34 protein-coding genes (1 of these 34 running past the window's edge) are annotated in these 45,564 nt (G+C 73.3%); 9 read left to right on the top strand and 25 right to left on the bottom strand.

All coding sequences use genetic code 11. The features are described 5' to 3' along the window. Positions 1–255: 255 nt before the first annotated feature. The 5 genes from ACIGYR_RS00875 to ACIGYR_RS00855 all read right to left on the bottom strand — a co-directional run bounded on the left by ACIGYR_RS00875 (position 256) and on the right by ACIGYR_RS00855 (position 8,678). Positions 256–1,578 (bottom strand): ABC transporter substrate-binding protein, encoded by a 1,323-nt coding sequence (locus tag ACIGYR_RS00875; RefSeq protein ID WP_399605412.1) that lies wholly within the window; start codon positions 1,576–1,578, stop codon positions 256–258. Continuing rightward, complete coding sequence (locus tag ACIGYR_RS00870; protein ID WP_399605414.1) at positions 1,575–2,693, bottom strand: hypothetical protein; 1,119 nt, start codon at positions 2,691–2,693, stop codon at positions 1,575–1,577. The genes ACIGYR_RS00875 and ACIGYR_RS00870 overlap by 4 nt, the downstream gene beginning before the upstream one ends. A 227-nt stretch (positions 2,694–2,920) precedes the next feature. Next, positions 2,921–4,717, bottom strand: a complete 1,797-nt coding sequence (locus tag ACIGYR_RS00865) for a VWA domain-containing protein (RefSeq protein WP_399605415.1) — start codon at positions 4,715–4,717, stop codon at positions 2,921–2,923. Between the two features lie 29 nt (positions 4,718–4,746). After that, positions 4,747–6,996: a tetratricopeptide repeat protein gene (locus ACIGYR_RS00860; protein ID WP_399605417.1), complete on the bottom strand. Its 2,250-nt coding sequence runs from the start codon at positions 6,994–6,996 to the stop codon at positions 4,747–4,749. Next, positions 6,993–8,678, bottom strand: a complete 1,686-nt coding sequence (locus ACIGYR_RS00855) for a trypsin-like peptidase domain-containing protein (protein WP_399605419.1) — start codon at positions 8,676–8,678, stop codon at positions 6,993–6,995. The genes ACIGYR_RS00860 and ACIGYR_RS00855 overlap by 4 nt, the downstream gene beginning before the upstream one ends. 508 nt (positions 8,679–9,186) lie before the next feature. Here ACIGYR_RS00855 and ACIGYR_RS00850 point away from each other — a divergent pair. Further along, the gene (locus ACIGYR_RS00850) at positions 9,187–9,954 is read left to right on the top strand and encodes a polysaccharide deacetylase family protein (RefSeq protein WP_399605738.1); all 768 of its coding nucleotides are present in this window, start codon (positions 9,187–9,189) and stop codon (positions 9,952–9,954) included. Positions 9,955–10,048: 94 nt separating this feature from the next. Further along, positions 10,049–10,489, top strand: a complete 441-nt coding sequence (locus ACIGYR_RS00845; protein ID WP_399605421.1) for an SRPBCC family protein — start codon at positions 10,049–10,051, stop codon at positions 10,487–10,489. Positions 10,490–10,505: 16 nt separating this feature from the next. On the opposite strand, the gene ACIGYR_RS00840 is transcribed toward ACIGYR_RS00845, so the two are convergent. From ACIGYR_RS00840 to ACIGYR_RS00815, 6 genes are all read right to left on the bottom strand, one after another. Beyond that, positions 10,506–11,144, bottom strand: coding sequence for a LysE family translocator (locus ACIGYR_RS00840; RefSeq protein WP_399605423.1), 639 nt, complete (start codon positions 11,142–11,144; stop codon positions 10,506–10,508). Between the two features lie 55 nt (positions 11,145–11,199). Further along, positions 11,200–12,351, bottom strand: coding sequence for an XdhC family protein (locus tag ACIGYR_RS00835; protein WP_399605425.1), 1,152 nt, complete (start codon positions 12,349–12,351; stop codon positions 11,200–11,202). A gap of 43 nt (positions 12,352–12,394) precedes the next feature. Beyond that, positions 12,395–13,852: an NCS2 family permease gene (locus ACIGYR_RS00830; RefSeq protein ID WP_399605427.1), complete on the bottom strand. Its 1,458-nt coding sequence runs from the start codon at positions 13,850–13,852 to the stop codon at positions 12,395–12,397. Between the two features lie 210 nt (positions 13,853–14,062). Next, entirely contained in the window at positions 14,063–16,447 is a 2,385-nt protein-coding gene (locus ACIGYR_RS00825) for a xanthine dehydrogenase family protein molybdopterin-binding subunit (RefSeq protein WP_399605428.1), read from the bottom strand. A gap of 1 nt (position 16,448) precedes the next feature. Next, positions 16,449–17,030: a (2Fe-2S)-binding protein gene (locus ACIGYR_RS00820; protein WP_399605430.1), complete on the bottom strand. Its 582-nt coding sequence runs from the start codon at positions 17,028–17,030 to the stop codon at positions 16,449–16,451. Next, positions 17,030–17,923 (bottom strand): FAD binding domain-containing protein, encoded by an 894-nt coding sequence (locus ACIGYR_RS00815; protein ID WP_399605431.1) that lies wholly within the window; start codon positions 17,921–17,923, stop codon positions 17,030–17,032. The genes ACIGYR_RS00820 and ACIGYR_RS00815 overlap by 1 nt, the downstream gene beginning before the upstream one ends. A gap of 347 nt (positions 17,924–18,270) precedes the next feature. Between ACIGYR_RS00815 and ACIGYR_RS00810 the strand changes: the two genes are divergently transcribed. Together ACIGYR_RS00810 and ACIGYR_RS00805 are read left to right on the top strand one after the other, a co-directional pair. After that, on the top strand, positions 18,271–19,944 hold the full coding sequence (locus tag ACIGYR_RS00810) for a PucR family transcriptional regulator (protein WP_399605433.1): 1,674 nt from the start codon (positions 18,271–18,273) through the stop codon (positions 19,942–19,944). A 152-nt stretch (positions 19,945–20,096) separates the two neighbouring features. Then, a complete protein-coding gene (locus tag ACIGYR_RS00805; protein ID WP_399605434.1) occupies positions 20,097–20,876 on the top strand; it encodes a hypothetical protein in 780 nt (259 codons plus the stop codon). A 480-nt stretch (positions 20,877–21,356) separates the two neighbouring features. Here the strand turns inward: ACIGYR_RS00805 and ACIGYR_RS00800 are convergent, their stop codons facing one another. After that, on the bottom strand, positions 21,357–22,142 hold the full coding sequence (locus ACIGYR_RS00800; protein ID WP_399605436.1) for a GntR family transcriptional regulator: 786 nt from the start codon (positions 22,140–22,142) through the stop codon (positions 21,357–21,359). Between the two features lie 179 nt (positions 22,143–22,321). On the opposite strand from ACIGYR_RS00800, the gene ACIGYR_RS00795 reads away from it, so the two are divergent. Further along, complete coding sequence (locus ACIGYR_RS00795; RefSeq protein ID WP_399605438.1) at positions 22,322–23,164, top strand: (2Fe-2S)-binding protein; 843 nt, start codon at positions 22,322–22,324, stop codon at positions 23,162–23,164. 315 nt (positions 23,165–23,479) lie between these two features. Further along, the gene (locus tag ACIGYR_RS00790; protein ID WP_399605440.1) at positions 23,480–24,523 is read left to right on the top strand and encodes a DUF2637 domain-containing protein; all 1,044 of its coding nucleotides are present in this window, start codon (positions 23,480–23,482) and stop codon (positions 24,521–24,523) included. Positions 24,524–24,595: 72 nt separating this feature from the next. Here ACIGYR_RS00790 and ACIGYR_RS00785 read toward each other — a convergent pair whose 3' ends face one another. The 3 genes from ACIGYR_RS00785 to ACIGYR_RS00775 all read right to left on the bottom strand — a co-directional run bounded on the left by ACIGYR_RS00785 (position 24,596) and on the right by ACIGYR_RS00775 (position 28,490). Beyond that, positions 24,596–25,039 (bottom strand): ATP-binding protein, encoded by a 444-nt coding sequence (locus tag ACIGYR_RS00785; RefSeq protein WP_399605442.1) that lies wholly within the window; start codon positions 25,037–25,039, stop codon positions 24,596–24,598. Positions 25,040–25,427: 388 nt separating this feature from the next. Further along, entirely contained in the window at positions 25,428–27,170 is a 1,743-nt protein-coding gene (locus tag ACIGYR_RS00780) for a pyruvate dehydrogenase (RefSeq protein WP_391841343.1), read from the bottom strand. A gap of 27 nt (positions 27,171–27,197) precedes the next feature. Then, a complete protein-coding gene (locus ACIGYR_RS00775; protein ID WP_399605444.1) occupies positions 27,198–28,490 on the bottom strand; it encodes a protein phosphatase 2C domain-containing protein in 1,293 nt (430 codons plus the stop codon). Positions 28,491–29,667: 1,177 nt separating this feature from the next. On the opposite strand from ACIGYR_RS00775, the gene ACIGYR_RS00770 reads away from it, so the two are divergent. Next, positions 29,668–30,657, top strand: coding sequence for a helix-turn-helix domain-containing protein (locus ACIGYR_RS00770; protein WP_399605446.1), 990 nt, complete (start codon positions 29,668–29,670; stop codon positions 30,655–30,657). A 338-nt stretch (positions 30,658–30,995) separates the two neighbouring features. On the opposite strand, the gene ACIGYR_RS00765 is transcribed toward ACIGYR_RS00770, so the two are convergent. The 7 genes from ACIGYR_RS00765 to ACIGYR_RS00735 form a co-directional block, all read right to left on the bottom strand. Continuing rightward, positions 30,996–32,285 (bottom strand): SGNH/GDSL hydrolase family protein, encoded by a 1,290-nt coding sequence (locus ACIGYR_RS00765; protein WP_399605448.1) that lies wholly within the window; start codon positions 32,283–32,285, stop codon positions 30,996–30,998. A 595-nt stretch (positions 32,286–32,880) separates the two neighbouring features. Beyond that, on the bottom strand, positions 32,881–33,369 hold the full coding sequence (locus ACIGYR_RS00760; RefSeq protein WP_391841335.1) for a methylated-DNA--[protein]-cysteine S-methyltransferase: 489 nt from the start codon (positions 33,367–33,369) through the stop codon (positions 32,881–32,883). Next, positions 33,366–34,763, bottom strand: coding sequence for a bifunctional transcriptional activator/DNA repair enzyme AdaA (locus ACIGYR_RS00755; RefSeq protein ID WP_399605451.1), 1,398 nt, complete (start codon positions 34,761–34,763; stop codon positions 33,366–33,368). Before ACIGYR_RS00755 ends, ACIGYR_RS00760 begins: the two co-directional genes overlap by 4 nt. A gap of 90 nt (positions 34,764–34,853) precedes the next feature. Next, positions 34,854–35,966 (bottom strand): ribosome small subunit-dependent GTPase A, encoded by a 1,113-nt coding sequence (gene rsgA, locus ACIGYR_RS00750; RefSeq protein WP_399605453.1) that lies wholly within the window; start codon positions 35,964–35,966, stop codon positions 34,854–34,856. A 386-nt stretch (positions 35,967–36,352) separates the two neighbouring features. Next, positions 36,353–37,603: a formamidase gene (fmdA, locus tag ACIGYR_RS00745; RefSeq protein ID WP_399605455.1), complete on the bottom strand. Its 1,251-nt coding sequence runs from the start codon at positions 37,601–37,603 to the stop codon at positions 36,353–36,355. Between the two features lie 24 nt (positions 37,604–37,627). Beyond that, positions 37,628–38,263, bottom strand: coding sequence for an AmiS/UreI family transporter (locus ACIGYR_RS00740; RefSeq protein ID WP_399605457.1), 636 nt, complete (start codon positions 38,261–38,263; stop codon positions 37,628–37,630). Positions 38,264–38,351: 88 nt separating this feature from the next. After that, positions 38,352–38,630, bottom strand: coding sequence for an FmdB family zinc ribbon protein (locus ACIGYR_RS00735; protein WP_391841325.1), 279 nt, complete (start codon positions 38,628–38,630; stop codon positions 38,352–38,354). Positions 38,631–39,281: 651 nt separating this feature from the next. Here ACIGYR_RS00735 and ACIGYR_RS00730 point away from each other — a divergent pair. Further along, positions 39,282–39,704 carry a hypothetical protein gene (locus tag ACIGYR_RS00730; RefSeq protein WP_391841324.1) on the top strand — a complete coding sequence of 141 codons (423 nt, stop codon included), beginning with the start codon at positions 39,282–39,284 and terminating at the stop codon, positions 39,702–39,704. Between the two features lie 211 nt (positions 39,705–39,915). Here the strand turns inward: ACIGYR_RS00730 and ACIGYR_RS00725 are convergent, their stop codons facing one another. The 3 genes from ACIGYR_RS00725 to ACIGYR_RS00715 form a co-directional block, all read right to left on the bottom strand. After that, positions 39,916–41,448, bottom strand: coding sequence for a cellulose binding domain-containing protein (locus ACIGYR_RS00725; protein WP_399605459.1), 1,533 nt, complete (start codon positions 41,446–41,448; stop codon positions 39,916–39,918). A gap of 234 nt (positions 41,449–41,682) precedes the next feature. Continuing rightward, positions 41,683–43,035: a radical SAM protein gene (locus tag ACIGYR_RS00720; protein WP_391841320.1), complete on the bottom strand. Its 1,353-nt coding sequence runs from the start codon at positions 43,033–43,035 to the stop codon at positions 41,683–41,685. A 242-nt stretch (positions 43,036–43,277) separates the two neighbouring features. Continuing rightward, a complete protein-coding gene (locus tag ACIGYR_RS00715) occupies positions 43,278–44,285 on the bottom strand; it encodes a hydroxyacid dehydrogenase (protein ID WP_399605461.1) in 1,008 nt (335 codons plus the stop codon). 108 nt (positions 44,286–44,393) lie between these two features. On the opposite strand from ACIGYR_RS00715, the gene ACIGYR_RS00710 reads away from it, so the two are divergent. Beyond that, positions 44,394–45,564 carry the 5' portion of an FAD-binding protein gene (locus tag ACIGYR_RS00710; RefSeq protein WP_399605463.1) on the top strand. It continues 161 nt past the right edge of the window, so the window shows 1,171 of its 1,332 coding nt (coding positions 1–1,171); its start codon is at positions 44,394–44,396; its stop codon lies beyond the right edge, outside the window.

The raw sequence follows: 45,564 nt of genomic DNA, 5'->3' as shown, positions 1-45,564 counted from the left end.
GCCCCGGGTGGGGGGGGGGGGGTGCGGCCAGCGTGCGTGTGGCTGCGCCGGGGCCCCCCCCCCCCGCCCCGGGGGGGGGGGCGGGGGGGGGGGGCGCCCCCCCCCCCCCCCCCCCCCCCCCCCCCCGATCCACTGCCGGGAACGGCGAAACGGCCCCGCCGACACGCTCGCCCCGCCACGCTCCGCCCCGCCCCGCCCCAACCGTCGTACGACGTCCCCGACCGGCGCACGGTCGGCCGGGCCGCACGGGCACGCTCACGGTGACGCGCGATCGCACACCGACGGCAGCCAGGTCAGATCCCGGCTGTCGCTGAGAGTGTCCAGGGACCGCAGCAGGTCGTCCAAGTGGGCGGGGTCGGCGAGGAATTCGATCGTCGCCTCGGCGAACGCGTCGCGTACCGCGGGCGGCATGGCGTCGGAGGCGTCGAAGCAGTGCGTGGTCCGCTCGTCGCGGAGGGCGCGGGCGAGCGAGCGGTGCCAGGTGGAGCCGGCGTCGCCGGGGGCGGGCTCGGCGTCGGCGCGGACGGAGAAGCCGGACTCCTGCGCGGTCCAGGCGCGTTGGGCGTCGGCCGAGGCCAGGTGGCGGATCAGCTTCTTCGCCTGCGGGGTGCCGTGCAGCAGCGCGACCAGGTCGCCGGAGACCTCCCAGGCGCGGGTGGTGGGGGCTCCGAAGATCAGCTGGGCGGAGGGTTCGTAGCGGCCGTCGACGTGCTGCCAGGCGGGCCGGTTGCGGATGAACGACGCCTGGTGCTCCAGTGTGCAGCCGCGCGGGGTCGCGGCGACCGGAGACGACGCCGACCGGTAAGGGGTCTTCAGGGCCCGCCGTACCCGGTCCTCGTCACCGCCGGCGCCGACCAGGTCGCGCCAGGTGGTCCACGCGCCCTTCACCTGCTTCGACCGCCAGGGCAGAGCACCGCGCGCCCACTGTGTGTAGACCTCCGGGCCGTACCGCTGGAGCAGGATGTCCTCGATCCAGTCGGTGCCGGGCCAGCCGCTGGTCGCGCCGGAGCCCATGCCGAGGCACCACTGGGCAGGATCGTGTACCGCCCGGCGGCGCTGCTGTTCGCCGACGTCGGCCGGATACCAGACGATGCTCTTCAGGTCGGCTTTGAGCGGGAACCAGTACACGTGCCCGTCCGCCAGCGGCGTGGCCCAGGACGTGCCGAAGTCGTCGCGGTCCACGAGGCCGTCGAGGGGGACGAGGTGCTTCTGGCGGGCGTACTCGGCGAGTTCGCCGGGGCCGGTGAGCACCACCACGTCGGGCGGTGTCCCCGCCTCCACGTCGGCGCCGAGCACCTGGCTCTCGGCATTGCTGCCCTGGTAGTCGACGTGGATGTGGTACTTCCGCTCGAACGGCTCGATGACCGCCTCGCGGAAGTTCTTCTCGTCCTCGCCGGTCCAGTTGGCCAGCAGGGTCACGGTCGGCTCCCGCCCGAGGGCGCGTACGCCCACCACGACGGCCGCCGCCAGGAGGGCCAGGCAGCTCGCCACCACGGTGACGGTGCGGACCAGGCGGCGGGAGGGGCGGGGCCGGGTGCCGGGGGCGGCCGTCGCGGGGCCGCCGGCGTGCGCGCTCACCGGGACCTGAACCGGTAGTCGTCGATGTGCCGCCGCAGGCCCGTCTCGGCCAGTGCCATGAGCAGGACGCCTCCTATCAGGATCCACACCGCCGCTGCCGCGCGGAAGCCGGTGCCGGCCAGGTACGAGGCGGTGTACCGCCCCGCGTCGGGTATCTGCCGCCCGGGCAGCGGGCGGTCGAGCAGGGTACGGGCGTCCGCCATCCCCTGATGGGTCCACACCGTGAACAGCACGGCGGTGCCGACACCGGCGAGCGACAGGACGACCGCGGCGAGGAGTTGGCGGTTGTAACGACGCCGGAAGCGGTGCCGGAGGAAACGCTGGGTCTCCAGCAGCGCCGCGGCGAGGACGAGGGTGAGCAGCAGGGTCGTGCTCCAGGCGAGCCACAGCAGCGGGCCGAACGAGGTCTGCCGGTGCACCGCGGCACGTTGCTGTCGTTGCAGGGCCTTGAGCCGGGCCTGTATCCCGGAGCCCTTCTCCACCAGGATGCTGGTGGCGTAGCTGAGGTACGCCTCGCGCAGCACGCTTCCGTCGGGTTGGAGCTGGGACTGCTGGACCTTGACGGAGTAGACGGTGATCAGCCCGGCGACCGTCTGCAGGGCCTGGCGGTCCGCCGCTCCGCCGATGTCGTCGGCCGCGGCGGCGGCCAGACTCTGCGCGGCGACCGAGATCTGCTTCTGGAAGTCACTCGTCGGCGCCGGCGCGCCGGCGTCCCGCTGGGCCTGGCCGAGCGCGTACAGCGCGGTGTCGAGGGACAGGACGGCCGGGGCGCTGGAGGTGCGCAGCGGGTTCGCGTCGCCGTGCACGCCCTGGTACGACACGAAGAGGGACAGCGTGAGCAGGGCCGACAGGGCCAGCAGCAGGCGGTGGCGGACGGCGAGGTCGTGCGCGGTCGTGCTCTCGCCCTCCGGGGGGCGCCGCCCGGCACCGGCGACGCGGGTGAGCAGGCCGGCGGGGGGACCGGGGGGCCGCGGCCCACGACGGTCGGCCGGTCGCGCCCGCCGAGGCGGGGCGGAAGGCGGCCCCGTGGTCGTCCCGGTGGCGCTGCCGGCACCGGGACGGGCAGGGGCTGCCGCACCGCCGGCCGCCCCCGTCCAGGTGCCCGCCCCGGGCACCCCGCCTCCGCCGGCGCCCGGTCCGGGCTGCGCGCCTCCGCGGGCCCCCGGCCCCGGGGTGGCACCTCTCCCGGCGCCCGCCCCGGACATCGCACGGCCGCCGGCCCCCGCCCCGGGCTGCGCGCCTCCGCCGGCGCCCGGTCCCCGGGTGGCACCGCTGCCGGCCCCCGCCCCGGACATCCCACCTCCGCGGCCACCCGGTCCCGGGGTGGCACCTCTGCCGGTGTTCATGCGGACGCCCCCCTCAGCAGCCGCCCGCATTCGCCCCCGCAGTAGACGGAGTCGGCAGGACCGAGCCACCTGCAGTGGGGACACTCGACGAGCCCGTCGGAGCGCACCGGAAGGCCGGAACCGGCGGCACCCGACGGCCCGGCAGCGCCCGACGGCCCCGGCGCACCGGCACCCGATGGGCCGGATGGGCCGGATGGGCCGGCGCCCCATGGGAGGCGCGCACCGGCGTCCGGCGGGCCGGAAGTACCCGCCCCGGGCGGTACGGACGCTCCGCCACCGGCCCGGTGCGGTACGGGCGCTCCGGTACCCGCCCGGTGCGGTACGGGCGCACCGGCACCGGCGCCCTCCCCGGCCGGTACGGGCGTACCGGCCCCCGCCGGGGCGGCGGCCCCGTCACCGGCGGCGGCCCCCGCCCCTCCAGGGCCCCCGGCCGTCGGCTGTTCCGGCGGTGTCGTCAGGGCGCTGGAGAGGATCAGGTGCTGCCAGTCGACATCCTTGAGGCCGGAGCGGACCCGCCCGGCGCCCGGGGCGGCCTCGATCAGCCGGAGCGCGCCGAGCAACTGGGCGTCGCCCAGTTCGGCGGCCAGCCCCAGGGCGCGGGCGAGTTCGCGGTCCGCCGTGTCCCGGCCGTCCGCGCCGTGCAGCCAGGCCCGGTATGCCTGGGCGACGGCGGCGCTCGCCTGCTGGTACAGCTCGTGCCGGCGGACCCCGGGATGCTGCCGGGAGGCGTCGAACGGGTTGTCGGTCCAGCGCACCAGGATCGGCCGCGGTGCGGGCAGCCGTACCGGACGCCGTACGTCGGGTACGACGATCTCCACCGCGGCCAGCTGGAGGTCCTCGCCCCTCTCGCGGCCGGCCGGATCGGCGGTCAGGATGACCTGGAAGTGCCGTACCTCGTCGCCCCAGGCGCGGGTGACGTACTCCGCGGCTCGGCCGCCGGGACCGGCCGGGACGGGCTGCAACTCCTGTTCGTTCGGCACCACCTGCTTGACCTGTCGGATCGCCGTGCCCGGGGTGGGGGTGAGCCTGATCCGCAGCTCGGGTACCGACGTGCCGAGCAGCCCGGCCATCAACTCCTGATAGGCGGAGGTCAGTTCGGATTCGTCGCGGACGGCCCCGGCGCGGCCGTGCAGCCGCCGGGTGATCCCCAGCAGCAGTTCGGCGTCCCAGTCGTCGCCGATCCCCCAGGCGTCGCAGACGAACTGGCCCGCGCAGGCGTCGAGAACGGTGTCCAACGGCCGGCTGGAGCGGTGGTCGTGCTCGTTGCGTCCGTCGGTGAGCAGCAGCACGTGCTTGACGGGTGCGGGCTGGTCCTTGAGCAGCCGCCGGGCGAGTTCGAGCCAGGCGCCGATGGCGGTGCCGCCGTCCGCGTCCAGGATACGTACGGCCCGCTCGGCGGCCGCGCGTTCGGCGGGACCGGCGACGGCGAGCACCGGGTGGCCGGGCCCGGGGTGGACCACCGTGGCGTCGAACCGCCCGGACAGCACGGCGAAGGCGGTGCCGTCGGGCAGCATCCGGACCGCCGCGACGGTGGCGTCCTTGGCCGCGTGCAGCTTCGCGGCCGGATGGAGCATCGAGCGGGAGGTGTCGACGATCAGCACCTCCGCGAGCGCGGGCCCGGTGCCGGGCGCGGGCGCGCCGGTGTGCTCCACGCCGTCCGGGCTGCGGACCCCGATCTCCAGGATCGCGTGCATCTCCCGGTCGGTGTGCCGCCCGGCCGCGTCCGGCACGGCGGGCAGGTCCTTCTGCTGACCGACCGCGAGTGTCACCTCGGTCTCCTCGGCCACGGTCATCGTGCCTCTCTCCGGGATCGTGGGTGTGGTCAGAAGGTGGTCACCGGCCGGACCGCGTGGGCCAGGTCGAGCAGCCGGCCGTGCTCCCCGGCGGTGCGGGCCTGCGCGGCCAGTTGCCGGAAGGAGTGCTCCAGCCGGGTGCGCAGGCTGTCCTCGTCCCCGGGGCCGAGGAGGTCACCGGCCGGGAAGTCCGGTCCCCAGCCCTGCGCCGGCCGGCTGTGCAGGGCGTTCTCGCGGACCTCGGCGACCAGCCGGGCCCGGGACTCGCCGTCCGCCGCGCCGCCGTCCAGGCGCAGTCCGGGCAGCCGCCGGGCCGCGTCCCGCAGGCCGGTGGGGGTGGGCGGGCTGCCGTGCAGGACACCGGCGCGGACGCGCACGGCCGCGATGCGCGCGGCGTCGTGGTGCCGGGAGGTGGCGGGGACCTCGTCGAGGACGTGGACGGCGGCGTCCCGGTCGCCGCGGGCCAGGTGGCCGCGGGCAAGACCGAAGGCGGCGGCGGTGTGCGCGAAGTCCCGTTTCCAGACGGCCTCGTAGTACCGCATGGCCCGGGCCGGGCGTCCGCCGCCGGTGTGTTCGGCGCAGTAGCCGAGGGCCAGCTTGGGCACGTACTCGCCGGGCAGGGCCTGGTAGACGGCGTCGAAGCGGGCACCGGCGAGGTCCACCTCACCCTTGCTGAGATGCAGGACGCCGCGGTGCCAGGCGATGCGCCAGTCGTGGGCGGCGGCGCGTTCCCCGAGCTGGGTCTCGGCCTCGGCGAGCCAGCCTTCCGCCGCGTGCTGCTCGCCCTTTCTCAGGTAGGCGCGGCACAGCCACAGCGCGGTCTCGGGGGTGCCGAGGCGGGATTCGCGGGGCCACTGCAGGGCGACCCGGTCGGGGGCGTCGGGCGGGAAGGAGTCCAGCAGCAGGGCGGCGCCGTCGTCGGGGTCGGGGACCGGCTCGGGCAGGGCGCCGGCCACCTCGGCGGCGGACGGCGGGGAGACGTCGAGGCCGGCGGGCCGCTCGTCGGGGCGGCCGGTCCAGTGGTCCAGTGCGGGGATCGCACCGAGTCCGGCGTCGAGGAGGGCGCCGGAGGCACGGAACCGGGTGGAGGCCTCCGGCAGTTGTTCGCCGAACTGAAGTGAGCGGAACTCGCGCAGCACCTCCCAGAGCTGGCGGGACATCTCGGCGGCCGAGCGGAACCGCGCGCGGGGTTCGGCGTGGGTGGCGCGGGCGACGATGCGGCGGAAGGAGTCGGGGGCGAGGCCGCGGGCGGGTTCGGCGCCGCGGGCCAGGGCCTGGAGGGTCATGCCGACGGTGTAGAGGTCACTGTCGACGTGCCAGCCGCGTCGGTCGATCTCCTCCTTGGCCGGGGCGAAGCCGGCCGTGTAGACGTAGGCGGAGGTGCGGTCGCCGATCGCGCGGACGGCGCCCAGGTCGACGACCTTGACGGCCCGGCCGAAGTGGATGACGTTGGAGGGCTTCATGTCGCAGTAGAGCAGCCCGCGTTCGTGCATGTACTGCAGCGCGCCGAGGATCTTGCAGCCGTAGGTGAGGACGTGGTCGAGGCGCGGGCGGCCGTGGAAGATCCGCTCGATGTCGTCGGCGTCGAAGAGCTGTTGCAGCGAGCGTCCGCCGATGTAGTCCATGACCAGGTAGCCGGTGTGGGTGCGGCCGAGGGGCCGGTGTTCGGCGTAGGTGATGATGCGGACGATGTCGGGATGGTGCAGGTCGGTGAGGGAGCGGCGTTCCTCCACGGCGGTGCGGCGGGCGACCGCGTCGTGAACGTTGATCTGCCCCTTGAGGACGACCCGGTGGCCTTCGGCGCGGGTGTCCTCGGCGAGGTGTATCCAGCCGAGGCCGCCGTGCGCGAGGCATCCGAGGACCTTGTAGTGGTCCGCGACGACCTCGCCCCTGACGAGCTGGGGCATCAGCGAGTAGGGCGTGCCGCAGCGGGGGCAGCGGCCGGTGGCGCGGGCGGGCTGGCCGCCGTAGCCCACGCCGATGGTCATGGTGCAGCCGTCGGCGCCGCAGCGACGGCCTCCGGTGGGCAGGACGGGCTCCTCGATGAGCACGTCGTCGGGGACGGCGATCTCGGGCAGGACGACCAGGCCGTGCTGGTCGAGTTCACCGATGCCGGCGACGGCGTGCACGGCCGCCGGGCCGGGGGGCTCCTCGGCGGTGCCGGCCGGGGGCCGGGCCGGGGGGTCGGTGCGCGGCTCGGTGTGCCGGTGGCCGCAGGTGTCGCAGTAGCCGGTGGCCATGATGCGGCCCGCGCAGCCGGGCCGGACGCACGAGGTCATGACGCGCCCTCCTCTCCGTCCGCGGTGGCGGAGCAGAAGCCGACGAACCGCTCGACGGCGGCCTCGGCCCGTTCGATGTCGCAGGGTGTCTGCCGCAGCAGGGACAGGGCTTCCTCGTAGAGCCGGTACGCGGCCATGACCCGGTCGCCGTGCGCGGCGGCCCGTTGCCGGCACAGCGGCCACTCGGCGCCGACGCGGCCGAGGAGTTCCTCGCGGCGGCGCAGCCGGGTGTCGAGCACGCCGATGGCCTCCTCCAGGCGCCGCCGGCGGCGGCCGACGGCGTCCTCGAAGGTGAACAGCAGGTCGGCGCGGCCGGGTTCGCGTTCCTGGCCGGGGGTGTGGGCGACCCAGGCGCGCAGCATCTGGGTGCGCCGGACTCCGGCTTCGGCCCGGTCGAGCAGGGGGCGCGCGCCGGGGCCGGGCAGCACCCGGTCCCGGCGCACGTCGAGCGCCGGGCCCAGCTCCTCGGTGATGCGGTCGAGTTCGGCGTGCAGACGGGTCCAGCGGTCGCGCAGGGGCCGGTGTACGAGGTTCTCGGCGGCCCGGGCGGCGCCCTCGTCGGGGCGGCGGAACGCCAGCAGCAGCCGGGCGCCCTGCCCGGCGAGCCGGTCCAGCAGGCCGAGCAGGGCGTCGGGGTCGGCCGCCTGGTCCACGGCGACCAGCACGGCGGCGAGCGGGACGCGCAGGGTGCCGAGCCGTTCGGGCCGCGGGTCGTCGCGGATGCCGAGGCGTTCGGCGATCCGGTCCATGACCTCCGCGGCTGTCAGCCCCTTGACGTCGAGGGCGAGGTCGTGGGCACCGGCGGGGGGCACGGTCTCCGGCGGGTCGTGGCTGACGGCGCTGGTGTTGCGGTGGGTGCGCAGCTCGCGGTCGGCGAGGGTGACGGCCCGCTGGAGGGTCCAGGAGCGGTCGCCGCGGGCGGGGACGACGGTGACGAGCACGGGCCAGCCCTCGCCGCGGAACCAGGAGGCGAGTTCGGTGGCGAACGGTACGTCGAGCCGGCCGGCGGCGGCGGTGCCGGTGCGCAGCCGCGGGTCTACGGCCTCGGCGCCGTCGGTCCAGGCGGCGACCTGCGGCAGGTGGCTGAGGATGGTCTCGGTCGGGCTCATGTAGCTGAAGGCGGATCCCGGGCCCTCGTCGACGCTGAGGACGATGCCGATGACCTGGTCGGTGGCGTGGTCGACGACGCCGCCGCCGCTGAAGCCGGGGGCGGCGAGTTCGCCGGGGGTGATCGGGCGCAACTGCACCTGGCTGTCCCGGCCACGGGCGGCGACCAGGGTGGCGCCGTGCCAGCGCCCGCCGTCGTCGCCTGCCGGGAAGCCGTACATGCTGACGGGGCCGTGCGGGGCGGCGAGCCGGTAGAGCCGGGTGGTGTGCTCGGCGGGCAGGGGCGCGGCCAGGCGCAGCAGGGCGAGATCGCCGCTGCGGTCGCCGAGGTGCTCGCGCTGGGGCACGTGTTCGTCGGGGCGGACGGTGGCGGCCACGGCGCCGAGGTCGGGAACGCCGACCAGGCGGACGGTGTACGGGTGGCCGGGGTCGACGACATGGCCGGCGGTGAGCACCCGTTCGGGCGCGAGCAGCACGCCCGCGCCGAGGACCCGGCCGTCCGGCGTCTCGATGCGCGCGATCCAGGCCGGTGTGCGTAAGCGCGCCGCCCCGACTCGCTCCCCCGTGCGCGTCATGGTTCCGAGGTTACTCCCCGTACCGGTTCGGTACTACTGGTGTGCACGGGATCGTGGCGGGACGCGGGGGCCGGGGCGCAGGGGTGCGGCGAGCGGCGTCCGCACCGGCGTCCAACCGCCCCCGCAGCACGGTGAGCACCTCGCTGTCGCAGAGTTGCTCGACGTCCTCGCCCAGCAGTCCGGTGAGTTGCTCGAAGTCCTCGCCCAGCAGTCCAGTGAGTTGCTCGTAGTCCTCGCCCAGCGGTCCGGCGCGTGCCCGGCCGCTTCGGCGCGGTCCCGGCCGAACTCCCCGCTCAGCAGTCCGGCGAGCGCCCGGCCGGCTTCGGCGCGCTCCCGGAAGCGCAGGGAGTGGTCCTTCCGCCGGGGCGTTTCCGCCCCTCTCGCAGGGTCGCGGCACCCGCCACCGTCCCCAGAAAATTCGAACACCCGGGCTATACACACAGTGTATAGTCCCGGCATGCCTCCTTTGACCGACACGTTCTCGATGCCGAATCACGCGACCGGGAAGATGCGCGGAACGGCCCGCCGGTTCCGCGCCCGGGGCCTCGCGTCCGCCGCGGCCTGCCTGGCGCTCTCCCTGTCCGGCTGCGCCCAGGCCGACACGACGGCACCGAGCACCGCGCGCGCCGAGGCGGCGCACGGGGCGCCGGCCCGGTTCGGCACCGTCGACTGCCGCGAGGCCAAGTGCATCGCGCTCACCTTCGACGCGGGACCCAGCGAGAACTCCGCGCGGCTGCTCGACATCCTCAAGGAGAAGAGGGTCCCGGCCACCTTCTTCCTGCTCGGCAAGCGGCACATCGAGAAGTACCCGGAGCTGGTCAAGCGGATGGCGGCGGAGGGCCACGAGGTCGCGAGCCACACCTGGGACCACAAGATCCTCACCCGCATATCGGACGCGCAGATACGCGAGGAGCTGAAGCGGCCCAACGACGCCATCGAGCGGCTGACCGGGCGCAAGCCGACGCTGATGCGCCCGCCGCAGGGCCGTACCGACGCCGACGTGCAGGCGATCTCCAAGGAGCTGGGCCTGGCGGAGGTGCTGTGGAGCGTGACCGCCAAGGACTACACGACCGAGGACTCGGCGCTCATCACCAAGCGCGTCCTCGACCAGTCGTCCCGGGACGGGATCATCCTGCTGCACGACATCTACGCCGGGACCGTGCCGGCCGTGCCCGGCATCATCGACGCCCTGAAGGCGCGCGGCTACGTCTTCGTGACGGTCCCGCAGCTGCTGGCGCCCGGCAAGGCCGAGCCCGGCAAGGTGTACCGGCCATGAGCCTGGGCGGCCCGTGGCTCACGGCCGTTGCTCCGGCCAGGTGAGCGGCGGGCGAACGCGCAGGTCCACGCCGTCCGTTCCCTACGATCGTGCGGTGTCCTTCATCTCTTTCGAACGCACCCCGCCGCTCCCGCCCGACGAGACCTGGCGCCGGCTCACTCAGTGGCCCCGCCACGCCGACGCGGTCCCGCTGACCCGGATCAGGGTGCTCACGCCCGCGCCGACCCGCGAGGGCACGCGCTTCGTGGCCCGGTCGGGGGTCGGCCCGCTCAGCCTCGACGACGTCATGGAGGTGACGGTGTGGCGGCCGCCGGCCGACGGCCGGGGCGGCCTGTGCCGGCTGGAGAAACGGGGGCGGGTGATCCTGGGCTGGGCGGAGATCGAGGTCCTGCCGGGGCCCGGGGGCCGTAGCCGGGTGGTGTGGCGGGAGGAACTGCGGATCCGCTTCCTGCCCCGCGCCTTCGACGGCGTACTGCGACGAACGGCCCGCGTCATGTTCGGCCGGGCGGCGAACCGGCTGCTCCGGCGGCCCTGAACCTTGCGACGGCGCCTCAGTCCTTGCGGCCCGTCATGGCGACCGTCACGCCCAGGCCGATCATCGTCAGCCCGCCCGCTCCGCCGACCGCGGCCAGCCGCCGGGGCGAGCGGGCGAACCAGTCCCGGGCGGCCGAGGCGGCCAGCCCCCAGACGCCGTCGGAGACCACCGCGATGGCGTTGAAGACCAGGCCGAGCAGCAGCATCTGCGCCGGGACGTGCCCCTGTTGCCGGTCCACGAACTGGGGCAGCACGGCGGCGAAGAACACCATCGTCTTGGGGTTGGCCACACCGACCGCGAACCCCTCCCAGAGGGTGCGCAGACCGCCGTGCGCCGGGCCCGACTCCGCGAACGCCTCGCGCAGCGAGCCGCGCCGCCGCCACGCCCTGACACCGAGGTGGACGAGGTAGGCGGCGCCCGCGAGTTTCAGGGCGGTGAAGACGAGGACCGAGCGCTCGACGACCGTCCCGACGCCGAGCGACACGGCCACGACGAGCAGGTACGCGCCGAGGGTGTTGCCGACGACCGTGGTCAGCGCGGCGCGGCGGCCGTGGGCCAGGGCCCGCCCGACCACGAACAGCACGCTGGGTCCGGGCACCACGATCAGCAGGAAGGACAGGGCGGCGAAGGCCGCCAGCCGGTCGGGGGACATCATGACCTCATGCAAGACGGGGACGGCACCGTACGGCAACGGCTTTTCCCGGCGCTTCTCAGGCCACCGACCCGATCCGCCTCGCCTGCCGCGCGTTCGTGTCGTGGTGGATGGGGGTGTGCGCACCGGTCAGCGCGACCCCGCTGCCGCCGCGCCGGCCGGCGACGATCTCCGCCGCGATGGACAGCGCCGTCTCCTCCGGCGTACGGGCGCCCAGATCCAGGCCGATCGGGGAGCGCAGCCGGGCCAGCTCCAGTTCGGTGACGCCGACGGCGCGCAGGCGTTCGTTGCGGTCCAGGTGGGTCCGGCGGGAGCCCATCGCGCCGACGTACGCGACCGGCAGCCGCAGGGCCAGCTCGAGCAGGGGTACGTCGAACTTGGCGTCGTGGGTGAGGACGCACAGAACGCTGCGGCCGTCGACCTCGGTGCGCTCCAGGTATGTGTGCGGCCACTCCACGACGATCTCGTCCGCCTCGGGGAAGCGGGTCCTCGTGGCGAACACCGGGCGGGCGTCGCAGACGGTGACGTGGTAGCCGAGGAACTTGCCCATCCGGACCAGCGCCGACGCGAAGTCGATCGCGCCGAAGACGATCATCCGGGGTGCCGGCACCGAGGACTCGACCAGCACCGTGAGCGGGGCGCCGCAGCGCGAGCCCTGTTCGCCGATCTCCAGGGTGCCCGTGCGGCCCGCGTCCAGGAACGCGCCGGCCTCGGCGGCCACCGTGCGGTCCAATTCGGGGTGGGCGCCGAAGCCGCCGTCGTACGACCCGTCGGGACGGACGAGGAGGGCCCGGCCCCGCAGCTGCGCCGGACCCTCGGCGATCCGCGCGACCGCCGCCGCCTCCCCACGAGCGGCGGCGGCCAGCGCGGCCGCGAACACCGGCCGGGCGGGACCGTCCGCCCGGACCGGTGTGACGAGGATGTCGATGATGCCGCCGCAGGTGAGCCCGACGGCGAAGGCATCCTCGTCGCTGTACCCGAAGCGTTCGAGGACGGTCTCCCCGTCCTCGAGCGCCTGCCGGCACAGCTCGTACACGGCCCCCTCCACGCACCCGCCGGAGACCGAGCCGATCGCCGTGCCGCCGGCGTCCACCGCGAGGGCGGCGCCGGGCTGGCGCGGGGCGCTGCCGCCGACGGCCACCACGGTGGCGACGGCGAAGTCACGGCCCTGCTCGACCCACCGGTCGAGTTCCTCGGCGATGTCCAGCATCTGTCGGTCTCCTTGGCGAGTTCGTGGACGAGGGCGGGGGCGGCTAGTGAACGCCGAGCCAGCCCTCGATGGGATGAAGGGCGAAGTAGACGAGGAACACGACCGTCAGGCCCCACATGAAGGCGCCGATCTCGCGGGCCTTGCCCTGGCCCGTCTTGATGGCGACGTAGGAGATGACGCCCGCGGCGACACCGGTGGTGATGGTGTACGTGAACGGCATCAGGACGACGGTCAGGAAGACCGGGATCGCGGTCGCGCGGTCGGCCCAGTCCACGTGCCGGGCGTTCATCAGCATCATGGCGCCGATGACGACCAGGGCGGCGGAGGCGACCTCCTGCGGGACGATCGCGGTGACCGGGGTGAAGAACAGGCAGGCCGCGAAGAACAGACCGGTGACGACCGAGGCGAGACCGGTGCGGGCGCCTTCGCCGACGCCGGTGGCCGACTCGATGAACACCGTCTGGCCGGAGCCGCCCGCCACGCCGCCGATCGCGCCGCCGGCGCCGTCGATGAACAGCGCCTTGGACAGGCCCGGCATCCGGCCCTTGTCGTCGGCCAGGTTGGCCTCGGTGCCGACGCCGATGATGGTGGCCATCGCGTCGAAGAAGCCGGCGAGCACGAGCGTGAAGACGATCATGCCGACGGTCATCGCGCCGACCTCGCCCCAGCCGCCGAACTCGACGTTGCCGAAGAGCGAGAAGTCGGGCATCGAGACGGCGCTGCCGTGCAGTTCGGGTGTGCCGTTGGCCCACTGGTCGGCGTCGATGACGCCGAGGCCGTTGAGGACGGCGGCCACGACGGTGCCGGAGACGATGCCGATGAGGATGGCGCCGGGGATGTTCCGGGCCTGGAGCATGAAGATCAGCAGCAGGGTGCCGGCGAAGAGCAGTACCGGCCAGCCGGCGAGTTCACCGGCGGGGCCGAGGGCGAGCGGGGTCGCCTTGCCCTGGTGCACGAAGCCGGACTTGTAGAAACCGATGAGGGCGATGAACAGGCCGATGCCCATGGTGATGCCGTGCTTGAGCGCGAGCGGGATCGCGTTCATGATCATCTCGCGCAGGCCGGTGACCACCAGCAGCATGATGACCGCGCCGTACATCACGCACATGCCCATGGCCTGCGGCCAGGTCATCTCCGGGGCGACCTGCGAGGACAGGACGCCGGAGACGGAGAGGCCGGCGGCGAGCGCGAGCGGCACCTTGCCGACGAAACCCATCAGCAGCGTGGTGAAGGCCGCCGCGAACGCGGTCGCGGTGATCAGCGCCTTCTGGCCGAGCGTGTCCCCCGCGTGGTCCTTGCCGGACAGGATGAGGGGGTTGAGCAGGAGGATGTAGGCCATCGCCATGAAGGTGGTGATGCCGCCGCGGACCTCTCGCGAGACCGTGGATCCTCTTCTTGATATGTGGAAGTACCGGTCGAGCCAGGACCGCCCGGCGGGGACGCGACTGCCGTCTCCCGCGTCGTCTGCCGCGGTCCTGGGCTCCACTGACTGCTGGGTCATGGGCCATCTCCCAAGGTTCACAGGGGCACCCGTCCAACCGCTCCTGCGGCCACGGGATTTGGGAATGGACGACCCGGGGGACGGCCCGAGGCGTACGAGTTTTCCGGGTACTTCAAGGACCGCGAGCGGTGCGGAACTCAAAGAGGGTTCCTCCGGGCGGCGCGGCGGAGTGTGTGACGTTCCCTGCGCCGCCCGGAGAGCTGTGAGGTGTTACGCGGTCCCCGTGAGGTGCTCGGGCCGTACCGGAGTGCGGTTGAGCTCCAGCCCGGTCGCGTTCCGGATCGCCGCGAGGACGGCCGGGGTGGACGACAGCGTCGGGGCCTCGCCGATGCCGCGCAGCCCGTACGGGGCGTGGTCGTCGGCGAGTTCGAGCACGTCGACCGGGATGGTCGGCGTATCGAGGATGGTCGGGATCAGGTAGTCCGTGAAGGAGGGGTTCCTGACCTTCGCCGTCTTCGGGTCGACGATGATCTCCTCCATCACCGCCACGCCCAGGCCCTGGGTCGTACCGCCCTGGATCTGGCCGATGACGGAGAGCGGGTTGAGCGCCTTGCCGACGTCCTGGGCACAGGCCAGTTCGATGACCTTGACCAGGCCGAGTTCGGTGTCGACCTCGACGACCGCCCGGTGCGCGGCGAAGGAGTACTGGACGTGTCCGTTGCCCTGTCCGGTGCGCAGGTCGAAGGCTTCGGTCGGCCGGTGCCGCCACTCCTCCTCGACCTCCACGGCCTCGCCCTCCAGGACGTCGACCAGGTCGCCGAGGACCTCGCCGCCGTCGGTGACGACCTTGCCGCCCTCCAGCAGGAGTTCGGCCGTCGCCCAGGCCGGGTGGTAGGAGCCGAACTTGCGGCGCCCGATCTCCAGGACCTTCTCGCGGACCAGCTCGCAGGCGTTCTTCACGGCGCCGCCGGTGACGTACGTCTGCCGGGAGGCCGAGGTCGAGCCGGCCGAGCCCACCTGGGTGTCGGCCGGGTGAATGGTCACCTGGGTGACGCCGAGTTCGGTGCGGGCGATCTGCGCGTGGACGGTGACACCGCCCTGGCCGACCTCCGCCATCGCGGTGTGCACGGTGGCGACGGGCTCGCCGCCCACGACCTCCATGCGCACCTTGGCGGTGGAGTAGTCGTCGAAGCCCTCGGAGAAGCCGACGTTCTTGATGCCGACCGCGATGCCGACACCGCGTACGACGCCCTCGCCGTGCGTGGTGTTGGACAGTCCGCCGGGCAGCTGCCGTACGTCGGCGCCCTCGCTGGACTCCCACTGGCGCTCCGGTGGCATCGGCATCGCCTTGACGCGGCGCAGCAGTTCGGCGACCGGGGCCGGGGAGTCGACCGGCTGCCCGGTCGGCATGATGGTCCCCTGCTCCATCGCGTTGAGCTGCCGGAACTCCACCGGGTCCATGCCCAGCTTCTTCGCCAGCTTGTCCATCTGCGCCTCGTAGGCGAAGCACGCCTGGACCGCGCCGAAGCCGCGCATGGCGCCGCAGGGCGGGTTGTTGGAGTAGAGGGCGATGGCCTCGATGTCGACGTCGTCGATGACGTACGGACCGACCGAGAGCGAGGAGGCGTTGCCGACGACCGCCGGGGAGGCGGAGGCGTAGGCGCCGCCGTCCAGGACGATCTTGCACTTCATGTGCGTGAGCTTGCCGTCCTTGGTGGCGCCGTGCTCGTAGTAGAGCTTCGCCGGGTGCCGGTGGACGTGCCCGAAGAAGGACTCGAACCGGTTGTAGACGATCTTGACGGGCTTGCCGGTGCGCAGCGCCAGCAGGCAGGCGTGGATCTGCATCGACAGGTCCTCGCGGCCGCCGAACGCGCCGCCGACGCCGGAGAGCGTCATGCGCACCTTGTCCTCGGGCAGGCCGAGGACGGGCGCGATCTGCCTGAGGTCCGAGTGCAGCCACTGGGTGGCGATGTAGAGGTGGACGCCGCCGTCCTCCTCGGGCACGGCGAGGCCGGACTCCGGTCCGAGGAACGCCTGGTCCTGCATGCCGAAGGTGTACTCGCCCTCGACGATCACGTCGGCCCGCCTGCGGGCCTCCTCCACGTTGCCGCGGACGATCGGCTGCCGGTGCACGATGTTCGGGTGCGGCACGTGGCCGGCGTGGTGGTCGTCGCGGCCCTCGTGGACGAGGATCGCGTCCGGCGCGGTGGCGGATGCCTCGTCGGTGATGACGGGCAGCTCCTTGTACTCCACCTTGATCTTGGCGGCGGCGCGGCGGGCCGTCTCCGGGTGGTCGGCGGCGACGAGCGCGACCGGCTCGCCGTGGTGGCGGACCTTGCCGTGGGCGAGGACCGGGGTGTCCTGGATCTCCAGGCCGTAGTTCTTCACGTCGGTGGGCAGGTCGTCGTACGTCAGGACCGCGTAGACACCGGGCGTGGCGAGGGCCTCGCCGGTGTCGATCGAGAGGATCTCGGCGTGCGCGACCGGGGAACGCAGGATCTGGCCCCAGAGCATGTCCTCGTGCCACATGTCGGACGAGTACGCGAACTCGCCGGTGACCTTGAGGGTGCCGTCCGGGCGGAGCGTGGACTCGCCGATACCGCCCTTGGTCTGCGAGCCCTGCGTGATCTTCGTAGGAGCGCCGTTGGCCGGCATGTCAGACCCCCTCGGACTGGCGGGCGGCCGCCAGGCGGACCGCGTCCATGATCTTCTCGTAGCCCGTGCAGCGGCACAGGTTGCCCGACAGCGCCTCGCGGATGTCCGCGTCGGTCGGGTTCGGGTTGGTCTCCAGCATCTCGTCGGCGGCCACCAGCAGACCGGGGGTGCAGAAGCCGCACTGGACGGCGCCGGCGTCGATGAACGCCTGCTGGATCGGGGCGAGTTCGGTGCCCTCGCCGGTCTGCGAGTCGGTGCCCTTGGCCTGCCATCCCTTGGCCTCGTCCAGCGACGTCCCGCAGGCGCCGGACGCGCAGCCGCCCTCGGCGCGCTGCTTGGCGAAGTCGGCGAGGCCCTCGACGGTGACGACCTCGCGGCCCTCGACCTGGCCGGCCGCGACCAGGCAGGAACACACCGGGACTCCGTCCAGGCGGACCGTGCAGGAGCCGCACTCGCCCTGCTCACAGGCGTTCTTCGAACCCGGCAGGCCGAGGCGCTCGCGCAGGACGTACAGCAGGGACTCGCCCTCCCAGACGTCGTCGGCCTCCTGCGGACGTCCGTTCACGGTGAAGTTGACGCGCATTACGCAGCTCCCTCAGATGCGCGGCGGGTACCGCGGTACGACTCCCAGGTCCAGGTGAGCGTCCGGCGGGCCATGACGCCGACCGCGTGGCGGCGGTAGCTCGCGGTGCCCCGGACGTCGTCGATCGGGTTGCAGGCGCCCGAGCACAGGTCCGCGAACTGCTTGGCGACCGACGGGGTGATGATCTTTCCGTTGTCCCAGAAGCCGCCCTCTTCCAGGGCCGCGTTCAGGAAGTCCTCGGCGGCCTTGGCGCGCACGGGCGTCGGGGCGGCGGAGCCGATGCCGGTCCGGACGGTGCGGGTCTCGGGGTGCAGGGCGAGGCCGAAGGCGCACACGGCGATGACCATGGCGTTGCGGGTGCCGACCTTCGAGTACTGCTGCGGTCCGTCCGCCTTCTTGACGTGCACGGCGCGGATCAGCTCGTCGGGCTGGAGCGCGTTGCGCTTGACGCCCGTGTAGAACTCGTCGATCGGGATCCGCCGGGTGCCGCGGGCCGCGGACTCCACCTCGACCTCGGCGCCGGCGGCGAGGAGGGCGGGGTGGGCGTCACCGGCGGGCGAGGCCGTGCCGAGGTTGCCGCCGACGCCGCCGCGGTTGCGGATCTGCGGGGAGGCGACCGTGTGCGAGGCGAGCGCGAGGCCCGGCAGCTCGGCGCGGAGATCGTGCATGATCTTGGTGTACGGGACGGAGGCGCCCAGCCGTACGCTCTCCTCGCCGACCTCCCATTCGCTGAGCTCGCCGATGCGGTTCAGGTCGAGCAGGTACTCGGGCCGACGGTGGTCGAAGTTGATCTCGACCATCACATCGGTGCCACCCGCAATCGGCACAGCGGTGGGGTGCTCGGCCTTCGCGGCGAGCGCCTCCTCCCAGCTGGCGGGGCGAAGGAAGTCCATGACCGGCCCTCTTCTTCTTCGTCTCGTGGGTCGTGCAGATTGAGCCAATCCGTGTGCGGCGGGCCCGGCTCGTTCATGTCCTGTTAACGCGGAGTGGACTCAGTACACCGCTCTGTACTCCGGCGGGGTCAGTCACCGAAACCATGAAGGAGTTCGCTGGCCAGGCCGAGCATCTTGTAGATTCGTATGAACGGAGGTCATCGGCAACCTCTCCGATTTCCTGGGGAAACGCGGGAAACAGCAGGGAGACCGCGGTCTGCGCACCCAGGCGTCCGGTTCCCGGGTGGTCCCCCTCCATCCCTCCAAGATCCATCGTAGGTTTCGAGACAAAGAACGGCGGCGACGAGATGCGGCTGCGCGCACTGCTGGACACCGACGCGCTGGGCCTGCGGCTGCTCGGCGGCGAGGACGAGCTGGACCGCTCGGTACGCGGGGTCATGACCACCGACCTGCGCGACCCGAGCCGCTACCTCTCCGGCGGCGAGCTGGTGCTGACGGGCCTGGCGTGGCGCCGGGACGCCGACGACTCCGAGCCCTTCGTGCGGATCCTGGTACAGGCCGGGGTGGCGGCCCTCGCGGCCGGCGAGGCCGAGCTGGGCGATGTGCCGGAGGACCTGGTGCTGGCCTGCGTCCGGCACCGGTTGCCGCTGTTCGCGGTGCACGAGTCGGTGGCGTTCGCGACGATCACCGAGCACGTCGTACGGCAGGTCTCCGGCGAGCGCGCCGGAGACCTGGCCGCGGTCGTGGACCGGCACCGGCGGATGATGACCTCCGGTCCGGCGGGCGGCGGCCCGGACGTGGTCCTGGACCTGCTCGGCTCCGACCTGGACCTGCGTGCCTGGGTGCTCTCACCCACCGGCCGGCTGATCGCCGGATCCAAGGTGGGGGCCCCGGCGCTGCCCGCCGACATCTGCGCCCGGCTGGCCGCCGAGCACCTGGCGGCCACCCGCACCGGCCGCCGCGGCCCGCACCGGGTCCTACTGAACGGCACCACGTACTCCCTGTTCCCGGTCCGCTCCTCCGGCCGGTCCCCGCAGGCCGCCCGTGATGTGCGCGAGACGGTCCTGTCGGACTGGCTGCTGGCCGTGGAGGCGGACGCGGGCGACTGGCCCGGGGAGCGCCTGGACCTGCTCCAGGGCGTCACCCAGCTGATCGCCGTCGAACGGGACCGCCGCGACGCCGCCCGCACGGTCCGGCGCCGGCTCGCCCAGGAGGTGCTGGAGCTGGTGCAGACCGGCGCGGCGCCCGCCGAGATCGCCGCCCGCCTCCGGGTGGCGGCGCCGGTGCTGCTGCCCGGCCTCGGGGCGGCCCCGCACTGGCAGGTCGTGGTGGCCCGCGTGGAGTGGGAGGGCGAGCAGATCGAGGGCGGCCCGGTGGCCCAGTCCCTGCTGGAGGAGGTGCTGGTCGATCCGCTGGCGACCGGCCCGGAGCCCTCCGACCGGATAGCCGTCGCGCACACCGGTGACGAGGCGATCGCCCTGGTCCCGCTGCCCGCCGTCTCCGCCGAGCACGACGGCTCGGAGACCGGCCTGCTCGCCGAGTCCCTGCTGCGGTCGGTGCGCGAGCCGCTGTCGGCCGGCCTGGACGACGACGGGCGGCTCACCCTCGGCGTGAGCGCCGCCGTGCACTCGGCGGAGGGCCTGCGCGGCGCCCTGGAGGAGGCCCGGCACGCCCGCCGGGTCGCCGCCGCCCGCACCGGCCGGGTCTGCGCCGCCGGCCACCAGGAGCTGGCCTCGCACGTCCTGCTGCTCCCGTTCGTGCCCGACGACGTCCGCCGCGCCTTCACGGCCCGGCTGCTGGACCCGCTGACGGACTACGACCGCCGGCACCGGGCCGAGCTGATCCCGACCCTGGAGGCGTTCCTCGACTGCGACGGTTCCTGGACCCGCTGCGCCACCCGCCTCCACCTGCACGTCAACACACTGCGCTACCGGGTCGGCAGGATCGAGCAGTTGACGGGACGGGACCTGTCCCGCCTGGAGGACAAGCTGGACTTCTTCCTGGCCCTGCGCATGAGCTGAGGTCAGCGGGGGCGCGCGGTGGCCGAACCCGGTCACCCCCGCGCCCCACTACTTTGTGAAATCTTTCACCCACCCTCTTGGCCAGGCCCCGCGATTGGTGCTGGAATGCGGCCACCACTCAACAGCTCGATGGCGCGCATGGGGAGGGCAACGTGGCGTATACCGCCATGTCTGGTAAGGGAACGACCGATGACGATCCACTCCAGACCGCGGTATGGCGGTTGCGCAGCCGGGCCTGCTGGGCCGACGCGGCGGCCCTGCTACCGCCCGACCGGCCCGCCCCGGCGTTGCAGCGGGCCGCCCTGCTGGTCGAACGGTGTCTGTACACCGAGCGGGGCTGGGAGGAGGCGGAGGACGCGCTGCGTACGGCCGAGGCGGTGGCGCACAGCGACGACGAGCGGGGGGCCGCCGCCTGTGAGCGAGGCCAACTCGCCTACACGGCCACGCTGCACGGCGTCCGGGACCGCGCCGACGAGGCGCGGGCCGCGCTCGGCCGGGCGGCGGCGCTGATCGCTCCGGGGGCGCCCGGCAGGGCCCTGCTGGACTTCCGCCGGGGTCTGATCGCCGAGAACCTGGCCCGCTCCCCGCAGGCGGCTCGCGCCGCGTACCGCCGTGCCCACGCCGGTGCCGCCGCGCATGCCGACCCCCTCCTGCTGTCCTTCACCTGGCGGCACCTCGCCGGACTCTCACTGCGCGACGGGGAGGTGACCGCCGCACGGCACGGCTTCGCCGAATCCCTGCGGATCCGGGAGGAGTTGGGCTACCTGGTGGGTACGGCCCCGGCGCTGGCGTCCCTGGCCGACACGGAGGACGAGCCGGAGGCGTCCCGGCTCCGGGAGGAGGCGCGGCGGCTGTTCCGCCTCCTGGGCGGCGTCCCGACCTGGCTGGCCCGCCAGCTGTCCCCACCGACACCGGGGGCGGCGACGGCGTAGAGGCGGCGTAGGGCCGGGTCGGCGGCGCAGGGCGGCGGGGTCGGCGGCGCAGGGCGGCTGTGTCGGCGGCGCAGGGGCGGACCGCGCGGGTTCGTCGCCGGCCGCGGCCCGGCGGGTGGCTGACCGCGCAGTTCCCCGCGCCCCTTCGGGCGCGCCGAAGTCAACGCCCCTTAAGGGGCGCGAGGAACTGCGCGACCAGCCACCACACACCCGCACCCGCACACACACCCGCACCCGAAAACGGCACACACCCACGGAACACCGCGCACCCTTCAGACGCGCCGGCCGCAAAGCGCCCCGTCAGGGGCGCGGGGAACTGCGCGACCAGCCACCACACACCCGCACCCGCGGCACGCACCCACGGAACACCCCGCATCCCTCAGACACGCCACCCGCAAAGCGCCCCGTCAGGGGCGCGGGGAACTGCGCGACCAGCCACCACGTGCCCGCGGCCGAGATGCGGTCGGCGTCCCCTGGGGGTCAGGACGCGCCGGCGAAGTGCTCCCCCACCAGCCCCCGCACGACGCCGACATCCCCCGCGGCCAACGCGTCCAGCAGAGCCATGTGTTCGGCCGCGTCCGCGACCAGGCCGGCCCGCCCGCGCCGGACCGGTGGCCACTGCGACCGGCGGTGGATGTCCTCGGCGATCCGGAGCAGCTGCTCGTTGCCCGACAGGGCGAGCAGCGCCCGGTGGAAGGCGCGGTCGGACTCCGCGTACGCCGCCGGGCAGCCGACGGCCGCCGCGCGTACCGTCTCCTCGGCGAGGGGCCGCAGGTCCGCCCACCGCTCGGCCGGCACCGTACGCGCGAGCCGCAGCACCACCGGCACCTCGATGAGCGCGCGCACCTCCGCCAGCTCGGCCAGCTCCCGCGCCCCCCGTTGAAGCACCCGGAAGCCGCGGTTGGGCACGACCTCGACGGCGCCCTCCAGCGCCAGCTGCTGCATGGCTTCCCGCACGGGCGTGGCCGAGACACCGAACCGTTCGCCGAGCACCGGCGCCGAGTAGACCTCACCCGGCTTCAGGTCACCGGTGACCAGCGCCGTGCGCAGCGCGTCCAGGATCTGCCCGCGCACCGAGGAGCGCTGCACCGCGGCCCGCGGCCCGGGAATCGGCCGCTCACCGTGCGTGTGCTCGCCGCGCGCCGCGCCAGGCACCGCGGCGTCCCGCTCCCGGCCGCCCGGGACGGCGACGGCGGCCGGACGGTGTTGCCCCGGTATCCGGGCGGCGGCCGGTGCGCCCGGCGGGCCCTGCACGCCCTGCTTCACGGGTCCTCCTGGCGGCTTGTCGGCACTTGGGGTCATTAACGATGGCTTGTCGGTTGTCCGTCAAGCACCTTAGGCGCACCGGGCGGCAGTTCAAACTCCCGCACGAATGGGTAAGGTGAGGCTTACCTTTGCAGCCCAGTCCGCGATCACGGACGTGTCCTAGGACCGGTGGTTCCGCCATGCCCGCTGCGGCCTCGCCGCTCACCGCCGCCTACGACCGCCTCGGCGCGGCGTTCCCGGGGCTCACCGTGGCCGAGCTGGACCCGGACGACGCGGCGCCCCGCGGGGCGGGGTGGGTGGGCGCCGCCGGGCTCGCCGCGGGCGGCGCGGAGCTGGACGCCTTCCTGGCCTGGGACGCGGCCCAGGTGGTGCGGGACTACGGCAGGCCGGCCCGTCCGGACGTCGTCGCCGGCTTCGGCCTGCACCGCTACGCCTGGCACGCCTGCCTGCTGATCACCGTCCCGTGGTTCCTGCACCGCCGGGTGCCCCGGCTGCCCGTGACGCACGTCTCCTACGACCGCACGGCCGGCCGCATGGCCGTACGCCGCCCCGTCTCCGTCGCCTGCCTGCCGGGCGACCCCGCCGCCGCGCTGCCCGGCACCGTCGTCGTACCGGACGAGGAGGCGCTGCGGGCCGAGGTGCGGGCGGCCGTGGCCGAGCACCTGGAGCCGGTGCTCGCGGCCTTCGGGCCCCGGATGCGGCGGCGCGGGCGCGCGCTGTGGGGCATGGCGACCGATGAGCTCGTGGAGGGGCTGTGGTACGTCGCCCAGCTGCTGGGCGAGCCGGAGGCGGCGCGGGCCGTGCGGGAGCTGGAGCTGCTGCTGCCGGGGGCGACCCGGCCGTACGCCGGTTCCGCCGGGTTCCGGGTGCTCACGGGCCCGGACGGCTCGCCGCTGCCCACCCGGGACCGGGCGAGCTGCTGCATGTTCTACACCGTTCGCCCGCAGGACACCTGTGCGACGTGTCCGCGCACCTGCGACGGCGATCGGATCGCCAAACTCACTGCCACAGCGGCTGCTTGAGGGTGCGTCATGGACGGAGCACGGCCGTCCGTCCGCTAGGATCACCGCCACCGGAGCGACCGCCCGCGAGCCTGCCCCCGAACAGGTGATTCACACTCTCCTCACTCGTCTCGGGAACTTTCCGCGGAACCACTCGTACGGGTAGTCTTATTCGAACTCAACTCCCGCCCCTCACGCGGCAGTTCGAGCAGAACGCCGTCCTGGTCATCCCCTTGCACCTTCTTGGCGGCCTCTTGCCCCGAAACCCCCTGAGGGCCCTCGGGAGTGGGCCACTATGGCGGGCGTTACGCCCTATCCCAATGCAAGGGACCCCTGATGAGACTGACCGACATATCGCTGAACTGGCTGCTTCCCGGCGCCGTACTGCTCCTGGGCCTGCTGGCGGCGGTGGCGGTGCTCGCGCGCGGCAAGCGCTCCTCCGGGGAGAACGCGAGTACGGACGACTCGTGGGAGCGCAGCGAGGAGCGTCGCAGGCGCAAGGAGGCCATTTACGGCACGGCCTCCTACGTGCTGTTGTTCTGCTGCGCGGCGGTGGCGGCAGCCCTGTCCTTCCACGGCCTGGTCGGCTTCGGCGAACAGAACCTCGGGCTGACCGACGGCTGGCAGTACCTCGTGCCGTTCGGCCTGGACGGTGCCGCGATGTTCTGCTCCGTGCTCGCGGTCCGCGAGGCCAGCCACGGTGACGCGGCCCTCGGCTCCCGGATACTCGTGTGGCTGTTCGCCGCGGCGGCGGCCTGGTTCAACTGGGTGCACGCACCCCGCGGCGCTGGTCACGCCGGGGCTCCGCAGTTCTTCTCCGGCATGTCCCTGTCGGCGGCCGTGCTGTTCGACCGGGCGCTGAAGCAGACCCGCCGGGCCGCGCTGCGCGAGCAGGGCCTGGTGCCGCGTCCGCTGCCGCAGATCCGGATCGTGCGGTGGGTCCGGGCGCCTCGCGAGACCTACGGTGCGTGGTCGCTGATGCTGCTGGAGGGCGTGCGCAGCCTCGACGAGGCCGTCGAGGAGGTCCGCGAGGACAAGCGGCAGAAGGAGCAGACCCGGCAGCAGCGGCGGGACCAGCAGCGCGTGGAGCGGGCCCAGCTGAAGGCGATCAGCCGGGGCCACCGCGGCTTCGTGGGCCGGGGCGCCGGCCGGCAGGTCGAGGCGCAGGCGGTGGAGCGCGGGGCCGCGCCGGCGACCGCGGAGCCTGCCATATCCACCGCGGAACAGCTGCCCGTACGCCCTCGGCCCTCCCTTCAGCCGGTCCGCGGCGGAGGTGAACCGGTGACCGTCGACCTCACCTCCGAGGACGACACCATGGCCCTGCCGCGCCTGGACTCCCTGGAGCGCAAGCTCAAGGACCTGGAGCAGCAGTTCGGCTGACCGTCGGCTCGCGACGCGACGGCAACGGGACGGGGCGTGACCACACCGGTCACGCCCCGTCCCGTTGCCCGCTCACGCCGCCTCGGCGCCGAGTTCGAACCACACCGCCTTGCCCACCCCGTGTGACCGCACGCCCCAGGCGTCGGCGAGGGACTTCACCAGCAGCAGGCCCCGGCCGTGGGTGTCCTCGTCCCTGGCCGGGGTGCGCGGCTCGGGTTTGCGGGCGACGAAGTCCCGCACCTCCACCCGCAGTCCGCCGGGATCCACCACGGCCGTGAGCACGGCGTCGTCGTCGGTGTGGACGAGTGCGTTCGTGACGAGTTCGCTGGTGAGCAGTTCGGCGATCTCCGAACGGCCCGGTTTGCCCCAGTGCAGCAGCAGCTCGCGCAGCGCCCGGCGGGCCTCCGGCACCGCCCTCAGGTCCGCCCGGCCCAGCCTGCGCCGGAGCCGCCGCACGTGTTCCGTGATGGTGTCGGCCTCTTCCCCCGTTGTCGCCGAGAAGGCCCCTATGGTCAAGGGACCGCCCCCTCGTGCCTGCCTCTTCATGACCCCCGCCCGCACGCCGCCGGTCCCTGCCCCTCCTGGTCGAACACGTTCACGGGGGATGCTTGCCCAGCAGGATCCCGGGCAGTCCTGACGTATGCCCGATGCCCGGCGGTTCGGCCATATCCGCACCCCGTGCCGGCCGGCCACCGGGCCGCGCCCGCGGCGCGCCTCGGGCATCCCGGACGCCGCTGGGCGCCACGGACGCCCCGCGACGGTGACCCGACCCCCTCCGGCACCTGCAGTCGGCACGCCGTCACGTCCCGTGAAACTGGCCGAAACCCACTCCTCCGTATCCCTCGGTCCTGACGTCCGGACCATGCCGAGGCCGCCCGGAACCGCCCTGATCCGTCGAAGGACCTCAGGGCCGTGGCACGTGGCGCAGGTTTGAGCGGGCCATCTGGAGCATCCGGCCGACTCCGCCGTCCAGCACGATCTTCGAGGCGGACAGGGCGAACCCGGTGACCATCTCGGCGCTGATCTTCGGCGGGATGGACAGGGCGTTGGGGTCGGTGACGATGTCCACCAGGGCCGGTCCCTTGTGCTTGAAGGCGTCCTTGAGCGCTCCGGCGAGCTGTTTGGGCTTCTCCACGCGCACGCCGTACGCACCGCAGGCGCGGGCGACGGCGGCGAAGTCGGGGTTGGTGTTGGCGGTGCCGTACGAGGGCAGGCCCGCGACCAGCATCTCCAACTCCACCATGCCGAGCGAGGAGTTGTTGAACAGCACCACCTTGACCGGCAGGTCGTACTGCACGAGCGTCAGGAAGTCGCCCATCAGCATGGTGAATCCGCCGTCCCCGGACATGGAGACCACCTGCCGGCGCCGGTCGGTGAACTGGGCGCCGATCGCCATCGGCAGCGCGTTCGCCATCGACCCGTGCGAGAAGGAACCGATGATCCGGCGACGGCCGTTGGGTGAGATGTAACGGGCGGCCCACACGTTGCACATCCCGGTGTCCACCGTGAACACCGCGTTGTCGTCGGCGACTTCGTCCAGAACGGCGGCCACGTACTCGGGATGGATCGGGACCTGCTTGTCGACCTTCCGCGTGTACGCCTTGACCACGCCCTCCAGCGCGTCGGCGTGCTTCTTCAGCATCTTGTCGAGGAAGCGGCGGCTGGTCTTCTCCCTCACGCGCGGGATCAGACACCGCAGCGTCTCGCGCACATCACCCCACACCGCGAGGTCGAGCCGGCAGCGGCGGCCGAGCACCTCGGGCCGCACGTCGACCTGGGCGATCCGCACGTCGTCCGGCAGGAAGGCGTTGTACGGGAAGTCGGTGCCGAGCAGGATCAGCAGGTCGCACTCGTGGGTGGCCTCGTAGGCGGCGCCGTAGCCGAGCAGCCCACTCATCCCCACGTCGTACGGGTTGTCGTACTGGATGAACTCCTTGCCGCGCAGCGCGTGCCCGACCGGGGACTTGATCCTTTCGGCGAACGCCATCACCTCGGCGTGCGCGCCGGCCGTGCCGCTGCCGCAGAACAGGGTGACCTTGCCGGCCGCGTCGATCATCTCCACGAGTGTGTCGATCTCGGCGTCGCCGGGCCGCACGGTGGGCCGGGAGGTGACGAGCGCGCTCTGCGGGGCCTTCTCCGGGGCGGGCTCGGCGGCGATGTCGCCGGGCAGGGACACCACGCTCACCCCGCGCTGCCCGACCGCGTGCTGGATGGCGGTCTGCAGCAGCCGGGGCATCTGCTTCGGGCTGGAGATGAGCTCGCTGTAGTGACTGCACTCCTGGAACAGCCGGTCCGGGTGCGTCTCCTGGAAATAGCCGAGGCCGATCTCACCGGACGGGATCTGCGAGGCGAGCGCGAGCACCGGGGCCATGGAACGGTGGGCGTCGTAGAGGCCGTTGATCAGGTGCAGGTTGCCGGGACCGCAGGAGCCGGCGCAGGCGGCCAGTTTCCCGGTGACCTGCGCCTCGGCACCGGCCGCGAAGGCGGCGGTCTCCTCGTGGCGCACGTGGATCCAGTCGATGGCGGAGTTGCGCCGCACGGCGTCCACGACCGGGTTGAGGCTGTCACCGACGACACCGTAGAGGCGGCGCACCCCGGCGCGGGTCAGGATGTCGACGAACTGCTCGGCTACGTTCCGTTTGGCCATACATCCATACAGTCACAGGGGTCGTCGTCACGCCTCCCACACGCCCGCCGCCGTCCGGTCGTCGGCATAGCCCTTCACCCGGATCTGGGTGTCGGCGAGGAAAGCGGCGAGCCCGGGCGGCGTACGGCCGGACCAGCGGCGGGCCAGGTAGGCGCAGAGGGCGGGCTCACCGCGCAGCGGGTCGGCCAGGCCCGCCGTACACATCACCAGCGCATCACCCGGCCGGGCTACCGAGGCGCGGAACCGGAACGGCTCACGGGGCGGTTCCGGGGCGGCCTCGAAGGAGCTCGGCGGGGCCGGGATGCCGAGGTCCATCGTCAGCCGGTCGCCCTCCGCCGTCCGCTCCGGCGGCGAACCGAAGCCGGCCACGGGGGCGCCGGCGGTGCCGTCGGGTGACGGGGCCGGCTCGATGTCCTGCCAGACGCCGTCCCGCAGCCGGAACAGCCCGCCCTCGCCGACGCCGAAGAACACGCGCGTACGGCAGTCCGGGTCGGCGGGCAGCAGCAGACAGCGCAGGCTCGCCGCGTACTCCTCGGGGGCGACGCCCTGTTCGGCGGCGCTCGCCCGGAGCTTGCCGAGGCTGCGGTCGGTGAGCCGGTGCAGACCCGACTTCAGGTCGCCGCGCCGGGCCGCCCGGATGTCCGCCACGAGCCGCTGATGGCTGCGGCCCACCGCCCGCGCGATCCACCGGCACGCCTCGGCCGCCGCCAGGTGCGCGCCCGGGGCACCCCGCACCCCGGTCGCCATGGCGACGAGGACCAGCGCCCGCTCCCCCGCCCCGAACCGCGCGGTGAGCAGCGAGTCCCGGCGCGGCTCGCCCCGGTAGCGGGCCGAGTCCCCGCGCAGCGACAGGGCCCGCAGGGTGCACGCCCCGTACCGGGCGCCGTCCAGCACGGTGTCGGCGACCAGTTCCCCCAGCCCGTCCGGATCGGCGAGCGGAAGCGCGGTGGGCTCGGGGTCGTAGGTGGGTGGACCGGAGCCGACGTAGTCGACGGAGGTGGAGGTCGGGGCGGAGGCGGAGGCGTCGGCCGGAGCGGCGGCGTCGGGCGAGGCGGAGGCGGGGGCCGGGGCGGGGGCATCGGGCGAGGCGGAGGCGGCGACCGAAGCGGCGGCGTCGGGCGGGGCGGAGGCCGGGGCGGGGGCGTCGGCCGAGGCGGGGGCCGGGGCGGGGGCGTCGGCCGAGGCGGGGGCCGGGGCGGGGGCGTCGGCCGAGGCGGGGGCCGGGGCTTTGGTCGCCCGTGGAGTGGGTTCGGCGGGTTTGATGGGGGGCTCGGCGCTCTCGGAGGGCGCCGGGGGTGTCGGGGGTGCCGCGGCCGCCATGGCGTCCGGGGGTGGGGCGGGCGTGAGGGCGTCGGCGGGCGGTGATGGCGGGCGGCCGTCGGGGGGCTGGGCGGGTGGACGGGCGTCGGCCCGCGGCGCGGGTTCCGTGGGCGGAGCGACATCGGCGGGAAGAGCCGCCTCCGTCACCCAAGCCGGGGCGGACGACGGAGCCTGCCCGAACGACGGAGACTGCGCGCGCGGCGGAGACTGGGCGGACGACGGAGACTGCGCGGGCGACGGAGACTGGGCGGACGATGGAGACTGCGCGGGCGACGGAGACTGGGCGGACGACGGAGACTGCGCGGGCGACGGAGACTGCGCGGGCGGCGGAGACTGGGCGGTGCGTTGCGTCGGCACCGCTGTTCTCGCGGGCGCGGGCGGGGTGGATGCCGGCTCCGGAGGCACCCGTCGCGCGGATGCCTGTTCCGGGGACGGGCTCGTGGGTGCCCGTTCCGGGGACGGACCCGTGGCTGCCCGTTCCGGGGGTGTCGGTTCCGTGGCTCCCCGTTCCGCGGGTGTCGGTTGTATGGGCGGCGGTTCCAGGGTTCCCGTCGGCCGCCCCGCCACCGCGTTCCGCGCGGAGGCGAACCGGTCGTCCAGGGAGTCGGGCGCTGTCGTGGCACCCGTGTCCTGGGTGGAGTCGTCGTACAACTGCCCCCACCAGTCGTCCTCATGACGGGCGGGTGTTCCCCCCTGCTGGCTCATGCCCCTGATTGTCCACCGCACGGGCCGTAGGAAAACGGGGCATCGGGAAATTCCGGCGCATCGACCGCGTCGAACAGGGCGTGTCGAGTGAGCGGCTGAACAGACGTACGGGAAAAGGTCGCCGGCCGCCGGGCGGCCCCACCCCCCACGGGAGGACCGCCCGGCGACGTTCGAAGTGGCCCGGCCCCGGATCCCCTTCGCGCGCTCGCGCGCGGCCGGGCCCGGGCCACGGCATTCGGCGACCGGGCCATACCTGAGCGGCACCGGTCGGACGGCCGGATGACGACCGTGTTTCCCGGGACGTGGCTGTGAATCGTGTAAACAGCCGTGCGTCCCGCGGTGCTGCCACCTTGGCAGACACGCCACCGCTACGGCGATGATGTTCGGCGGCGGGTTTGCGCCGTGGCCGCTTTCCGCCACCGCCACGACGCACCGCTTCCGTTGGCTTGTTCGCAAGGAGGGACGCACGGCGATGCTGGCAGCGATAGGGCTGGACGAGACGCACGAGGCGGCGTACCGGGCGCTGGTGTCCGTGGGCGCGGCCGACGTGACCGATCTGGCACGGCGCCTGACGCTGGCCGAGCAGGACACCGAGCGGGCCCTGCGCCGACTGGAGCGGCACGGGTTGGCGGCCCAGTCCTCGGCGCGGCCGGGCCGCTGGGTGGCGGCACCGCCCGGGGTGGCACTGGGCGCCCTGCTCACCCAGCAGCGGCACGAACTGGAGAAGGCGGAGCTGGCGGCGGCGCTGCTCGCGGAGGAGTACCGGGCGGTGGCGGCGGAACCGGCGGTGCACGACCTGGTGGAGGTCGTGACCGGCGCCCCGGCCGTCGCCCAGCGCTTCCTCCAGCTCCAGCTGGGCGCGGCCGAGGAGGTGTGCGCGCTGGTCACCGGCAACCCTGTGGTCGTGTCCGGCGTGGAGAACGAGGCGGAGGAGCAGGCGGCCGTGCGCGGGGTGCGCTACCGGGTGGTGGTGGAGCGCGCGGTGCTGGATCTGCCGCACGGGCTGACCGAGCTGACGGCGGCCCTCGGCCGGGACGAGCAGGTCCGGGTGGTGGACCGCGTACCGACGAAGCTGGTGGTGGCCGACCGCTCGCTCGCGATGGTGCCGCTGACCTCCAGGACCGCGGAACCGGCCGCGCTGGTGGTGCACGCCAGCGGGCTGCTGGAACTGCTCGCCGGGCTGTTCGAGTCGGTGTGGCGGGAGGCGCTGCCGCTGCGGCTGGGCGCCTCGGGGGTGACCGAGGAGCAGCCGGACGGCCCGGACACCACCGATCTGGAGGTGCTCTCCCTGCTGCTGGCCGGGCTGACCGACGCGAGCGTGGCCAAACAGCTCGACGTGGGCCTGCGGACCGTGCAGCGCCGGGTGCGGCGGTTGATGGAGCTGGCCGGGGTGACGACCCGGATGCAGCTGGGCTGGCACGCCTGGGAGCGGGGCTGGGTGACCCGGGAGGACCGCCGCTGACCGACGCCCACGCGCGTTCCTCGGCACCGTCGGCGCCCACCACGGCACCGCCGCTCGCAGCGGCGAGGACCCGGCGCCCCGCGCACCACCACTCCGCACGGACCCCGCACGATCACCCCGAGACGCGTGGCTGGGGGTGGTGCGGGGGTGACGATGCGCGCGGGCGGCCTCGGTGCGCTGGTCGGGCTGTTCACCCGCCTGCTGGGCCCGGTGATGCGGGGGTGACGATGCGCGCGGGCGGCCCCGGTGCGCTGGTCGGGCTCTTCACCCGCCTGCTGGGCCCGGTGATGCGGGGGTGACGATGCGCGCGGGCGGCCCCGGTGCGCTGGTCGGGCTCTTCACCCGCCTGCTGGGCCCCGTGGTGCGGGGGTGACGGGCGCGGTGGTTGCCGTGGGGATGATCGGCACGGTGGTGTGGGGCTGCCCCGGCGGGACGGGCCCGGCCGGCCGGCGGGTCAGGGCGCGGCGGACGGTGTCGGCCACGGCGGCCATGCCGGCGTCGTTGAAGTGCAGGTGGTCGCCGGGGTCGTAGGCGGGCAGGATGCGGTCGGGGACGGCCGGATCGCGGACGGCGGCGTCCGCGTCGGCGACGGCGTCGAAGACGCCACCGGTGCGGATGAAGGCGTTCACCCGCAGCCGTACCGCCTCGCGGGCGGCGGTCCAGGCGGGGTAGCCGCGGTACGGGGTGAGGGTGACTCCGACGACCCGGATGCCGCGGGCGTGGGCGCGGGTCACCAGCGTGCGGTACGCGTCCGCGTAGGCGGCGGGGTCGCTCGCCTCCGGGATGCCCTTGATGTCGTTGATGCCCTCGAAGACGACCAGGGCCCGCACCCCGGCCCGGTCCAGGGCATCGGCGTCCAAGCGGGCGAGGGCGCTCGGTCCGGTGCCCTCACGCAGCAGGCGGTTGCCGGAGATACCGGCGTTGAGGACGCCGATCCGTTGTCCGAGGAGCCGCTGGGCGAGCCGGTCGGGCCAGCGGCGGTTGGTGTCGGGGGTGGAGCCGTTGCCGTCGGTGAGCGAGTCCCCGAACGCGACGATGCTGCCGGCGGCGATCCCGCGGACGTCGACGCCGGTGACGTAGTACCAGCGGCCGGTGGTCACCGTGTACGCGCTGCCGTCCTCGTCGGCGGCCCGGCCAGCGCCGTCCCGGGCCAGGTAGTTGGTCTGCTGGGCGTCGCGGTGGTAGGTGGCGGGCCCGGAGTTCTCGGGGGTGTACACGGTGACGAGCAGGTCGGCCTCGGACGGTACGGGCATCGGCACCGGGTCGGTGACCACGTCCGCGCCGGGTGGCACGGTCACCTCGGGAGCGCCGTGGAAGGTGGCGGTGCGCAGGGTGCCGGACACGGCGTCGGGGCCGGCCGCCCGGCGCAGCGCGACGGTGACCGCGCCGAGGCGCAGCGGTCCGGTGCCGAGCCGGTTGCTGAGCCGGACGCGGACGGCGGTGCCGCCGACGCTGAGGTGGACGACGTTGCGGACGGCGGCGCCGGGCAGCGCGGCGGCGGTGCCGGAGGGCGCGGTCTCCCAGCTGCCGGTCCAGTGCAGCGGGGCAGGCTCGGCCACGGCCGGCAGCGTCAGGCCCGGCAGCAGCGCCGGGAGGAGGACCGTGAGACCCCGTACGACCTTGGCCATGGTGCCCGCCCTTCCACGTGGCCGTCGGAGGCGACCGTGCCACACGAACGGGCCGCACCCTCGCAACGTCGACGGCGGTCCACCCGCTCGGCGCAATGCCGCCGCCGGAGTCGTCCGCGCTCCGCCGGCCGGCACGTTCACGCCCTCCGAACAGCCGGACACAGGGCACCCGCCGGGGGTGCGGCATCCGGCGGGGGGGGTGCGGCACCCGCCGGAGGGGAGCCGCATCCGCCGGGGGGAGCCGCATCCGGCGGACGACGCGAGATCCGGTCAGACCGTCCGGGATCCGGCGGACGACGCGGCTTCCGGCCAGACGGCGTGACATCCGACGGACGGTGCGGCCATCGGCCAGGCGATGCGGCACGCAGCGAATGCGGATTGTGCCGCCACCGGCCCAGACATGCGGCACCCCACACGAACGATGCAGCCTCCGGCCAAGCCGTGCGGCACCCAGCAGATGCGGACCGTGCCGCCACCGGCCAAACCATGCGACACGCAGCGAATGCGCACCGTGCGGCCACCGGTCAAGCCGTACGGGATCCGGTCAAGCCGTACGGGATCCGGTCAGGCCGTGCGGGATCCGGCGGGCGGTGCCTCAGTGGGCCGCGCCCTCCAGGGTGAGCAGCCAGACCTTCCGCTCAAGTCCTCCCGCGTATCCGGTCATCGTCCCGTTCGCACCGATCACCCGGTGACAAGGGCGCACGATGAGCAGGGGGTTGGCGCCGATCGCCCCGCCGACGGCGCGAACGGCCGCGCGCGGCGCGCCGATCCGGGCGGCGATTTCCCCGTAGGTGACGGTGGCGCCGTACGGCACCTCGTCCAGCGCGGCCCACACCCGCTGCCGGAACTCGGTGCCGGTCGCGCGCAGCGGCAGCCGGAACTCCTCGAGTTCGGCGGCGAAGTAGGCGGCGAGCTGGTCGGCGGCGGCCCGGAACGGCCCGGGGTCGTGCCGCCAGCCGTCCTGGACGGTCCGCCCGCCCTTCTGTCCGGGGACGGACAGCGAGGTGAGCGCGCCGTCCGCGTCCGCGGTGAGCAGCAGCTGCCCGACGGGAGTGTCCAGGTGGGTGCAGTAGACGGTGGTCATCGGATCGGCTCCCCCGCCACGCGCAGGTGCTGGACGGCGTACGACCGCCAGGGGCGCCAGCTGTCGGGGAGGGCGACGCCGGGCGGGGCGACGTCCGGATCACCCAGGGCGCGGACTCGGACGGTGGCGGCGGTGGCCGGGTCCATGCCGGGCAGGGCCAGCAGGGCCCGCTCGGCGTCGTGCCGGTCGGCGCCGGGGTCCAGCCGTACGGTGCCGTCGGCGACGGCGGCCGCCAGTGCGCCCAGCGGCCCGTGGGGCTCGGCCTCGGCGAGCACCGCGGGCTCCGGGAAGAGGTGCGTGAGTCCTCCGTGGGGCGCGTCGAGCACCTTGCCGTAGCGGTGCACCAGCCGCTCGGCCCCGTCCCGTCCCGCCAGGGCGTGCACGGCGGGTTCCAGCGGGTCCACGGCGCCGGGCGAGCGCAGTCCGGGCCGGGCGGTGACCAGCGGGGCGAGCCGGGGGTCGGCGCCGAGCCGCTCGTCGACGGCGTACGGGTCGGCGTCGAGGTCGAACAGTCGGCGCAGCCGCTGTACGGCGGTGGTGAGGTCCCTGGGGTCGGTGAGGTGCAGCCGGGCGTCGAGCCAGCCGCCCGGGTGGGTGCCGGTGCCCGCCCGCGGGGTGCGGGTGCGTTCCTGGACGGCGGCGAGCGCGGTGCCGTACGGCAGCCGCAGGGTGCGCCGGTAGGTGCGGGCGCCGGGGGCGCCGGTCACCTCTTCGACGCCCGGTACGGCCTCCTGGGCGAGCTGGTCGAAGACGGCGGCGGCCTGGTAGGGGCCGCGGTGGGCGAGTCGCAGCGGGATGCCCGCGCCGGGCGCCGCCCGGCGGGCGGCCCGGTCCTGGGGGGCGGCGGCCCGTACCTCGGTCGGGGTCGCGGCGTACACCTCCCGGATGGTGTCGTTGAACTGCCGCACGCTGGCGAATCCGGACGCGAACGCGATCTCGGTGACCGGTAGTTCGGTGGTCTGGAGCAGCACGCGCGCGGTGTGGGCCCGCTGGGCCCGGGCGAGTGCCACGGGCCCGGCGCCGAGCTCGGTGGTGAGCTGCCGCTGCACCTGCCGTGAGCTGTAGCCGAGTCGCGTGGCGAGCCCGGCGACGCCTTCGCGGTCCACGACGCCGTCGGCGATCAGGCGCATGGCCCGGCCGACGACGTCCGCGCGGACGTTCCACTCCGCCGAGCCAGGCACGGCGTCCGGCCGGCACCGCCGGCAGGCCCGGAAGCCGGAGCCCTGCGCGGCGGCGGCCGTCGCGAAGAACCGCACGTTGTGCCGTTTCGGCGTCACGGCCGGGCAGCTCGGGCGGCAGTAGATGCCGGTGGTCTCGACGGCGAAGAAGAACACGCCGTCGAACCGCGCGTCCCGGCTGCGCACCGCCTCGTACCTGCTGTCTTCGTCCTTCACCTGTCCAGTGTGGGACGCCGGGGCAGGGGTGGGCCAGCGGGATTCGGACGTGAACCTGGTGTGCGCTGGTTCGGCGGCGGGACGGAGACCTCAGCTCCAGCGCCCCCGCTTCGCCTCCATCGCCGCCCTGCCCTCCGCTCCCTTCCGCTTCCAGTCCTTCTTGATCTCGGTCCGGAGCCGGGCGTCGGTCTTGGCCACGATCCACTGGTTCTCCCGCACGAGCTTGCGGTAGCTCGCCAGCCGCCGGGCCGGAAGCTCGCCGCTCTCGACGGCGGAGCGCACCGCGCAGCCCGGCTCCGTCTCGTGGGCGCAGTCGTGGAAGCGGCACCGCTCGGCGAGTTCCTCGATCTCGGAGAACACCTGCCCGACCCCGCTCTCGGCGTCGAACAGGCCGACGCCCCGCAGCCCGGGGGTGTCGATGAGCACCCCGCCGGAGGGCAGGGCGAGCAGGTTGCGGGTGGTCGTGGTGTGCCGGCCCTTGCCGTCGATGTCCCGGGCGGCCTGTACGTCCATGACGTCCGCGCCGACGAGGGCGTTGGCGAGGGTGGACTTGCCCGCGCCGGACTGGCCGAGCAGCACGCTCGTGCCGGAGCCGACGAGCGCCACGAGCACGTCGAGTCCGTCGCCGTGCAGGGCGCTGACGGTGAGCACGGGCACGCCGGGAGCGCTGGCCTCCACGTCCTGCACCAGGTGGGCCAGGGTGACCGGGTCCGGCACGAGGTCGGCCTTGGTGAGGGCGACGACGGGCTGGGCGCCGGACTCCCAGGCGAGGGCGAGGAAGCGTTCGACCCGGCCGAGGTCGAGTTCCACGGCGAGGGACACGGCGACGACGGCGTGGTCGACGTTGGCGGCGAGGATCTGTCCCTCGGAGCGCTTGGAGGAGGTGGAGCGGACGAAGGCGGTGCGGCGCGGCAGGTAGGTGCGGACGTACCGCGGGTCGCCGTCCGGGTCGACGGCGACCCAGTCCCCCGTGCACACCACCTTCATCGGGTCACGGGGGACGACGAACTCGGTGTCCGCGCGGACGACGCCTGCCGGAGTGACGACGTCGCACTGACCGCGGTCGACGCGTACGACACGGCCGGGCAGGTAACCCTGCTCGGCATGCGGGGCGAACGCGGCCTCCCAGTCGGCATCCCAGCCGTACGGGGCGAGCGGATGCGAGGAGGACGAGGACGGACCCGCGAGAGAAGACAAAGACAAGGGGGGACCCTTCACAAGGGTGGCCCCGGCACCGCGCACACGGGCGCGGGAGAAGAGTGAGGTCAGCCGGAGGCCACGGAGGTGGACTGAATGAACTTGCGGATGCGGGCAACGCCCAGCTCAACGACAGCCATCGGTCACACCTCCTCGAAAACGCTCGGCCGACAGCGGCGGCCATCTGCCGCCTCGGGACAAGGAAAACCCTAGCCGCACATCTCGGCGGAGGACCAACTCTTTTTTCCGTCCGAGCGCCCCGGTGTGCAGCGGAACCCCACCCTGCCGGACGGACGTCCTCCTGCCCGCCGGCCACCCGCCCCGGCGACCCCGTCGTCCAGGCCGAGCCGGCCGGGTTGCGGCCGGGACGGCGGGGCCGAGGCCGGGGCCGGTCAGGCGGTCGACACCGCGCACTGACCGCGGTCGGCCTTCATCGGACCGGCCGCGCTCGGCCGGACCTCGAAATCGAACATGGCGGTGGGCACGTACAGCGAGCAGCACGCGTTGGGGATGTCGACGATGCCGCTGATACGTCCCTCTATGGGGGAGGAGCCGAGCAGCAGATATGCCTGCTCCCCGCTGTAGCCGAACTTCTTGAAGTACTCGACGGCGTTGAGGCAGGCCCGGCGGTAGGCCAGCGTCGCGTCCAGGTAGTAGTTCGTGTCCGTGTCGTGGTCGACGGAGATCCCGATGAAGGTGAGGAACTCCGTGTACCTCGGCTCGACGTTGCCCGGGATGAACACCGGGTTGGTGGAGATGCCGTACGTCTCCATGCCTCCCTTGATCAGGTCGACATGGAAGTCGATGAAGCCGCCCATCTCGATGGCGCCGCAGAAGGTGATCTCTCCGTCGCCCTGGCTGAAGTGCAGGTCGCCTCCGGAGAGCTTGGCGTCCTTGACGTGTACGGGGTAGAAGACCCGCGAACCGCGCGTGAAGTTCTTGATGTCGTGGTTGCCTCCGTTCTCGCGGGCCGGCACCGTGCGCGCGCCTTCCTCGGCGATGCGCCGCGCGACGTCTCCGGTGGCCGTACCGGCGAGTGCGTGGGTGGCGTCGGGCGGTACGGCGAGCGGGGGGACCCGGTTCGGGTCGGTGTCGATCAGCGCCTGCTCGCGGGCGTTCCACCGGGCGAGCATCTCGGCGGACGGGGCGGTTCCGAACAGCCCGGGGTGGGTGATGCCGGTGAAGCGGATCCCCGGAAGGTGGCGGGAGACGGCCTGCTGTCCGTGGAAGTCCCATACCGCCTTGTAGGCGTCCGGGAAATAGTCGGTCAGGAAGCCGCCGCCGTTGGCCTTGGCGAAGATGCCGGTGTAGCCCCAGCTCTGGCCCGCCGCGTCACCGGTCTGCTGCGGGACGGGGCCCAGGTCGAGGATGTCGACGACGAGCAGGTCACCGGGTTCGGCGCCCTCCACGCCTATCGGGCCGCTGAGCATGTGGGGGATGGTCAGGTCGATGTCACGTACGTCGTTGGCGGAGTCGTTGTTTCCGACCTGGCAGTCGGTCCAGTCACGGCATTCCATACGGAACTCCGAGCCCGGCTTCACCATGGCGGCGGTGGGGACGTCCGGGTGCCACCTGTTGTGGCCGGGAACGTCCTGCTCTCGCATCGACTTGCTCTGATCCACTCTGAATACGACTTCGGGCATGACAGCCTCTCACTTCTGATCCGGTCAGGACGTTGTGCCCGTGCCTCCGGCCGGTCCGGCCGGGGCCGGTTGCCGCGATCTCCTGGTGAGCGGCCACAGTGCCGCGAACACGACGACACCGAAGGCACCGAGGGCGATGGCGATCTCCGTGGTGTGCTTCCAGTAACCGGAAAGCAGCAGGGCCGCGGGAATGACACCCGTGACCCAGCCCTCGATCGCCGTCACCCAGCCCACATAGTGGGACAACTCCGTCTTCCGGAGACCGAGGACCAGGAAGAACAGGAACCACAGGAAGGACCAGTAGAGCCAGATGACTCCGAACGGGTAGTCCTTGAAGAGGTGGAAGTTGGCGAACGAATACCCTAGGGCCACGATCGCCACGAAAAGGGAGTAGTAACCGACGCCGACCCCGTCTATTTCGGCGAGCAGCACAATTCCCACATACAGGTAGGTGAATCCGAACAGGTAAATTCCGGACGCCGCCAGAATCTTCATGGGATCGTTGCCGGCCGTGAAGATGAGGTAGGTCGGCGTCAGCACCTGCAGTCCACCCACGAAGAGGTTGAACACCGCTGCGGACCTGGCATCGGCCTTCCCCAGCAGCAACAGCCCGTTCATGAAGAGCACCGCACCGACGAAGAGCAGCCCCACGTTTCCCACGGGACGCACCTCCTAAGTCCACGCAGGGAGCGGTATCGCGTCGCACCCGGGCCGCCGACCACGGCTCGACCGGTGTCGACCACCGTCCTCAGGGACGCGGCAACCGCGAGAGCGGAGGGGGCGCCTGCTGTTGTGCTCTCCTGCGCGGCGGCACCTCGGAGACGACTTCCGGGACCTCACGGGACCGGTCCTCCCGAGCATGGAGGGCGGCGACCGCACGCGAGGTCCGCGAGAACCCCGGCGAGGAGTAGACGCGTTTCGCTGCGCCTGCACAGACAGGGCAGCCGAACACCGTGGGCGCTGTTCCGATCGCCAATTTCACATCGAACGACCCGCAGCTGCTGCATAGGTATTCATAGGTCGCCATCAGCAGCCTCCGTATGCCGGTGGACGCTGGCCAACCCGAGTGCGAGCGGTGCGCCCCAAATGGCGCACGCGACACCGCATTTCCTACCTTCAAGGAGACGTCTCGTAGATCCACGTGTCAAGTGGGACGGCCGGCCCTGGGCCTTCTGCGAACCAATCGATGGCGAGCGCCGCCGCTGCTGCCGCAAGATCCACCGTGAGAGACGAAACGGCGTACAGCAGGGCTCTGCCGACCAGCCCCTTCTCACGCGGGTCGAGCACCTCGCGACCGAAGGTGAAGAGCGTCGTCCACGGTCACCTCCGGCGTACGGAACGCCAGCTTCAGGCTCACCACCGGAACAACCCCCTTACGCGTCCGGGTCGCCCCTCTCGGCGCGGACGCGCTTACGCGGCCGGTACGCGGAAGATCCCGTCGTGGCGGCTCGACGGGCATCCCCATCCGCCCGGCGCACCTGATCAACAATTCGACCGGAGATTCACCAGAAGATCCACCACCCCGACTGTGAGCCGATTCACGAACTATTCACTGGACGGGCCCAGGCCAGGGCTTTAGCGTCCATGAACAGATTGCTTTGCATTATGCGGAGATACCGGTGCCGCGTAATCTCTCGTAAGGACACCGGGCGAACTCCGGGAAGGTGGATCAGTGAGCATGGACGCAGTGTGGGTCCGGGGCGTGACCGGCATCCAGATGCACCACGTGACCGACCTTCAGGATGCCGGCAGGTTTTTGGGCAACGCAGCGATGGCACTGCGGGCCGCGCACGTAAGGACCGGCGCCGACCGGTACTCCGGCATCGCCGCCGAGCTCAAGGCTCTGGTGGAGCGAGTGCGTGAGCTGGAGGACGAGGCACGGTCGAGCATGCACGAACTGCACTCCACCGACCCCGAGCGGTTCGCCCGCTGCCGGGAGGGCCACGAGCCGTGGCCCGGCGAGATCCCGGCAGGATTCATCCCGCGCCACACCTGCAAGGACGAGTGCCTCTACCACGACCACGACGTCCTCGACGCCATCATGCAGTGCACCTGCGGACGGCCGCCGTGCCGGGCCTGCGAGATCGGCGGGAAGCTCTGACGAGCCGCGGGCCCTGGGTGGCCGGGCCGGAGCGACGCATCACCTGATCACCGAGGGCCATGGCACCCCGCTTTCGGTGATCCGGGCCGGCTGTCACCACACCGACGCCTGCCGCTGCCCCTACCGCCCCCGCGGGGGGCGTGCGTCACAGCGATTTCCGCGCGCTCCCGCCGGCATGCCGCCCGCCCCTCCGCCCGCCTTTCCCCGGCCTTCAGCCCAGGGTGCAGGGCGCGCCGTTGAGCGTGAAGCCGTACGGCGTGCGGTTCCGGTCCTGCCAGGTGCCGAGGAAGCCGAAGGAGAGGGTGCCGTGCGCGGCGACCACCCTGTTGTAGTCGGCGGCTGTGGCGGTGACGCGGGAGCCGCTCTGCCGGACCGTGGCGTCCCACATCTGACCGGCCCGCTGACCGTCGGGGAAGATCCAGGCCACCTGCCAGCCGGTGAGGGCCTGGTCGGCGGTGACGGTGACGGTGGCCTGGAAGCCGCCGGGCCACTGGTCGGTCAGGTCGTAGTCGACCCGGCAGCCGGCCGGCCGGGTGGTGGCGGGGACGCTGGTGGGCGTGGCGCGGCGGGTGGCGGAGGAGGTGCCCTGGGGTTCGGGGCCGGGCTTCTTCCGGCGGGACGTTGGACGGGGGTGAGGGGTGGCGGGCGGGCCGGAGAGCGAGCCGGCGGCGGTGGGGCGGGCCGTGGGACGGGCCGTGGGACGGTCCGCGGGGCGGGAGAAATCCGGGTCGGCGACCGGCCGCCGGTCGGCCTGGGTGGCGGCGATGTCGTCGTCGGAGCCACCGAAGGGCATCATCGACATGCCGAGTGCCAGCGCCGACAGCAGGACCGCGACGCCGATCAGCCCGCCGCGCAGCGCCCCGCTGCGGCCGGTGCCCTCCTCGGGATCGGCGGTACCGGGATCGGGGCGGCCCGCGCCGAGGCGGACCTCGGTGGCACGACGGCGCCGCTCCAGATAGGCGAGGCCGCCCCAGCCGATGACGCCGCCGGCCAGCGCGGCCGGCAGTCCGCCGCCGTGCAGGCGCAGGCAGGCGGCGGCCTCGGCGCACTGCACACAGGTGGCCAGGTGCCGGGAGAGGTCGGCGGGGGTCTCGGCGGCGGGTGAGCGGGTGACCGCGTCCAGCAGGCGGGCGTAGCTGCGGCACTGCGCGTCCATCGGGGAGTCCAGGTGGGCGCGTTGGCAGCGGTTGCGGAACACGGTGCGGACCTGGTCGAGTTCGTCGGCGGCGGTGGCCGGGTCGAGGCCGAGCCGGCGGGCGACGGCGGGCAGCGGGAGCGCCTCCACCTCGGCCAGCCACAGCAGCGCCGCGTCCCCCTCCCGCATGTCGCGCAGGCCGCGCAGCGCGAGCGGGCGCCGCAGCGGCGGTCCCGAGAACCGGGCGGCGCTGTCGGAGTTGAGCCACAGCCTCAGGTCGGGGTCGAGCCTGTGTCCCTGGCCGCCGGCCTCCCAGCCGGCGGCGGTGGTGCGTACGGCGGTGAGCAGGGCCGGGATCGTGGGCAGCCGTGCGGTGAGCGGGGTCCACCCGTGCGAGCGGAGCCGAGCGTGCGGGAGGCCGGCGCCACGCACATGGGTGCTCGCGGCGGCGCGCAGCTCCCGCATGCCGAGCGTGAACGACTCCGTGGCCAGTTGCTGGGCGGTCAGGGAGCCGGAGGTGCACAGGTCCGCGTAGGAGAGCACCGCGTCCCAGCACTCCGAGAACAGCTCGGCCTCGGTGTCGTCCTGGGGGGTCGGCAGGTCGGGCATGGCACTCCTGCATCCACGAGCGAGGGCAACTCACCAAAGGCGAAGGGGAGTTACGAGGAACCTCGCGGCAGGGCACAGAGCCTTTCACGTCCTTGACACAACTGACAAGCGGCCTGTTCACATCCGGTTACCGACGGTCGTGGCCCGGACGCGCGTCGCCATGGACCCGCGCCCGCGGCCTCTTGTACGGACGCGGACGCGGTTCGGCTCACGGCCCGGCCGGCCTCCGGGAGTTCACACCCGCGCCGACGCCTCCGCCGGACCGTCCGTCTCCCCCGCCGACGCGTCCGCGGGGAGGCTGTCCATGAAGGAGCTGACGGAGAACACCGCGCGGCCGGGTCCGGGCGGCCCGTAGCCGGGCGGGGAGGACAGGCCGAAGTCCTCCATCGTCTGCCGGTACGCCTGGAGCAGCCGGATGTGGTACTCCAGCGGCGCGCCGTGCGGGTTGGCCTTGCCGAGCGGGGTGGTGGGCTCGGGGCACCAGGTGGTGAAGCGGGGAGTGATGCCCTGCGACATGAAGAAGCGCAGGCCCTCGGTGGTGGAGGCGATGGCCTCGTCGACGGTGGTGAAGCCGAACGGCTCGGCCATCTCCACGCCCGCCACGAAGTTCGGGATCACATTGCGTGCGCCGAACACCTCGGCGGAGTCCAGGATCCGCTTGTGCCACTCGTCGCGGCCGACGTACCTCTCCTTGCCGGGGCAGTACAGCTCGAACAGCCGGCGGTCCCACACCTCGAAGTTGGGGTGGTAGATCTGCACGCCGTAGTCCTTGAACCGCTGTACGTCCGGCTTGGGCAGCGCCTGGGCGACGACCTTGCCGATCCAGCGGCCCGGGAAGCGCTCCTCGATGGCCTTGGCGTAGTGCCCGTAGAAGTCGGCCTCGTCCCGCCCCGCCACCGTCTTGGTGATGGCGCCGCCGGTGAGGGTGTAGGCGGTGGACGCCTTCTGGGTGTCGTACCGGTCGATGATCTCCAGCGCCTCCAGGACCTCCTCCACGTCCTTGACGCCGGTGTAGGGCCGGCCGGCCGCCTTGTGCTGGCGCCAGTTGTGGTTGATGTCGCAGTACTGGCACTCCTCCTTGGCGCCGAAGTACTGGCAGACCCGGAAGACGGTCAGGTAGATCAGGTAGCCCCACTGGATGGTCGGCGCGACCTCCATCACGGACTTCCCGTTGGAGAGGGTGTGCCGGTAGTACTCGGGCATCGGGGGCACCCCGACGTCGGCGATGCGCTTGCCGTCGAGGTACAGCCCGAGCAGCCCCTCCTCGTCGGCGGCGACGCGGTAGGGCGAGGCGGGGTTCACCCGTACGGAGACGACCGTACGCCTCAGTCCGTAGGGTCCACCCGTCAGGATGATCTCCTCCGGGGGGCGGCGCAGCGCGGCCTCGCCCAGCTCGGGCAGGGTGCCGTGGTCGAAGGAGAAGATGAAGTACGACTTCGGCTTGACCTCGCCGCTCTCGTTGTCGCTGAGGGCGGAGGGGTCGAAGGCGACGCCGCCGCGAAGGAGGTCCTCTTTGAAGACGGCCTCTCGCGGCACCTGCGGAAACCGCTCCATCAGATCCTCGACCAGCGCGGTACGACTGCCCATCCGTCTGTCTCCTCCCGGCTCAGGCGTACGTCATACACCGTATGCCCCCTTCCCCGGCCGAACCGTGCCGGGTCCCCACACGCCACGCGAGACCCCCGGCACGACAGCGCCGCACCGGGCACGGGCTCCCCCCGTACCGTCCGAAGGGGAGAGGGCGCGGGAGACCTTCGCCGGACTCGTGAACATCCATCGCCGGGAACCGATGCGCCGGCCTGGCGGACGGTGGCCCGCGGGGAGCGCGCTCAGGCCGCCCGCTCCAACGTCTCGTGGTCGACGGCGTGCAGCAGGGCGCCGCCGGACGACAGCCGTTCGGCCTCCTCCACCACCACGCGGCCGAGACGGGCCACCTCGTTGCCCTGTGAGCCGGCCAGATGCGGGGTGACGAAGGCGTTCGGGAGGTCGTACAGCGGGGAGTCGGCGGCCAGCGGCTCGGGATCGGTCACGTCCAGCACGGCGCTCAGGCGCCCGGCGCGCAGTTCCGCGACCAGCGCCTCGTGGTCGACCAGGGCGCCACGTGCGGTGTTGATCAGTACCGATCCCGCGGGCATCAGGGCGAGTTCGCGGGCGCCGATGAGACGGCGGGTCTCGGCCGTCTGCGGGGCGTGCAGGCTGACGATGCCGCAGGTGCGCAGCAGTTCGTCCAGCGGCAGCAGCGGTACGCCGAGCCGGGCGGCCTCCGGCGCGTCCACGTAGGGGTCGGCGAGCGTGACCTCGAGGTCGTGCGGGCGGAGCAGTTCGATCAGCCGGCGGCCGATGCGAGAGGCGCCGACGATGCCGACACGGCGGCCGTAGTTGCCGATACCGGGAAGGATGCCGTCGTAGGGAAAGGCGCGCCGGTCGCGCAGCCGGTCGCGCAGGGCGAAGACGTCCTTCCCGGCGAGCAGGATCATGGCCAGCGTGTACTCGGCGACGGGCAGGGCGTTCGCGGCGGCGGCCGAGGAGACGGCGATGCCCCGGTGCCACACCTCGGGAGTGGTGAACCCCTTGACGGAGCCGGCCGCGTGCAGCACGGCGCGCAGCCTCGGGGCCGCGTCCAGGGCGGCCGGGTCCAGGCGGGGACAGCCCCAGCCGGTGATGAGGATCTCGGTCCGGGCGAGGGCCTCCCGGGCACGGGGCTCGGTGAAGTCGTGCGCCACCACGGTGGAATCGATTTCCACACACGCGCGCAGCCGGGCCAGCAGCTCCGGCGGGAAGACGAGCGGCACGTTCTGCGGTGTCATGGCGAACAACGCCCGGGGACGCTCGGTCAAGGAAGTGACCTTCCGGCTCGGTGACGCGCCTGCAGCAACCGTTCTCTACCGTAGATCGCGCCGAATGAGAGGGTCAACGAACACGCAACTCTCCGGGAGGACGCACCGATGACCGAGGCCGCGGGCGAGGAGTCCAGGGACAGCGCGGGCACGTTCACCCGCGCCGGCACGTTCACCAACTGGGCGCGGACCGTCACGTACGCGGCGCGGGAGTTCCGCCGTCCGCGTACGCCGGAGGAGCTGGCGGCGCTGGTGGCGGCCAACGCGCGGGTGCGGGTGCTGGGCAGCGGGCACTCCTTCAACCGGATCGCCGACCCGGGGCCGGACGGCGTCCTGCTGTCCACCGCCGGTCTGCCGCGGCTGATCGAGGTCGACACGGCGGCGCGCACGGTCCGGGTGGCGGGCGGTGTCCGGTACGCCGAACTGGCCGGCACCGTGCACGCGCACGGCCTCGCCCTGCCCAACCTGGCGTCCCTGCCGCACATCTCGGTGGCCGGTTCGGTGGCGACCGGCACGCACGGCTCGGGGGTCGGCAACGGTCCGCTGGCGTCGGCGGTCCGGGAGGTGGAGCTGATCACCGCGGACGGTACGGCGGTGAGGATCGGCCGGGACGACGCGCGGTTCGCCGGTGCCGTGACCTCGCTCGGCGCGCTGGGTGTCGTCACCGCGCTCACGCTCGACCTGGAGCCGGCGTACGAGGTGGAGCAGCGGGTGTACACCGGGCTGCCGTTGCGCGGGCTGGACTTCGGGGCCGTCGCGGCCGCCGGGTACAGCGTGAGCCTGTTCACGGACTGGCGGGAGCCGGGCTTCGGGCAGGTGTGGGTCAAGCGGCGCACGGACCGGCCGGCGGAGGACTTCCGGTGGGCGGCGCCCGCGGCACGGCCGGTGCACCCGGTACCGGGCATGCCCACGGAGAACTGCACCGAGCAGCTGGGCGTGCCGGGGCCGTGGCACGAGCGGCTGCCGCACTTCCGGGCGCAGTTCACGCCGAGCAGCGGCGAGGAGATCCAGTCGGAGTATCTGCTGCCGCGGGCGGCGGCGGTCGACGCGCTGGCCGCGATCGACGGCGTCCGGGAGGCGGTCGCCGGTGTGCTGCAGATCTGCGAGGTGCGGACGGTCGCCGCCGACGAGCAGTGGCTCAGCCCGGCCCACGGGCGGGATTCGGTCGCACTGCACTTCACGTGGGTGCGGGACGAGGCGGCGGTGCTGCCGGTGGTGCGGCGGCTTGAGGAGGTGCTCACACCGTTCGACCCGCGCCCGCACTGGGGGAAGGTGTACG

This window comes from Streptomyces sp. NPDC053076 (genome assembly GCF_044546845.1).
Classification (GTDB): Bacteria; Actinomycetota; Actinomycetes; order Streptomycetales; family Streptomycetaceae; genus Streptomyces.
The sequence above is the reverse complement of the archived record's forward strand: the minus strand, read 5'-3'. Positions and strand labels throughout refer to the sequence as shown.

What these genes read in the sequence shown, in the direction of transcription:
- ACIGYR_RS00860 (WP_399605417.1), bottom strand. Translation starts at nt 6,996, where the DNA reads ATGACCTCGTGCGTCCGGCCCGGCTGCGCGGGCCGCATCATGGCCACC.
- ACIGYR_RS00770 (WP_399605446.1), top strand. Translation starts at nt 29,668, where the DNA reads ATGCTGGCAGCGATAGGGCTGGACGAGACGCACGAGGCGGCGTACCGG.
- ACIGYR_RS00820 (WP_399605430.1), bottom strand. Translation starts at nt 17,030, where the DNA reads ATGCGCGTCAACTTCACCGTGAACGGACGTCCGCAGGAGGCCGACGAC.
- ACIGYR_RS00735 (WP_391841325.1), bottom strand. Translation starts at nt 38,630, where the DNA reads ATGGCGACCTATGAATACCTATGCAGCAGCTGCGGGTCGTTCGATGTG.
- ACIGYR_RS00825 (WP_399605428.1), bottom strand. Translation starts at nt 16,447, where the DNA reads ATGCCGGCCAACGGCGCTCCTACGAAGATCACGCAGGGCTCGCAGACC.
- ACIGYR_RS00840 (WP_399605423.1), bottom strand. Translation starts at nt 11,144, where the DNA reads ATGATGTCCCCCGACCGGCTGGCGGCCTTCGCCGCCCTGTCCTTCCTG.
- ACIGYR_RS00810 (WP_399605433.1), top strand. Translation starts at nt 18,271, where the DNA reads ATGCGGCTGCGCGCACTGCTGGACACCGACGCGCTGGGCCTGCGGCTG.
- ACIGYR_RS00795 (WP_399605438.1), top strand. Translation starts at nt 22,322, where the DNA reads ATGCCCGCTGCGGCCTCGCCGCTCACCGCCGCCTACGACCGCCTCGGC.
- ACIGYR_RS00720 (WP_391841320.1), bottom strand. Translation starts at nt 43,035, where the DNA reads ATGGGCAGTCGTACCGCGCTGGTCGAGGATCTGATGGAGCGGTTTCCG.
- ACIGYR_RS00850 (WP_399605738.1), top strand. Translation starts at nt 9,187, where the DNA reads ATGCGCGGAACGGCCCGCCGGTTCCGCGCCCGGGGCCTCGCGTCCGCC.
- ACIGYR_RS00830 (WP_399605427.1), bottom strand. Translation starts at nt 13,852, where the DNA reads ATGACCCAGCAGTCAGTGGAGCCCAGGACCGCGGCAGACGACGCGGGA.
- fmdA (WP_399605455.1), bottom strand. Translation starts at nt 37,603, where the DNA reads ATGCCCGAAGTCGTATTCAGAGTGGATCAGAGCAAGTCGATGCGAGAG.
- ACIGYR_RS00865 (WP_399605415.1), bottom strand. Translation starts at nt 4,717, where the DNA reads ATGACCGTGGCCGAGGAGACCGAGGTGACACTCGCGGTCGGTCAGCAG.
- ACIGYR_RS00730 (WP_391841324.1), top strand. Translation starts at nt 39,282, where the DNA reads ATGGACGCAGTGTGGGTCCGGGGCGTGACCGGCATCCAGATGCACCAC.
- ACIGYR_RS00835 (WP_399605425.1), bottom strand. Translation starts at nt 12,351, where the DNA reads ATGCTGGACATCGCCGAGGAACTCGACCGGTGGGTCGAGCAGGGCCGT.
- ACIGYR_RS00775 (WP_399605444.1), bottom strand. Translation starts at nt 28,490, where the DNA reads ATGGCGGCCGCGGCACCCCCGACACCCCCGGCGCCCTCCGAGAGCGCC.
- ACIGYR_RS00855 (WP_399605419.1), bottom strand. Translation starts at nt 8,678, where the DNA reads ATGACGCGCACGGGGGAGCGAGTCGGGGCGGCGCGCTTACGCACACCG.
- ACIGYR_RS00780 (WP_391841343.1), bottom strand. Translation starts at nt 27,170, where the DNA reads ATGGCCAAACGGAACGTAGCCGAGCAGTTCGTCGACATCCTGACCCGC.
- ACIGYR_RS00765 (WP_399605448.1), bottom strand. Translation starts at nt 32,285, where the DNA reads ATGGCCAAGGTCGTACGGGGTCTCACGGTCCTCCTCCCGGCGCTGCTG.
- ACIGYR_RS00790 (WP_399605440.1), top strand. Translation starts at nt 23,480, where the DNA reads ATGAGACTGACCGACATATCGCTGAACTGGCTGCTTCCCGGCGCCGTA.
- ACIGYR_RS00725 (WP_399605459.1), bottom strand. Translation starts at nt 41,448, where the DNA reads ATGCCCGACCTGCCGACCCCCCAGGACGACACCGAGGCCGAGCTGTTC.
- ACIGYR_RS00760 (WP_391841335.1), bottom strand. Translation starts at nt 33,369, where the DNA reads ATGACCACCGTCTACTGCACCCACCTGGACACTCCCGTCGGGCAGCTG.
- ACIGYR_RS00815 (WP_399605431.1), bottom strand. Translation starts at nt 17,923, where the DNA reads ATGGACTTCCTTCGCCCCGCCAGCTGGGAGGAGGCGCTCGCCGCGAAG.